This window comes from Dactylosporangium sp. NPDC051485, assembly GCF_040682015.1.
Classification (GTDB): Bacteria; Actinomycetota; Actinomycetes; order Mycobacteriales; family Micromonosporaceae; genus Dactylosporangium.
Genome location: NZ_JBFAZW010000048.1, coordinates 1 through 57,671, shown reverse-complemented (window position 1 = coordinate 57,671; position 57,671 = coordinate 1). Strand labels below are relative to the sequence as shown.

Genomic DNA, 57,671 nt, shown 5'->3' with positions numbered 1-57,671 from the left:
CCCACCAGCTTCACCGGGTCGGTCGACGGAGCGGTGCCGCCGTTGAAGTAGCCGTTGTGGATCATGATCTGGCGGGCCGTCGAGAACGGCGCGATGGCGTTCGCGTTGCTCTGGACGGCGGCCGGGTCGTGCTCCTCGGCCCGGGTCACGTCGGCGCGGACCTGGGCCTCGCTCAGGCCGAGCTGCTGGATGAAGAACTGCTCGGTGCCCGAGGTCGACGGCGGCAGGACCGGCACGATCGGCGTGCTGGACGCGGCGGAGGGGCCGTTCCAGCCGGTGACCTGGCCCCAGGTGCGGATGGAGCCGGTCGCCGAGTAGATCTGGACCAGGTCGGCCTTGCTGATGCCGTTGGTGCCGGCGTTGCTCGCGGTCAGGTTCGACACGGCGATCTTCAGGCCGTCCAGCGCCATCTGGTAGCAGTGCAGGCCACCCCAGCCGTTGGCGACGGCCGCGTCGTCCTCGCCCTTCGACGGCGGGCGCGACATGCGGACGTACTGCACCTTGTGCGTCGCGCCCTTGTCGCTGTTGTTCAGGAAGCTGACGCCGCCGCCGGTGCCGTTGGGGCGGGTCACCGGCACGGTGCCGGCCCGCAGCACGACGGTCGCGCCGTTAGTCAGCTTGCCGCTGGCGTCGCCAGTCGCGTCGACGTTGATGACGCGGCCGCCGGAGGAGTTGTAGCCCGGGTTGCCCAGGTAGTCGCCGTCAGCCAGGAAGTTGGCGGCGTACTGGATGGTGTCCGAGCCAACGCCGACAACGTCCACGGCCTCGGGCGCGTGGTCAGCGTGCGCCGGGGTGGCCTGGGTGAGCATGAGGGCCGTGACCCCCAGGATCCCGAGGCCGGCCTTGCTGAGTCTTCTCATTCCGAGCCCTTCTGCTCTGCCTCACTGAAGCTGCGAGTTGCTGACATTCCGCCTTGCAGCCACGAATGGATGCGCAAGGGACGCTGGCAGGCTCGAACCAAATATCGGGAGTCGAATCATGAACGACGAATGAAGCATTTCCCGAGCACCTTCCGGGGCAGCCTGAATCGGCGCGGTCACCATTTCGGTCACCGCGCTGGCTGCATCATTCAGTTATTTGTTTCGGCTTTCCCCGGGCGACGCGCCATGCTTTCCCCGGGTGCCGCGCAGGCCTTTCCCTAGGCCACGCGCCAGGCCGGGTCGCGCCTCGCGGGCGCAGTCTCGGCGGGGCCCCGGGTCAGCCGTTCGACCGCCCGGGGCGCCTCGCGCAGCAGGCGGCGGCCGTCGGTCAGCAGCGCCGCCGGCAGCGCGGCCAGGAACCGCCCGACGTTGTACTGACACTCGCGGGCCCGCAGGTATGAGCGGTGCGAAACCGCGACCGGCGAACCGTCGATCTCGACCCGCCACACCCAGTGCCCGCTGGTCCCGAGCGCCGTCGAGACCGCGTTGAGCCGGTCGGCCGCGCGCACCACGCCGAGCACGGCCTCGCGGCACTGCGCCTCGGTGTCGAACGTGCGCTCCCCGCGGCCGAGGATCCGGTTGTTGGGCGAGCACAGCATCCATGCGGTCTGCTGTTGCCGGTCCGCAACAGACTCGTCATCGTCGGGTGTGACGATCGCCAGGAAAATGAACCGTGGCGGCAACATGTGGACATTCCTCCCCGAATGTTCCGTACCTACGCGCCGGGCAGCTGTGGCTCCTACCGGCGCGCAGGCCACCGTGCTGACAGTCGATTTCGGCGATGACGCGCCACGCGTTCCTGTACGCACGCCGGACATGCGGGAGATGAACATCAAGAAACGGCGAGTAATCCATTCAGCAGGAATGGCTGACCGAACAGGCGATACCCAGCGGTACCTTAAGTGTGTCTTAGGTCGGCGGGTGCCTGAATTCCACCTGAATGCCCGCTGCGAACGCACTGCGAGCCCGCCTTCGCGTCCATTGCGTGCGCGGGCGCTCCAGGGCGGACTCAGATGTCCGAGGCGACCTCGATGAGGACCTTGCCGACCGTGCCGGACTCGACGGCGGCGTGGGCGGCGGCGGTCTCCGACAGCGAGTAGACGTGCAGGGGGACGCCGGCTTCGGCGCCGAAGCGCAGTCCGCCGCCGGCCAGGGCGGCGTTGACGGCCGCGGCGCCGTCCGCGAGGGCTTCCGGGCGCACGGTGTACAGCAGGACGAACTGGTACCGCGTGTTGAGCACCATGTTGCGGCGCACGTCCAGGGCCAGCGGCCCGCCCCGCCCGTCGTTGGCGTAGACGGCGACGGTGCCGCCGGGGCGCAGCACGGCGAGGTCGAGCTCGGCGTTGTGGGCGGCGGCCACCTCCACGACGACGTCGGCGCCGCCGGGGAACGCGTCGCGGATCTGCTCGGCCGCGTCCGGGTCGGTGTAGCGGACCACCCGACCGGCGCCGGCGGCCCGGGCCAGCGCCGCCTTCTCCGGCCCGCTGACCGTGGCCACAACCGACGCCCCGGCCCAGACGGCGAGCTGGATCGCGGCGTTGCCGACCGCACCCGCGCCGCCGGCGACGAGCACGTTGACGCCGGCCAGCGCGCCCGGGGCGAGCCGCGCGGGGGCACCGTCGTGCACGGTGAGCGCGCGGTGGGCGGTCAGCGCGGGCACCCCGAGGCACGCGCCGGCCGCGAAGCCGACCCCGTCGGGCAACGGCACCGCGCGCTCGGCCGGCACGACGGTGTACTGCTGCGCGGTGCCGCTGCCGGGGCGCTGGTAGGCGGCGAGCATGAGCCACACCCGGTCGCCCTCGGCCAGGCCGCTCACCCCCGGGCCGACCGCGTCGACGACGCCGGCCCCGTCCTGGTTGGGCACCGCGCCGCCGGCGGGCACGTCCGAGGTGGCCGTGGCGCCGGTGCGCTGCTTCCAGTCGGTGGGGTTGACGCCGGAGACGGCCACGCGCACGCGGACCTCGCCCGGGCCGGGGTCGGTCACTTCGCGGGTGAGCTCCCGCAGCACCGATGCGTCGCCGAACTCGGTGTGCACGATCGCCCTGTTGGTCCGGGTCATGCCTCAACCCTACGCATTAGGGGTGCGTTACGGGTGTCCGGCCGCTCGGGACCCGGCATACGGTGACGGGACCGAGGGGCCGTTAGGGGGGCGTGCCGATGGCGTCCGGATCGCTGTACGCGGTGAGCGACCTGCACGTCGTGTACGCCGAGAATCGCCAGGTCGTCGAGGGGCTGCGGCCCGCCCGCGAGGACGACTGGCTCATCGTGGCCGGCGACGTCGGGGAGTTCTTCGCCGACATCGAGTGGGCGCTGACCCTGCTGCGGGACCGCTTCGCGCGGGTCATCTGGGCGCCCGGCAACCACGAGCTGTGGACGCCGCCCGACGACCCGGTGCAGCTGCGCGGGGTGGCCCGCTACGAGGCGCTGGTCGGGCTGTGCCGCCGGCTGGGCATCCTCACCCCCGAGGACGACTACGCGGTCTGGGACGGCGCCGGCGGGCCGGTGACGATCGCGCCGCTGTTCACGCTGTACGACTACTCGTTCCGCGTCCGCGGGGTGCACACCAAGGAGGAGTCGCTGCGCCGCGCGCACGCCGCCGGGGTGGTCTGCACCGACGAGATGCTGCTGCACGCCGACCCCTACGCGGGCGCCGACGACTGGTGCCGGGCGCGGGTCGAGCTGAGCGAGCGCCGGCTCGCCGCGTGCGACCCCGACCGGCCGACCGTGCTGGTGAACCACTACCCGCTCGTGCGCCAGCCGACCGACGTCCTGTACTACCCGGAGTTCGCCCAGTGGTGCGGCACCGAGCTGACCGCCGACTGGCACCTGCGCTTCCGGGCCGCGGCGGTGGTCTACGGCCACCTGCACATCCCCCGGACCACCTGGCACGACGGCGTGCGCTTCGAAGAGGTGTCGCTGGGTTACCCGCGCGAGTGGCGCCGGCGGGGGGTGCCGCGGCCGATGCGCGCGATCTTCCCTGCACTGGCCCGCGTCGAGTTTCCTCTGTTGCCTTAGGAGCCACCATGAGCCGGTCCGATCTCGTCGTGCGCAACTACTACACCGGCGAACTGCTGCACTTCCGTCACCGGGGCGCGCTCGACGGGCCGAAGACCTACGCCGAGGCGCTGCTGATCAGCGACCGGTTCGGGCCGCGGTCGGTGGAGTGGCTGGGCATCGGCGACTTCACCGGCGGCGGGGGCACCGACCTCGTCGCGGTGACGCCGGGCGGGCGGTGCGTGCTGTACCCGGGCGCGCCCGGCCCGGACGGCGGCCTCGTGCTGGACGGCCCGCTCGACCTGGGTTGCGACCTGTCCCGCGGGGCCTATCACTCGCTGGCCGTGGCCGACGTGGACGGCGACGGCCGGGTCGGCATCGTGGCCCGCCGGGCCGGCAGCCCCGTCGTCGACGTGCTGCGCACCGAGATCGTGGCCGGGCGGCCGCGGTTGCGGGCGCCCGAGGTGCTGGCCCAGGTGGCCCGCACCGACTACCTCATCGGCATGGCCGACGTGACCGGCGACGGCCGGCTCGACCTCGTCGTCAGCCGGGCCAACGGGCTGCTCGCGGCCTTCGAGGTCGGCCTTGCCGGGGACTCGCCGCGCTGGCACCCGGTCATCCAGGTGGCGGCCGGGCACCGGATCGTGGCGATCGCCGACGTGAGCGGCGACGGGCGGCCCGACATGCTGGCGGTGCGGGCGGACGGGACGCTGGTCGCTTACCCGCACGCCGGCGGCTTCCGGCCCGGGCACCCGCTGGCCACCTTCCTCTCCCCCGTGCCGCTCGGCGCGGGATGGGGAGAGTTCGACATCATCAACTGAATAACGTCAATTTCTTGTAAACATATAAGCGAATGATCATTCGGTGTGGCCCTCGGGCCCGCATCACTGCCGAACAGTGATTTTGTCCGATAGGGGAGCAGGGGTACGGGATAGGGGTTATCGGCGTAGGGGTGCCGTCGATAGGATCGAATCACACAATTCGTGAATTCGGAATCGGCAAACCTGAGACACAAAATGACACCGGGATTGCGATTCTGCGTGGGGCGAATACGGGGCGCACGGATCGGAGGCCGCATATGCGGTATGAAATTCTCGGGCCGTTACGGATAACCAACGACGAGGGCACCCGGTCGATAGCCGCTCGCAAGATCGAGGTACTGCTGGCCCTGCTGCTCATCCGCGCGAACCAGGTGGTGTCGACCGAGGAGGTCATCGCCGAGATCTGGGGCGGCTGCGCGCCGGACCGCGCGATCGCGGCGGTGCACGTGTACATCTCCAAGCTGCGCAAGCTGCTGGGCGTCGACCCGCAGGGCGACAGCCCGATCGTGACCCGGCCGCCAGGCTACGTGTTCCGGCTGGGCGCGGCCGGCTTCGACGTCAACGACCTGCAGGCGCTCATGCAGGAGGGCCGGACCCACCTGCGCGGCGGGCGGCACCGGCCGGCCGCGCACGCGTTCGGCGAGGCCCTGCGGCTGTGGCGCGGCCCGGTGCTCGGCGACGCGGTGAGCGGGCCGGTCACCACCAGCTTCGTGACGTGGCTGGAGGAGGCGCGGCTGGAGTGCATCGAGTCGCTCATCGACTCCCAGCTGCACCTGGGGCTGCACCGGGAGCTGGTCGGCTGGCTGTTCACGCTCATCGGGGAGTACCCGCTGCGCGAGACGTTCTATCGCCAGCTGATGCTCGGGCTGTGCCGCTCGGAGCGGCAGGCCGACGCCCTGCGGGTGTTCCACACCGCCCGCCGGACGCTCAACGAGGAATTGGGGCTGGAGCCCAGCCGGGCGTTGCAGCAACTGCACGCGGCAATCCTTCGGGCGGACGAGCGGCTTGAGGTCGACGCCGCCGCATAGCGGCGCAAGGCCGCCTTTAGAGGCGCGCGATACATCGATTACGGTATATCACTTGCCGGAGTAGAGGGTTCGAGAACCGATGACCACGCTCACGCGCGAAACCGGGAGCCCCGCCCAGGAGCCGGGATCCCTCCTACTCGACCTGCACCGCTCCGGCCGCCTCGCCGGGGAGTTCCCCCGCATCGGCCGGCTGCTCGACGGGCTGTCCACCGGCGAGCTGATACGCGCCGGCACCCTGCTGTCGCGGCTGAGCGCCGAGGACGTGCTGGCGCAACACCCAGGCCTGCCGGCGCTGACCGTCGCGGTGACCGGGCACGGGACCCTGGCCGGCCTGGTGCCGGCGCTCACCGCGCAGCTGGCCCGGCACGGCGTGCTGTGCCGGGCCGTCGCCGGGCAGTTCGACGGCTACGTGCTCGACCTGGCCGAGCCGGGCAGCGCGCTGTACGCGGCCGAGCCCGACGTCGTGCTGTGCGTGCTCGACCCGGCCGTCGTCTTCGACGAGGTGCCGGTGCCCTGGCGGGTCGAGGACGTGGAACGGGTCCTGGCCGAGAAGCTCGAGCTGCTGGCCGGGCTGGCCGCGACCTTCCAGCAGGCCCAGCGGGGAGTGCTGGTCCTCAACACGCTCCCGCTGCCCCGCGAGCTCACCGCGCAGCTGCTCGACCACCGGTCCCGCTCCCGGCTCGGCGCGGTCTGGCGGGAGGCCAACGCGCGGCTGCTGCGGCTGCCGGAGACCTTCCCGGGCCTGGTCGTGCTCGACCTCGACCCGCTGCTGAGCGGGCCGGTCGCGGTGAGCGAGCCGCGGCACCGGGTGTACGCCAAGGCGCACCTGTCGGCCGAGCTGCTGGTGGAGTACGCCCGCGAGGTCGGCCACCTGGCCCGGCACCTGGTCGGGCGGACCCGCAAGTGCCTGGCCCTGGACCTGGACAACACGACGTGGGGCGGCATCCTCGGCGAGGACGGCGCCGACGGCATCGAGGTGGCGGGCAGCTACCGGGGCGAGGCGTACAAGGCCTTCCAGCGGGTCGTCAAGCAGATCACGTCACAGGGTGTGCTGCTCGCCGCAGTGAGCAAGAACGATGCCTCCGAGGTACGGTCGGTGCTGAGCGGGCATCCCGACATGACACTGCGGGAGGAGGACTTCGTGCGGGTGGTGGCCAACTGGCGACCGAAGCACGAAAACCTGGCCGAGCTGGCCACGGACCTCAACATCGGCCTGGACAGCGTCGTCTTCGTCGACGACAGCTCCTATGAGTGCGGCCTGATCCGCCAGGAGCTCCCCCAGGTCGCGGTGGTGGCGGTCGACGAGGATCCGGCGACGCACGTGCTCAAGCTGGTCCGCGACGGGTGGTTCGACACCCGGGAGCTGACCGACGAGGACCGGGTCCGCACCGACCGGTACCGCGAGGAGCTCGCCCGCAAGGACTTCCTCGACGCCTTCGCCTCCCTCGACGAATACCTCGGCGCCCTGGGGCTGGAGGTCGACCTGCGCCCGATGGAGGAGGCCGACGTGGCCCGGGTGTCCCAGCTGACCCTGCGCACCAACCAGTTCCACCTCGCCGGGCAGCGCCTGCAGCCGGACGAGGTCCGCGCCCGGCTGGGCGACGCGGCCGCCCCGGTGCTCACCATCCGCTCCCGGGACCGCTTCGGCGACCACGGGCTGGTCGGCGCGATCATGACCCGCCGCGAGGGCGACCGGCTGCACATCGAGAACTTCCTGCTGAGCTGCCGGGTGTTCTCTCGCGGCATCGAGTCGAGCTGCCTGGCCGAGGTGCTGCGGTGGGCCCGCGACACCGGCGCGGCCGCGGTGACGGCGGACTACCGGGCGACCGCGCGCAACGGCAAGGTGGCCGACTTCTACCCGCGCAACGGCTTCGCGGCCGGCAGTCCCTTCCGGCACGACCTGGCCGCCATCCCCTCCCCCGCGGCGCACATCAGGCTGGCCGTGACGCTGCCGGCCATGGCGGTCAAGGAAGCCGTGGTCCAGCCGGAAGTCGCGGTCAGACCGAAGGCACCGGAGGCCCGGGACCGGCTGGAGCGGCTGCTCGACGAGGGGACGCTGACCGCGCTGCACGCCGACCCCGCCGAGGGCATCATCACCGCGCGAGGGCGCATCGACGGCGTGAAGGTGGTCGCGTACTGCACCGACGCCACCAAGCGCGGCGGCGCCATCGGCCACGCGGCCGCCGAGCACATCGTGGAGGCGATCGACGCGGCCGTGCGGGACCGCTGCCCGGTGGTGGGCCTGTGGCACTCGGCCGGCGCCAAGCTGACCGAGGGCATCCAGTCCATGGACGGCGTCGGCCGGATGTTCGCCGCGATGACCCGCGCCTCGGGCCGGGTGCCGCAGATCTCGGTCGTGCTCGGCCCGGCCGCCGGCGCCGCCGCCTACGGGCCCGCGCTCACCGACGTCGTCATCATGGCGCCGGCCGGGCGGCTCTTCATCACCGGCCCGGACGTCGTGCGCAGCGTCACCGGCGAGCAGATCGACATGGAGGGGCTCGGCGGCACCGAGGCGCACGGCCGTCGCTCGGGCGTGGCCCACATCGTGGCCGAGTCCGAGGACGACGCGCTGGGCCGGGCCCGGCGGCTGGTCGGGCTGTTGCAGCGGCCCGGCCACTTCGCGCTGGACGGGCTGCGGGAGCCGGTCGACCTCGCCGCGCTGCTGCCCGACCGGTCCCGCCGGGCCTACGACGTGCGCCCGCTGGTGCGGGCGATCCTGGACGGGCCGGACGAGTTCGAGGAGTTGCAGCCGAAGTGGGCCGCCGCCATGGTGACCGGCTTCGGCCGGCTCGGCGGGCGCACCGTCGGCGTGCTGGCCAACAACCCGCTGCGCCGGGGCGGCTGCCTGGACTCGCTGACCGCGGAGAAGGCGGCCCGGTTCGTGCGGATGAGCGACTCGTTCGGCGTGCCGCTGCTCGTTGTCGTGGACGTTCCGGGGTACCTCCCGGGCGTCAAGGAGGAGTGGGACGGCGTGGTCCGCCGGGGCGCCAAGCTGCTCTATGCCTTCGCCGAGTCGGTCGTGCCGCGGGTGACCCTGGTGACCCGCAAGTCCTACGGCGGCGCCTACATCGCCATGAACTCCCGGTCGCTGGGCGCGAGCGCGGTGCTGGCCTGGCCGCAGGCCGAGGTGGCCGTGATGGGCGCCGAGGCGGCCGTCCGGGTGCTGCACCGCAAGGCGCTGGCCGCGGCCGAGGGGCCGGCCCAGGCCGAGGTGCTGGCCCGGCTGATGGCCGAGCACGAGCGCACCTCGGGCGGCGTGGCCCGCGGCGTGGCGCTCGGCCTGGTCGACGAGGTGATCGATCCCGCCACCACCCGGCTGCGCGTCGCCGAGGCGCTCGCCGGCGCCCCGGCCGGCCGGGGTCACCACGGGAACATTCCGCTGTGACGGAGGCTTTGGTGCGATGACGTCGGCCCGTGCGGGGGTGGGCCTCCTCGTCGAACGCGAGGCGGAGCTGGCGGCGATGGCCGACCGGTTCGAGGAGGCGCTCGCCGGCCGGGGCCAGCTGGTGCTGGTCTCCGGCCCGGTGGGCAGTGGCAAGACCGCGCTGCTGCAGGCCTTCGCCGACCACGTGGTGGGGTCGAGGGCCCGGGTGCTGCGGGCGGTCGGCTCCCGCGCCGAGCGGACCCTGTCCCTCGGCGTGGTGGGCCAGCTGTTCCGGCACTGCGACCTGAGCCCGGAGGGCAGCGAGCGCGTGTCGCGGCTGCTCGACGACGGGGCCTTCTCCTCGATGATCAACGACGGGGACGGCGAGACCGGCGGCGAGGTCTCCGCGCACGTCCTGCAGGGCCTGTGCCTGGCCATGCTGCAGCTGGCCGAGCAGCACCCGCTCGTCGTGGTGCTCGACGACGTGCACTACGTCGACGGCGCCTCGCTGCAGTGGCTGTCGTACCTGGTGCGCAGGCTGCGCCAGGCCCGGGTGCTGGTGGTCTGCAACGAGGCCACCCGGCTGGTCCCGGTGCACCCGGCCTTCCACGCCGAGCTGCTGCACGAGCCGCGCACCACGCGGATCAGGCTGGGACCGCTGTCGCGGACCGGGGTACAGCAGGTGCTGGCCCCGACGCCGCGCACGGCCGCGACCCGCACGCTGGCCGCCGACTGCCACCGCATCACCGGCGGCAACCCGTCGCTGCTGCGCGGGCTGATCGCCGACTCGACCGGCGACCGCGGGGCCGCCCCCGGCCACCTGGTCGTCGGGGCCGGCTTCGCCCAGGCGTTGGTGATCTGCCTGTACCGCTGCGAATTCACCCTCCTGAAGGTGGCCCGCGCGCTGGCCGTGCTGGACGAGCCGGCCTCGATGCCGCTGCTGGGCCGGCTGGCCGACGTGGAGCCCGAGCTTGCCCAGCGGGCGGTCGAGGCGCTCAACGCGGCCGGCTTCCTCGACGACGGGCAGTTCCGCCACCCGGCCGCCCGGGCCGCGGTGCTCGACGGGATGGTGCCGGAGGAGCGCGCGGCCATGCACCTGCGGGCCGCGCGGCTGCTCAACAGCGACGCCGCCCCGGCCGTGGTGGTGGCCCGGCACCTGCTGCTCGCCGACTTCGTCGAGGACCCGTGGATCCCGCCGGTGCTGCACGAGGCGGCCGACCACGCCCTGGCCATCGGGGACGTGAACGCCGCGATCAGCTTCCTGCGCCTGGCCCACCAGATCGGCGGCGACGAGGCGCAGCGGGCGGTGAGCGAGGCCGCGCTCGCCCGGGCCGAGTGGCGGCTCAACCCGCAGCGCACCGCCCGGCACCTGACCGACCTGGCCGGCTACGTGCGGGCCGGGCACCTCACCGGGCGCGACGCGCTGAGCGTGGTCGACTGGCTGCTGTGGTTCGGGCGGGTGGACAAGGCCGTGGCGCTGCTCGACATCGTCGGGCGCAGCGCCGACCGGCTCGACGCCGAGTCGATCGAGGGCCTGAGCCTGTCCCGGCTGTGGACCGCCTGCGCCTACCCGGGCGCGGGCCGCACCGACGTCTGCCCGGCAACCGGCCCGGCGACCACCCGGCTGCAGGCCGGCTACCTGCTGGTCGAGGTGCTCACCCGCGGCCCGACGGCGCGCTGCGTGGCCGAGGCGGAGCAGATCCTGCACGGCAGCCGCCTCGACGAGCGCACCATCGGCCCGATCGGGGTGGCGCTGGCCGCGCTCGTCTACGGCGACCAGCTCGGCATGGCCGCGCAGCGCTGCGACGCGCTGCTGCACGAGGCCGAGGGGCGCCGGGCGCCGACCTGGCATGCGGTGCTGGCCGCCCTGCGGGCCGAGATCGCGCTGCGCCAGGGCGACCTGCGCGTCGCCGAGGACTACGCGCGGGCCGCCCTGGCCGTCATCCCGCCCAAGGCCTGGGGCGTGGCCATCGGGGCGCCGCTGTCGACGCTGCTGCACGCCTGCACCGCGATGGGCCGCTACGACGACGCCGTGACCCACCTGCGCATGCCGGTGCCCGATGCGCTGTTCCAGACCCCGATCGGGCTGCACTACCTGCAGGCCCGGGGCCGCTACTTCCGCACCACCGGCCGGCACTCGGCCGCCCTGGCCGACTTCCAGACCATCGGCGAGCTGATGACCGCCTGGGAGGCGGAGATTCCGGCCTTCGTACCGTGGTGGGGCGAGGCCGCCGAGACGCACCTGGCCCTCGGCCGCCCCCGCGAGGCCCACGACCTGATCGTGGAGCAGCTGCGCCGGCTCCAGCCGGGGCACGTGCGGACCCGGGCGATCTCGCTGCGCATCCTGGCCGCGACGGGCGACCCGCGCCGCACCGAGCTGCTGCAGCGGGCGGTGACCGCGCTGCAGTCCTGCGGGGACCGGCTCGAACTGGCCTACGCGCTCACCGACCTGAGCCAGGCCCAGCAGGACGACGGCAACCTCGGGCAGGCCCGGGTCACCCGGAGGCGGGCCCGGGAGCTGGCGAAGATGTGCGGGGCGTTCCTCGGCGGCCTGGACCCGGCGGCCGACCCGTTGGGCAGCGCCCCGCCGGCCCCGCCCACCCCCGTCGAGGAGACGGTGAGCGAACTCAGCGACGCCGAGCGGCGGGTGGCGGTGCTCGCCGCGCAGGGACACACCAACCGGCAGATCTCCGACAAGCTCTACGTCACCGTGAGCACCGTCGAGCAGCACCTGACCAGGGTGTACCGCAAGCTGAACATCAACAGCCGGGCCGACCTCCCGCTCCGGCTCAACTCCGACGTCGTCGGCTGGCCGCCCGGAGTGTAGCCAGGCGACTACACATTGACGGCATTCGCTGTAGAATCGCCCTATCTTCGGCGGAATTTGCCCGTTCCGCCCAGTACATGACGCCGGGTAGCCCTAGGAGACGCGAGTGCCTGCCCTACTCTCCGGCCTCCTCGGAGCAGGCGACGACCGACCCGACGCCGTCCGGGTCGTGGATCGGCAAATGTCCCGCGAGCAGCTGCTGCTGTGCGCGACCGCCGTGGCCGACGAGATCCGGGGCGCCGACATGGTGGCCATCGACGCCACGCCCAGCATCGAGTCGGTGGTGGCCGTGGTGGCGGCGCTCATCGCCGGGGTGACGGCCGTGCCCGTGCCGGCCGAGGCCGACCTCCGCCAGCGCCAGCACATCCTCGGCGACTCCGGGGCCCGGATGCTGCTGTCCACCCGGGCCGAGCCGATCGACCCCCGCATCCCGGCGGTCGCCGTCGATCTGCGCCGCCGCTCGGCCTGCAGCCACCCCGAGCCGCCAGCGTCCGGCCCCGCGCTGGTGCTCTACACCGGCGGCACCACCGGCGTGCCCAAGGGCGTGGTCATCTCCCGGGCGGCGCTCGCCGCCGAGATGGACGCGCTGGCCGACGCGTGGGCCTGGACGGCCGGCGACGTGGTCGTGCACGGGCTGTCGCTGGCCCGGCTGCAGGGCCTCGTGGCGGGGCTGCTCGGCCCGCTGCGGGTGGGCTGCCGCCTGCGCCACACCGGCCGGCCCGGCTCGAAGCACTACGCGGCCGCCGACGGCACCATGTACCTCGGCCTGCCCCAGATCTGGACGCAGATCTGCGCCGACCCGGCCTCGGCCCGCGCCCTTCGCGGCGCCCGGCTGCTGGTGTCCGCCGACGCGGCCCTGCCGGTCACCGTCTTCAACCGGCTGGCCGCGCTGACCGGGCACCGGCCGGTGGAGGCCTACGGCATGACCGAGACGCTGGTGACCGTCGGCGGGCGGGCGCTGGGCGAGCGGCGGCCGGGGTTCGCCGGCACCCCGCTGCGGGGCGTGCAGACCCGCCTCGCGGCCGAGGACGGCACCACGATCCCATGCGACGACCAGACCATCGGGGAGCTGTGCGTGCGCGGGCCGATGCTGTTCGGGGGGTACCTCAACCGCCCGCCCGGCGACCCCGCCTACACGGCCGACGGGTGGTTCCGCACCGGCGACGCGGCGAGCATCGGGCCGGACGGCTGGCACCGCATCGTGGGGCGGGTGCCGACCGACATCATCCTCACCGCCGGAGGGCTGCGCATCGGCGCCGGCGAGGTGGAGGACACCCTGCTGGCCCACCCGGCGGTGCGGGAGGCGGCGGTGGTGGGGGTGCCGCACCGCGACGGGGGTGCGCGGGTGATCGCCTACGTGTGCGCCGAGGGGGTCGGGCCGCAGGAGCTCATCGACTTCGTGGCGCGGATGCTGGCCCCGCAGAAGCGGCCCAGCCAGGTGCGCATCGTGCCGGACCTGCCGCGCAACGCGATGGGCAAGGTGCAGAAGCACCTGCTGCGGGGCCGCTGAGCCTGCGCGCCCGGCCCTCCGGCCTTCCCGGGCCTCACACGAGCGGCGATCTTCCGGTCCTCACACGCGGCCAGCGACCGGCTGGCCGGCTTTCCCGGGCCTCACACCGCGGCCGACGCCCTGCACGACCGGCTCGCCGACCTTCCCGGGCCTCGCATGCGGCCAGCGCCCCGCGCCCGGCTCGCCGGCTTTCCCGGGCCGCGCGGGACGGCCGGCGCCCTGCGCGCGGGCTGCCCCGCCGCGGGCCGGCCTCCTCAGGCTTTGCTCGCCGCCGCGGCCGTCAGGTCCTCGCGGATCAGCTGGATGAGCCGGGAGCTCTGGTCGACCAGGTAGAAGTGGCCGCCGGGAAACACGCGCAGGTCGAACGGGCCGGCGGTGTGGTCGGCCCAGGCCCGCGCCTCGGCGGCGGAGACCCTCGGGTCGCGGTCGCCGATGATGGCGGTGACCGGGCACGACAGCGCCTGGCCGGGCGTGTGCCGGTACGTCTCGATCGCCCGGTAGTCGTTGCGGATCGCCGGCATGATCATGGCGAGCGTGTCGGGGTCGTCGAGCAGCTCGCCGCCGGTGCCGTCCAGCTGGCGCAGCTCGGCGACGATGCTCTGCTCGCCCTGCTGGTGCAGGGACTCCTCGCGGTACCGCGACGGCGCCCGCCGCCCCGAGGCGTAGAGGCGCAGCAGCGGCGCCCCGCCGGCCGCCTCGAAGCGCAGCGCCACCTCGTAGGCGAGCACCGCGCCCATGCTGTGCCCGAAGAAGGCGGTCGGCCGGTCGAGCAGCCCTTCGAGCGCGTCGAACGCGGCGTCGGCCAGGCGGGCGATGCTGTCGATGTTCGGCTCGGCCCGCCGGTCCTGGCGCCCGGGGTACTGCAGCGCGAAGACGTCGATCGCGGGCGCCATCCGGGCCGAGACCGGGACGAAGAAGCTCGCCGAGCCGCCGGCGTGCGCGAAGCACACCAGCCGGACGGCCGCGCCGGGCGCCGGGTGGAACCGGCGGATCCAGGTCTGCTGGGCGCTGGTCAGCTGGGTCATGACGTCGGCGTTCCTTTCCGCGGGCGGTGATACCTAGCATCGCCTCGGCGCGCGCGCCGGCATACCCGGGAACGGCCCCTATCAACGGTGGTTAGGGGGCCGCTAAGGGTTGGCCGCCCCCTGGGCTGTGCATAACGTCACAGCTGCCGAGGGTGCCGCCGCCACCGCGGTCGGCCGCGCCACGGGCGAACCCAAGCCGCTGTCATGCCCCGCAGAGGAGGCCATGCGATGGTTCACGTCCCCGATCTCGACAACGACCCGGTGGAGCTCGTCGAGGCGATCCTGGAGGGCGGCCCGGCGCATTTCCCGGCCGAGCTGCGCGCCCGCCAGGTCCCGCACACCGACGAGAAGATCAAGGTGCCGCACCTCAACGGCTACGAGCACTTCGAACGCGACCCGGCCGCCCGTCCGGTGGACGTGCCGATCGTCTTCCGCTGGACCGGCCGCACCCGCGTCGCGGAGTAAGCGCCGCTTAAGCGGACCGGTCGATGGTGGGCGCCGGTACCCCTACCCCGGAAGGGACAAGCTGGTGGACGTTGACGACTTCGTCGGCCTGCTCCGCGACGAGCTGAGCCTGGAGGTGTCCCGCGCGGACCTCGGGCGCCGGCTCGACGAGCTGCCCGGATGGGACTCCGTCCACCTGCTGTGGCTGCTGACCATCCTCGAGCAGCGCATCGGCCGGCCCATCTCCCTGCCGGAGCTGCTGGAGGCGCAGAGCCTGCAGGAGCTGCACGAGCGAGCGGCGGCATGAGCGGTCCGGAGCGCAGCGGAGGGGCCGCGAACAACGGGCACAGCGTCGCCCCGCTCGCCCCGCAGCGCCGGCACACCCTGTTCTTCCTGGAGCAGGCCCGCGCGATCGCGCCGGTCTTCCTCGACACCGAGGTCGACATGGCCCGCGTGGTCGCGCACCGGGCCGCCGGCCGGGCGGCGGGCCGGCCCGTCTCCCCCGTGACCTACCTGCTCTACTGCGCCGCCCGGGTGCTGGCCGCACATCCCGAGGCCAACGCCGCGATCGGCGGCGGCCGGCGCCCGAAGGTGGCCCGCTACGAGCGGGTGGCCGGCAAGGTCACCTTCGACAAGACCCTCGACGGGCGCCGCGTCGTGCTGACCACGGTCCTGCCCGGCCTGGACACCGCCCCGCTGGAGGACATCCAGCGGCGGCTGGAGCACTTCCGCGACGGCGATCCGGCGACGATGCCGGAGCTTGCCAAGGTGCGCGCCCTGCACCGGATGCCGATCTGGCTGGGCCGGCTGGCCGCGCGGATGGCCAACCGAACGCTCCGCCGCCGGGCCGAGCTGATGGGCACGTTCGCGGTCACCTCGCTCGGGCACCGCCCGGTGGACTCGTTCCACTCCGTCGGCGGCACCACCGTGACGCTCGGCATGGGGCGGATCCTCGACCGCCCGGTGGCCCGCGACGGCGTGGTGCTCATCGCCCCGACGATGCGGCTCAGCCTGGCCTTCGACCACCGTGTCATCGACGGCGCCGAGGCGGCCGACGTCCTGGCCGGCATCAAGGAGTCGCTGGAGGCGTTCGCGCCCGTCGAGGCGGGCGTCGCCGCATGAACGACGTCGCCGAGCTCAAGGAGTTCGCCGTCACCCACGCCCGCGCCCAGAACATCGCCGGCTACCGGGACGTGCTCGCCCGCGTCGACAACGACGAGGACGGCGCCGAGGGCTCGTGGGCGATCGAGTGGACGCGGGCCGGCGCCGCGCTGGAGGAACGGGGCAAGCACCTGGAGGCCGCCCAGTGCTACAACATGGGCCGCTTCCCGTTCGTCGACGGCCCCGCCCGTTCCGACGCGCTGCGGCGGTGCGTGGCCGCCTTCGACCGGTGGCGCGGGCCGGGCATCGAGCGGATCGCGGTCGACGGCGGGCAGGTGCGCGGCTGGGCAGCCGGGCTGTCGGCCGCCAAGCCGCGCCCGCTGCTGCTGATCACCGGCGGCATCGTGAGCATCAAGGAGCAGTGGGCGCCGATCCTCTCCGCGGTGACGCGCCTCGGCATGGCCGGCGTGGTCACCGAGATGCCGGGCGTCGGGGAGAACTCGTTGCCGTACACCCCGGACAGCTGGCGCATGCTGAGCACCGTCCTCGACGCGGTGGCCGGCCGGGCCGACGTGTCGCGGACGTATGCGCTCGCCCTGAGCTTCAGCGGCCACCTCGCCATGCGCTGCGCCCTGGACGACCCGCGCATCCGCGCCGTCGTGACCGCCGGCGCGCCGGTGCGCGGCTTCTTCACCGACCGCGCCTGGCTGCGCACGGTCCCCCGGCTCACCATGGACACCCTGGCCCACCTGACCCGCACCGGGCGCGACGACGTCGCCGGGCAGCTGGACAAGTGGGCCCTCACCGATGAGCAGCTGCGGGCGCTGGAGATTCCGGTGTACTACATGAAGAGCGCCCGCGACGAGATCATCCCGCCCGCCGAGGCCGAACTGGTCCGCTCCCGGGTCCGTGAGGCGCATCTTCTGGAACACGACGACACCCACGGCTCCCCCGGCCACATCACCGAGACCCGGCTGTGGTCGGTCTGGGCGGTGCTGCACGCGCGGCGGGCGCTCCCGGCGCAGCGGTTGGCCCTGGGCGCCGCGCTGCGCCTGCTGCGGGCCCGCCCCCCGCGCCGATGACCCCGCTGCGGGACCTCGTGCCGGAGTCGGTAACGGTCCGGGAGACGGCGGCGGACCTCGCCGAACCGCTGCTCCCGCAGGAGGAGCCGTTCGTCGCGCGGGCCGTCGGCAAGCGGCGCCGCGAGTTCACCACCGTGCGGGCCTGCGCACGATCGGCCCTGGCCCACCTGGGCGTGGCGCCGGTGCCCATCCTGCCGGGTGAGCGCGGCGCGCCCGGCTGGCCGCCCGGGATCGTCGGCAGCATGACCCACTGCGACGGGTACCGCGCGGCCGCCGTCGCCCGGCGCCGCGACATCCGCTCGATCGGCATCGACGCGGAGCCGAACGCGCCGCTGCCCGCCGGCGTGCTCGAGTCCGTGGGCCGGCCGGCCGAGCGCGAGATGGTCCGCCGGCTCGCCACCGACGCACCGGCGACGCACTGGGACCGGCTGCTGTTCAGCGCCAAGGAGTCCGTCTACAAGGCCTGGTTCCCGCTGACCGGCGCGTGGCTGGGCTTCGAGGACGCCGAGATCCTCATCGACCCCGCGGGGCGGACGTTCACCGCCCGGCTGCTGGTGCCTTGGCCGGTGGACACCCCGCCGCTGCACCGGCTGGACGGCCGCTGGGCGAGCCGCGACGGGCTCGTGATCAGCGCAATCGTGGTGCCGGCCTGAGGCCGCGGAAAGGGTGCCGACAATGCAGGAGATTCGCGACGCGATCCTCGCCGACCGGGGCGGGGAGCTGGCCGGGATGCCGGTCCCCGAGACGTACCGCGGCATGGCCGTGCTCGCCGCAGAGCAGGAGATGTTCGCCGGCATGCGCACGCGCGACAAGGACCCGCGCAAGTCCCTGCGCATGGTCGAGGCGCGCACGCCGGAGGTCGGGCCGGGTGAGGCGCTCGTCGCCGTGATGGCCTCGGCCATCAACTACAACACGGTGTGGACGTCCATCTTCGAGCCCGTCTCGACGTTCTCCTTCCTGCGCCGGTACGGCAGAACCTCGCCCCTCGCCGCCCGGCACGACCTGCCGTACCACGTCGTCGGCTCCGACCTCGCCGGCGTGGTGCTGCGCACCGGGCCGGGCGTGCACCTGTGGAAGCCCGGGCAGGAGGTGGTCGCCCACTGCCTCTCGGTGGAGCTGGAGGACCCGGCCGGGCACGACGACACCCTGCTGGACCCGCAGCAGCGCATCTGGGGGTACGAGACCAATTTCGGCGGCCTGGCCGAGCTCGCGCTGGTGAAGACCAACCAGCTGATGCCCAAGCCCGCGCACCTGTCGTGGGAGGAGGCGGCCGCGCCCGGGCTGGTCAACTCGACCGCCTACCGGCAGCTGGTCTCCAAGAACGGGGCCCGCATGAAGCAGGGCGACCACATCCTGATCTGGGGCGCCAGCGGCGGCCTCGGCTCGTACGCCACCCAGCTCGCGCTCAACGGCGGCGCCGTACCGATCTGCGTGGTCTCCTCCCCCGCGAAGGCCGAGCTGTGCCGCCGGATGGGCGCCGAGCTCGTCATCGACCGCACCGCCGGGGACCTGCGCTTCTGGGAGGACGAGCACACCCCGAGCGTGGCCGGATGGCGCCGCCTCGGGCAGGCCATCCGCGAGCTCACCGGCGGCCACGACCCGGACATCGTCTTCGAGCACCCGGGCCGGGACACGTTCGGCGCCAGCGTCTACGTGGCCCGCCGCGGCGGCACCGTCGTCACCTGCGCCTCCACCACCGGCTACCAGCACCACTTCGACAACCGGTACCTGTGGATGCACGTCAAGCGGATCATCGGCTCGCACTTCGCCAACTACGCCGAGGCGGCCGCGGCCAACCGGCTCATCGCGCGGGGGGCGATCCATCCGACGCTGTCGCGCACGTACCCGCTCGCGGAGGCCGGCCAGGCCGCGCACGACGTGCACCAGAACCGCCACCAGGGCAAGGTCGGCGTGCTGTGCCTGGCGCCGCGGGAGGGCCTGGGCGTGCGCGACCCGCAGCTGCGCGCCCGCCACCTTTCCCGCATCAACCGTTTCCGCTCCGACGCCTCCGCGGCGCAAGGGTCGCTTTAGCGGGCTGGCCAAGCATGACCTTCCAGGGTCGCGCCGGCCGTTCGGGCCGGTACGACCCCGACCAGAAGGGAAGGCCTTATGCGCCTCGGCAAACCGAGCCGCCCGCTCGCCCTGTCCGCCGCCGTGGTGACCGTCAGCGTGATCGGTGGCGTCGCCTTCGCCGCCTCTTCCGCCGAGGCGACGGCTCCAGGTGCCGGACACGGCAAGTACGGCTGCACGACCATCGACCTCTTCGAGCGCACCGACAAGCACGACGCCAACAAGCCCCTGCCGGACCCGCGTAACGTCCCGGTCGGCCTGCAGCTGACCTACTTCGACTCGGTCTACGACCCGTCCGGCACGACGAAGGTCGGCGACGCGGCCGGGGTCAACAGCATGGTCGAGAAGCGGGCGTCGGACGGGCACATCATCCAGTACGTCACGCAGCAGTACACCTTCGCCGACGGCAGCCTCGTCGCGTCCGGGTCGATGGACCGCAGCGACGTCATCGGCCAGAAGTGGGTCGGCACCCCGGTTTACGGCACCGCCGGCCGTTACCTGGGCCTCGCCGGCACGTGGACGTGGCGCCTGGTCGACCTGACCGACCCGACGGCGCCGGCCGTCGTCAAGTTCACCCTCTGCGGACGCATGTAGTTCCTTTCGTGACCGTGGGCGTTCGCCGCGGCACGTTGCAGCGAGGAGGCACGCGAGGCCCATGAGCAGCGAGCCCGAGCGGAACCCCGCGGACCGCTACCGGCGGCAGGCCGACCCGATCGCCGTGGTCGGCCTGTCCTGCCGGCTGCCCCAGGCGCCCGACCCGGCGGCGTTCTGGCGGCTGCTGCGCGACGGCGTCGACGCGATCACCGACGCGCCCGCCGGCCGGTGGGACGGCGCCACAATCCGCCGCGGCGGCTTCCTGGACCGCATCGACGGCTTCGACGCGGACTTCTTCCGCATCGCGCCGCGCGAGGCCGTGGCCATGGACCCCCAGCAGCGGCTCCTGCTGGAGCTGGCCTGGGAGGCGCTGGAGGACGCCGCGGTCGTGCCGGCCACCCTCGGGGGCAGCCGCACGGGCGTCTTCGTCGGGGCGATCGCCTGGGACTACGCCACGCTGTCGCAGCGCGAGGGCCTGCGGGGCATCACGCAGCACACGCTGACCGGGCTGCACCGCGGCATGCTGGCCAACCGGTTGTCGTACCTCTTCGGCCTGCACGGCCCGAGCCTGACCGTCGACGCCGCCCAGTCCTCGTCGCTGGTCGCCGTGCACCTGGCCTGCGAGAGCCTGCGCAGCGGGGAGTCGGACGTCGCCCTGGCCGGCGGCGTGAACCTCAACCTCGTCGCGGACGCCACGGTCGGCGTGGAGCGCTTCGGCGGGCTGTCGCCCGATGGGCGCTGCTTCACCTTCGACGCCCGGGCCAACGGTTACGTGCGCGGCGAGGGCGGCGGCCTGGTCGTGCTGAAACCGCTCGCCGACGCCGTGGCCGCCGGCGACCGGATCTACTGCGTCATCCGCGGCAACGCGGTCAACAACGACGGCGCCACCGGCGGCCTCACCGTCCCCAGCCCCGATGCCCAGGCGGCGGTACTGCGCCACGCCTACGACCGCGCCGGCGTCGCGCCGGCCGACGTGCAGTACGTCGAGCTGCACGGCACGGGCACCCGCGTCGGCGACCCGATCGAGGCCGCGGCCCTGGGCGCCACGCTGGGCGCGGGCCGGGGCGAGGCGGACGCCCTGCTGGTCGGCTCGGCCAAGACCAACGTCGGGCACCTGGAGGGCGCGGCCGGCATCGTCGGCCTGCTCAAGGCGGCGCTGAGCATCAGCCATCGGGAGCTGCCGCCGTCGCTGCACTACCACACGCCCAACCCGGCGATCCCGCTGTCGTCCCTGGGCCTGCGGGTGCACACCGCGCACGGACCGTGGCCGCGCCCCGGCGAACCGCTGGTGGCCGGCGTCAGCTCCTTCGGCATGGGCGGCACGAACTGCCATCTCGTGCTGTCCTCGTTCGACGGCCCGTCCACTGTGGACCATTTCGCTCCCGTACCCCCCGCGGCGGCCCTGGTCGTGTCGGCGCGCGACGCCGAGGCGCTGCGCGGGCAGGGGGCCCGGCTGGCCGCGCACCTCGCCGAACGGCCGGACCTCGACCTCGCCGGCGTGGCCCGGTCCCTGGTCTCGTCCCGCACCCTCTTCGCCGAGCGGGCCGTCATCGTCGGCGCCGGCCGCGAGGACGCGCTGCGCGGGCTGGCCGCGCTGGCCTCCGGCGAACCGGCCACCCAGCTGGTGCAGGGCCGCGCGACCGGCGGCGGGCTGGCCGTGCTCTTCCCCGGCCTGGGCAGCCAGCGCGACGGCATGGGCCGCGAGCTGTACGAGGCGTACCCGGCCTTCGCTGCCGCCCTCGACGACGTCTGCGCGCACCTCGACCCGCTGCTGGACCTCCCGCTGCGGCGGCTGCTGTGGGGCGGCTCCCCGCTGCTGCACGAGACGCCCTTCACGCAGCCGGCCGTGTTCGCGCTCGAGGTGGCGCTGTTCCGGCTGGTCGAGTCGTTCGGGGTCCGGCCGGACCGCCTGATCGGCCACTCGGCCGGCGAGGTGGCCGTCGCCCACGCGGCCGGCGTGCTGGACCTCGCCGACGCCTGCACCCTCATCGCGGCCCGCGGCCGGCTCATGGGCACGCTGCCGACCGGCGGCGCGATGATCGCCGTGCAGGCCACCGAGGAGGAGGTCGCCGCGGCCATCGCCGAGCACGGCGGCGCGGTGAGCATCGGCGGCGTGAACGCCCCGCAGTCGGTGGTGGTCTCCGGCGACGCCGGCGCGGCCGAGGCCGTCGCCGCCCGGTTCGCCGCCGAGGGCCGGCGCACCAAGCGGATCCGGGTGACGGTGGCCGGGCACTCGCCGCACACCGACGGGATGCTGGAGGAGTACCGGCGGGTGGCGGAGGGGCTGACCTTCCGGCCGCCGGCCATCCAGGTGGTCTCGACCGTCACCGGCGGTCCGGCCGGGGCCGAGCAGCTGTGCACCCCCGAGCACTGGGTGGCCAACGTCCGCGGCACGGTGCGGTTCCACGACTGCCTGCGCGAGCTGGAGGCGGCGGGCACGGCGGCGTACCTCGAGCTGGGCCCCGACGGCGCGCTGAGCGCGATGGCCCGCGACGGCCTGACCGGCACCCCGGCGATCGCCGCGGCCATGCGCCCCGACCGCCCCGAGCCCGTGACCCTGCTGGCCGCGCTCGGGCACCTCCACGCGCACGGCGTGCCGGTCGACTGGGCCGCGGTCAACGGCGGCCCGGGCCCACGGGTTGCCCTGCCCACGTACGCGTTCCAGCGCCGCCGGTACTGGCTCGGCGACGCTCCCGCCGCCTCGGACGCGCCGATGCGACCACGGGCGGAAGACCTCGACACGCTGGCCACGGTCCGCGCACACGTGGCCGTCACCCTGGGACACGACTCGGCCGGCCGGGTGGACACCGCGCTGCCGTTCCGGGACCTCGGCTTCGACTCGCTCACGGCGGTCGAGCTGGTCACCCGGCTGCGGACCGCGACCGGGCTGCCGGTGCCCGCCACCGCGCTGTTCGACCACCCGACCCCGGAGGCACTCGCGGCGCACCTGCGCGACCTGCTCGCCGGCGCGGACACCCGGCCGGTGGCGCTCCCGGTCGCGGCGGGGCCGGCCGACGAGCCGATCGCGATCGTCGGCATGGCCTGCCGGTTCCCTGGCGACGTTCGGTCACCGGAGGATCTCTGGCGGCTGGTCGAGCGCGGCGACGACGCGACCGGCCCGTTCCCCGCCAACCGCGGCTGGGACCTCGACGCGCTGCGGGAGTCCTGCGCCACCGAGCGCGGCGGCTTCCTCTACGACGCCGACGGCTTCGACCCCGCCTTCTTCGGCATCAGCCCGCGCGAGGCGGCGGCGATGGACCCGCAGCAGCGGGTCGTGCTGGAGACCGCATGGGAGGCCTTCGAGCGGGCCGGGATCGACCCCGCAACGCTGCGCGGCCGCCCCGCCGGTGTCTTCGTCGGCACGATCCCGCAGGAGTACGGCCCGAGGCTGCACGAGGGCGCGCCGGGCGCCGACGGCTACCTCCTCACCGGCAACACGACGAGCGTGGTCTCCGGCCGCGTCGCCTACAGCTTCGGCCTGCAGGGCCCCGCGGTCACGGTCGACACCGCCTGCTCGTCCTCCCTGGTCGCCCTGCACCTGGCCGCCCAGTCGCTGCGCCAGGGCGAGTGCGAGGTGGCGCTGGCCGGCGGCGTGACGGTGATGGCCGCCCCGGGCCTGTTCACCGAGTTCACCCGGCAGGGCGGCCTGGCCCCGGACGGCCGCTGCAAGCCGTTCGCCGCCGCGGCCGACGGCACCGCCTGGAGCGAGGGCGCCGGCCTGCTGGTCCTGCAGCGCCTGTCCGACGCCCGCCGGGCCGGCCGCACGGTCCTGGCGGTGCTGCGCGGAACGGCCGTCAACTCCGACGGCGCCTCCAACGGCCTCACCGCCCCCAACGGCCCCTCCCAGCAGCGGGTCATCGCCCAAGCCCTCGCCAACGCCGGCCTGCGACCGTCCGACGTCGACGCCGTCGAGGCCCACGGCACCGGCACCACCCTGGGCGACCCCATCGAGGCCCAGGCCCTGCTGGCCGCCTACGGCCGGGACCGCCCGACGCCGCTGCGCCTCGGCTCGATCAAGTCGAACATCGGCCACACCCAGGCCGCCGCGGGCGTGGCCGGGGTCATCAAGATGGTCATGGCCCTGCGTCACGGCCTGCTGCCCGCCCAGCTGCACACGGACGCGCCCAGCCCGCACGTCGACTGGTCCGCCGGGAGCGTGTCCCTGCTGACCGAGCCGGTGCCCTGGCCGGCCGACGGCGACCGCCCGCGCCGAGCCGGGGTGTCGTCGTTCGGCATCAGCGGCACCAACGCCCACGTCATCATCGAAGAGCCCCCACCGGCCGATCCCGCGACGCCTTCCGAAGGCCCGTTCCCCTGGCTCCTGTCGGCCCGCACCGAGCCCGCCCTGCGCGCCTCGGCCCGCCGGCTCGCACCGGTGGACATCGACCCCGCCGATGCGGCGCACACCCTGGCCCAACGAGGGCGCCTCGAACACCGGGCCCTAGTCATCGGCGACGACCTCGAAGAACTGCGTTCCGGCCTCAACGCCCTCGCCTCCGGCCAACCGGCACCCAACCTCATCCAGGGAACCGCAGCCCCCACTGGCAAAACCGTCTTCGTCTTCCCCGGCCAGGGTTCGCAATGGTCCGGCATGGCCGCCGACCTCTTGGAAACCTCACCCGTCTTCGCCGACGCATACCAAGCCTGCGCCGAAGCCCTCGCCCCCTACGTGACCATCTCGCTCAACGCCACCGAACCCGTCGACGTCGTCCAGCCGACGTTGTTCGCCGTCATGGTCAGCCTCGCGCGGCTCTGGCAAGCACACGGAGTCGAACCCGACGCGGTCATCGGCCACTCCCAGGGCGAAATCGCCGCCGCTCACATCGCCGGCGCACTCACCCTTGACGACGCCGCACGAGTGGTTGCCTTGCGAGCCCAGGCACTCACCCAGCTCGCCGGAACCGGCGGCATGCAGTCCATCCAACTGCCCGCAGACCAAATCGAGCTGCCGGACGGGGCTTGGATCGCCGCATACAACAGCCCAACCACAACTGTGGTCGCCGGGGCACCCGAGGCTTTGGACCAAATGCCGGGGCGCCGCATCGACGTCGACTACGCCTCGCACACGCCACACGTCGAAGCACTCCACGACCAAATCCTCACCGACCTCGCCGGCATCACACCGCAAACCGGAGACATACCGCTCTACTCAACCCTCACCGCCGGGCCGATCGACCATCTCCGACTCGACGCCAACTACTGGTACGACAACCTCAGACACCCCGTCCGGTTCAGGGACACCCTCGAAGCACTCACCGGACACACCGTATTCGTCGAAATCAGCCCACACCCCGTACTCACCATCGGGGTCAGCGAAACGCTTCCCGACGCACGGGCCATACCGACGCTCCGGCGCCACGAACCCGGACTCCGGCAGTTCCGCACCTCGCTCGGACACGCCGACATCGCCGGGCTGAAGGTCGACTGGCGGGTCGGCGGGACGTTTACCGAGCTGCCGGGATATCCGTTCGAGCATCGGCGGTACTGGATCGGCTCCTCGACCACCGTCGGCCACCATCCCCTGCTCGGGGTGGCGACCCAGATCGCGGACCAGCAGCAGACCGTGTTCGCGGCCAGGGTGTCCCTCGACAACCTTCCATGGCTGGCCGACCACACCGTCAACGAGACCGTGCTGCTGCCGGGGGCCGCATTCGCCGAGCTCGCCCTTGCCGCCGCCGGCCACGCCGGAGTCGCCGACCTCACCCTGGAGGCGCCCCTGGTGCTGCCGGACCGCGGCGCGGTGCAGCTGCAGGTCATCGTCGAGGACGCGGGGCGCTTCAGCATCCACGGGCGGCCCGACGGCGCCGACGACTGGACCACGCACGCGACCGGCGCGCTCGGCACCGGGCCGGCGGGTGCCGGGGAGCGGCTCGGCGCATGGCCACCGCCGGGCGCCGTGCCGGTGCCCGTGGACGACCTCTACGACCGGCTGGCCGCCGCCGGGTACGGCTATGGCCCGGTCTTCCAGGGCCTGCGGGCCGCCTGGCGGCTGGGCGACGAGGTCTACGCCGAGGTGAGCCTCCCGGCCGACGCCTCGACCGGCGGCTTCGGCATCCACCCGGCGCTGCTGGACGCGGCGCTGCACGCCGTCGTCGGCGTCATGTGGGAGCCGAACCGCGCGCTGCTGCCCTTCGCCTGGTCCGGCCTGCGGCGGCACGGGGCGGCTGGGCCACGGCTGCGGGTCCGGCTCGCGCCGGCCGGGCCGAACGCGGTCGCCGTGACCCTCGCCGACCCGGACGGCGCACCCGTGCTGAGCCTGGCGTCGCTGGCCCTGCGGCCGGCCGGTGCCGGGGCGCCGCCGCTGTACCGCGTGGAGTGGACGCCCGCGCCGCCCGGCGGCGGGCCGGAGCCCGAGCTGGTGGTCGCGGCCCCCGACTCGCGGCCGGCCGCCCCCGAGCTGGTGGTCGTGGCCCCCGACTCGCTGCCGGCCGCGCTCAAGCTGGTGCAGGCGTGGCTGGCCGACGAGGCCAACGCCGAGCGCCGCCTGGCCGTGGTGACCCGGCGCGCGGTCGCCCTCGACGGCTCACCCGACCTGGGGCTGGCCCCGATCTGGGGCCTGGTTCGCTCGGCCCAGACCGAGCACCCGGGCCGCATCGTGCTGGTCGACCTGGACGGCTCCGGCGACTCCGGACCGCCCCCGCTGCCGCCGGGCGAGCCGCAGGTGGCGGTTCGTGGCGGCGCGACGTATGTGCCCCGGCTGGCCCGGGCGCCCGGCGACGCCTCGCCGGGCGTGCCGATCGGGTCCCGCGGCACGGTACTGATCACCGGGGGCACCGGCACGCTGGGCGGGTTGCTGGCGCGGCATCTCGTGGCGGCGCACGGCGTCCGGCGCCTCCTGCTGACGAGCCGCCGGGGACCGGACGCGCCCGGGGCCGCGGAACTGCGGGCCGAGCTGGCCAAGCTCGGGGCGGACGTCACGGTGGCCGCGTGCGACGTGGGCGACCGCGAGGCGCTCGCCGCGCTGTTGGACGCGCACCCGGTCTCGGCGGTCGTGCACGCGGCCGGCGTGCTGGACGACGCGCCGTTCGGCGGGCTCACCCCGCAGCGGCTCGAGGCCGTGCTGCGGCCCAAGGCCGAGGCCGCCCGGCACCTGCACGAGCTGGCCGGGGAGCTCGACCACTTCATCCTCTTCTCCTCGGCGGCCGGCACGCTCGGCACCGCGGGGCAGGCGAGCTACGCCGCCGCCAACGCGTACCTCGACGCCCTGGCCGAGCACCGCCGGGCCCTCGGGCGGCCCGCCGTGTCGCTGGCGTGGGGGCTGTGGGCGCCCGGCAGCGGGCTGACCGGGCGGCTGAGCGACGCCGACCGGGCGCGGCTCGGGCGGGCCGGCGTCGCGCCGCTGGCCGCCGAGCAGGGGCTCGCCCTGTTCGACGCCGCGCTCCGGTCCGGCGCGGCGGTGACCGTGCCGATGCTGCTGGACCTGCCGGCGCTGCGGGCGCAGGCCGCGGCCGGTGCGCTGCCGCCGCTGATGCGCGGGCTGGTGCGCGCGCCCGCGCGGCGGGCGGCCGAGGACGGGGACGGCGGCTCGTCCTGGGCGCGGGTGCTGGCGGCGCTGCCCCGCGCGGACCGGGAGCGGCAGGTGCTCGCCCTGGTGCGGGCCCAGGCCGCGACCGTGCTCGGGCTGGCCGGCGAGGAGGCCGTGCCGGCGCAGCGCCCCTTCAAGGAGCTGGGCTTCGACTCGCTGACCGCGGTCGAGCTGCGCGGGCGGCTCGCGGCGGCCACCGGGCTGCGGCTGCCGGCCACGCTCGTCTTCGACTATCCGACGCCGCTGGCGCTGTCCGCGTTCGTGGTCGAGCAGATCGTCGGGGCCGCGCCCGCGCCGGTGGCCGCCCGGGCCCGCGGCGCGCTCGACGAGCCGATCGCCATCGTGGCCATGGCCTGCCGGTACCCCGGCGGCGTGCGCACCCCGGAAGACCTCTGGCGCCTGGTCGACTCCGGCGGCGACGCGATCGGCGAGTTCCCCTCCGACCGCGGCTGGGACCTGGACCGGCTCTACGATCCCGACCCCGACCACCCGGGCACGCTGTACGCCCGGGCGGGTGGCTTCCTGCACGACGCGGCCGCGTTCGACGCCGGCTTCTTCGGGCTGAGCCCGCGCGAGGCGCAGGCCACCGACCCGCAGCACCGGCTGCTGCTGGAGACGGCGTGGGAGTCCTTCGAGCGGGCCGGGATCGACCCCGCGTCGCTGCGCCGCACCCGGACCGGCGTCTTCACCGGCGTGATCTACCAGGACTACGGCCAGCGGCTGCTGGATCGGCCCGGCGACGGGTACGAGGGGTACCTGCCCACCGGCGGCACCGGCAGCGTCGCCTCCGGGCGGCTGGCGTACACGTTCGGCCTCGAGGGGCCGGCCGTCACCATCGACACCGCCTGCTCCTCCTCGCTGGTCGCCCTGCACCTGGCCGCCCAGTCGCTGCGCCAGGGCGAGTGCGACCTGGCGCTGGCCGGCGGCGTCACCGTCATGGCCACCCCGGGCATGTTCATCGCGTTTTCCCGCCAGCGCGGCCTGGCCCCCGACGGCCGCTGCAAGCCCTTCGGCGCAAGCGCGGACGGCACCGGCTGGGCCGAGGGCGCGGGCCTGCTCCTCCTGCAACGCCTCTCGGACGCCCGGCGCGCCGGTCACCCGATCCTGGCCGTGCTGCGCGGCTCGGCCGTCAACTCCGACGGCGCCTCCAACGGCCTGACGGCCCCCAACGGCCCCTCCCAGCAGCGGGTCATCGCCCAGGCCCTAGCCAACGCCGGCCTCCAACCGTCCGACGTCGACGCCGTCGAGGCCCACGGCACCGGCACGACGCTGGGCGACCCCATCGAGGCCCAGGCCCTGCTGGCCGCCTACGGCCAACGCCCGGGCAACAACCCCCTGTGGCTCGGCTCACTCAAATCCAACCTCGGCCACACCCAGGCCGCGGCCGGCGTCGGCGGCGTCATCAAGATGGTCATGGCCCTGCGCCACGAAAGCCTGCCGAGGACGCTGCACGCCGACGAGCCGACCCCGCACGTCGACTGGTCCGCGGGGAGCGTGTCCCTGCTGACCGAGCCGGTGCCCTGGCCGACCGGCGACCGGCCACGCCGAGCCGGGGTGTCGGCCTTCGGCATCAGCGGCACCAACGCCCACGTCATCATCGAGGAGCCCCCGCCGGCCGGCCCCGCGACGCCTTCCAATGGCCCGTTCCCCTGGCTTCTGTCGGCCCGCACCGAACCGGCCCTGCGCGCCTCGGCCCGGCAACTCTCCGAAACGGACGCCGACCCGGCCGACGCGGCGCACACCCTGGCCCAACGAGGGCGCCTCGAACACCGGGCCCTGGTCATCGGCGACGACCTGGAAGAACTGCGTTCCGGCCTCAACGCCCTCGCCTCCGGCCAGCCGGCACCCAACGTCGTCCAGGGGGTGCCGGCCCCCGCCGGCAAAACCGTCTTCGTCTTCCCCGGCCAGGGTTCGCAATGGTCCGGCATGGCCGCCGACCTCTTGGAAACCTCACCCGTCTTCGCCGACGCATACCAAGCCTGCGCCGAAGCCCTCGCCCCCTACGTGACCATCTCGCTCAACGCCACCGAACCCGTCGACATCGTCCAACCCACACTGTTCGCCGTCATGGTCAGCCTCGCCCGACTCTGGCAAGCACACGGCATCGAACCCGACGCCGTCATCGGCCACTCCCAAGGCGAAATCGCCGCCGCCCACATCGCCGGCGCACTCACCCTCGACGACGCCGCACGAATCGTCGCCCTCCGAGCCCGCGCACTCACCCGACTCGCCGGAACCGGCGGCATGCAATCCATCCAACTCCCCGCAGACCAAATCGAACTCCCCGACGGGGCCTGGATCGCCGCATACAACAGCCCAACCACCACCGTCGTCGCCGGGGCACCCGAAGCCCTCGACCAAATGCCCGGGCGCCGCATCGACGTCGACTACGCCTCACACACACCACACGTCGAAGCACTCCACGACCAAATCCTCACCGACCTCGCCGACATCACGCCACAGACCGGAGACATACCGCTCTACTCGACACTCACCGCCGGACCGATCAACCACCAGCAACTCGACGCCAACTACTGGTACGACAACCTCAGACACCCAGTCCGATTCCGCGACACGCTCGAAGCACTCACCGGGCACACCGTATTCGTCGAAGTCAGCCCACACCCGGTGCTCACCATCGGGGTCAGTGAAACGCTTCCCGATGCACGGGCCATAGCGACGCTCCGGCGCCACGAACCCGGACTCCGGCAGTTCCGCACCTCGCTCGGACACGCCGACATCGCCGGGCTGAAGGTCGACTGGGGGCTCGGGGGCGGGCACGCCGATCTGCCGACGTATCCGTTCGAGTACCGGCGGTACTGGCTCAATGCCTCCGCCGGGGCCGGGGACCGCGGGCATCCGCTGCTCGGGGCGGGCGACCAGATCGCGGAGCAGCGCCAGACCGTGTTCACCAGCGTCGTATCGCTCGGCCGGCACCCGTGGCTGGGCGACCATGCGGTGCACGGGACGGCGCTGCTGCCCGGGGCCGCGTTCGCCGAGCTGGCCCTCGCGGCGGGGGCGCACGCCGGGCGGGAGCGGCTCGACGAGCTGACCCTGCACGCCCCGCTGACGCTGCCCGGGCAGGCCCCGGTACGGCTGCAGGTCATCCTCGGCGACGACGGGCAGGTCGAGATCTTCTCGCGGCCGGACGGCGACGACCACACCGCCTGGACCCGGCACGCCAGCGGGCTCCTGGGCGAAGGGGCGGCCGAACCGGAGCCGTGGGCCGGCGCCTGGCCGCCCGCCGGGGAGGCGGTCGAGCTGGACGAGCTGTACGAGCGGCTGGCCGAGCGCGGGTACGGGTACGGGGAGACGTTCCAGGGACTGCGGGCGGCCTGGCGGGCCGGGGACGTGGTGCACGCCGAGGTGCGGTTGCCCGAGGGGCTCGACGCCGGCGGGTACGGTCTGCACCCCGCCCTCCTCGACGCCGCCCTCCACGTCGTGCACCTCGACCGGGCCGACGGCGGCGGCGTGGACCTGCCGTTCGCGTGGGGCGGCGTGGCGCTGCACGCGCGCGGGGCCACCGCGCTGCGGGTGCGGCTGGCCCGCAACGCCGACGGCACCGTCGCGCTCGACCTCGCCGACGGCGACGGGCGGCCGGTGGCGACGGTCGGGTCGCTTGCGGTGCGGGCGGTCGACGCCGGGCGGCTGGCTCTGGGCGGGGACCCGCACCGGGACGCGCTCTTCGGCGTCGACTGGGAGCCGGTGGCGGGCGCACCGATCGCCGGCTTGGTCGCGACGCTCGACCTCGGGTTGGCGGGGGCCGCCCGGTACCCGGACCTGCGGGCCGTCGCCGCGGCCGAGCCGGTGCCGGGGACCGTGTTCGCGCCGCTGCCCGCCGCGCCCGCGCAAGTGCTCGAGCTGTTGCGGGGGTGGTTGGGCGAGCCGCGGTTCGCGACCGCGCGGCTGGTGCTGGTCGGCTCGGGCGCGGTCGCGGTGCGCGCCGGGGAGGCGCCCGACCCGGATCTCGCGGCCGGGTGGGGGCTGGTCCGCTCCGCGCAGGCCGAGCACCCGGACCGATTCGTGCTCCTCGACCTGCCCACGGGCACCGCCCTACCCACGGACGCCGGGCTGGTGCTGGCCGATGGTGAGCCGCAGCTCGCTGTACGAGACGGGGTAACGCTTCGGCCGCGGCTGGTCCGGATCGCCCCGGCGCCCGCGACCATCGAGACCGACGGTGTGGTGCTGGTCACCGGCGGCACCGGGATGGCCGGGGCGCACGTGGCCCGGCACCTGGTGACCGCGCACGGGTTGCGGCGGCTGCTCGTGACGAGCCGGAGGGGCCTGGCGGCGGACGGGGCCGCCGAGCTGCGCGACGAGCTGGCGGCGCTCGGGGCGGACGTCACGGTGGCCGCGTGCGACGTGGGCGACCGCGAAGCGCTGGCCGCGCTGCTGGACGCGCACCCGGTCACCGCGGTCGTCCATGCGGCCGGCGTGCTCGACGACGCGACCCTCGACAACCTGACGCCGGGGCGGCTGGATGCGGTACTGCGGCCGAAGCTCGACGCCGCAAGGCACCTCGACGAGCTGACCGCCGACCGGCCCCTGGCCGCGTTCGTGCTCTTCTCGTCGCTGGCCGGCACGCTGGGCACGCCCGGGCAGGCCAACTACGCGGCGGCCAACGCCGGGCTGGAGGCCATCGCCGCGCGGCGCCGGGCGGCCGGGCGGCCGGGCGTGGCCATCGCGTGGGGCCGGTGGGAGCAGGCCAGCGGCATGACCGGCCACCTCGGCGACGCGGACGTGGCCCGGCTCGGCCGTGAGGGCATCCTCGCGATGCCGGCCGCGCAGGCCCTCGCCCTCTTCGACGCGGCGCTCGGCGCGGGCCGCGACACCGTCGTGGCGGCCCGGCTCAGCCCGCCCGCCCTGCGCGAGCTGGCCGGCGACGGCGCGCTGCCGCCGATCCTGCGCGGTCTGGTCCGCGCGCCGGCCCGCCGCGCGACCACCGCCGCCGCGGCCGACTGGGCGACCCCGGACGGGGCGCTGACCCTGGTCCGCGCCGCGGTCGCCGCCGTGCTCGGCCACACCGGCGGCGAACACGTCGACGCCACCCGCGCCTTCAAAGACCTCGGCTTCGACTCACTCACCGCCGTCGAACTGCGCAACCGCCTCCAAACCGCCACCGGCCAACGCCTCCCCGCCACCCTCGTCTTCGACTTCCCCACCCCGGCCGCGCTCGCCACCCACCTGCTGGACCGCCGAGCGCCACAGGCGGCGGCCGAGCGGCGCGCCACCACCGACGAGCCGATCGCCGTCATCGGCATGGCCTGCCGCTTCCCCGGCGGCATCCGCACCCCCGAACAGCTCTGGCAACTCCTCGCCGACGGGGGCGACGCGATCGGCGACTTCCCCACCGGCCGCGGCTGGAACCTCGACGACCTCCTCGACGGGGCGCGTTCCTACACCCGGCACGGCGGCTTCATCCACGACGCCGACCAGTTCGACGCGGACTTCTTCGGCATCAACCCCCGCGAGGCCGCGGCCATGGACCCGCAGCAGCGCATCCTGCTGGAGACCAGCTGGGAGACCTTCGAACACGCGGGCATCGACCCGCGCTCGCTGCACGACAGCCAGACGGGCGTGTTCCTCGGCGTCATGTACAACGACTACGGCGCCCGCCTGGTCCACGCCGACCGGCCGCTCGACGACTACGAGGGGTACCTGGCCAACGGCTCGGCGCCCAGCATCGCCTCCGGGCGCATCGCTTACACGTACGGCCTGCAGGGCCCGGCCGTCACCGTCGACACCGCCTGCTCGTCTTCCCTGACCGCGATCCACCTCGCGGCCCAGGCGCTGCACTCCGGTGAGTGTGACCTCGCCCTGGCCGGCGGCACCACGGTCATGGCCGCGCCGACGGTCTTCACCGAGTTCACCCGCCAACAGGGTCTCGCCCCCGACGGCCGCTGCAAACCCTTCGCCGACGCCGCCGACGGCACCGGCTTCTCGGAGGGCACCGGCCTGCTGCTGCTGCAGAAACTGTCCGACGCCCGGCGCGACGGCCGCACGATCCTGGCCGTCATCCGCGGTACCGCGACCAATCAGGACGGCGCCTCCAACGGCCTGACCGCCCCGAACGGCCCGTCCCAGCAGCGGGTCATCAACCAGGCCCTGGCCAACGCCGGCCTGCGACCGTCCGACGTGGACGCGGTGGAGGCCCACGGCACGGGCACCACGCTTGGCGACCCGATCGAGGCCCAGGCGGTGCTCGCCACCTACGGCGCCGACCGGCCCGAGCCGCTGCGCCTCGGCTCCATCAAGTCCAACCTGGGCCACACCCAGGCCGCCGCGGGCGTCGCCGGCGCCATGAAGATGATCCTGGCGCTCAACCACGACCTGCTGCCCAAGACACTCCACGTCGACCGGCCCACCATCCACGTCGACTGGACCACCGGCAACGTCTCGCTCCTGACCGAACCCACGCCCTGGCCCCGCACCGACCGCCCACGACGAGCCGGCATCTCATCCTTCGGCCTGTCGGGCACCAACGCCCACATCATCGTCGAGGAAGCGCCGGCGGCGGATGGGTCCGAGACGCCGGCCGCGGGCCCGCTGTCGTGGCGCCTCTCGGCCCGAGGCCGTGCCGCGCTCCGCGACCTCGGCCGGCACCTGCTGAGGAGCCTGGACCACCACCCCGCCGACATCGCCGCGACGCTCGGCAACCGGGCCGTGCTCGACCATCACGCCACCGTCGTCGGCCACACCACCGACGACCTCCGCGCCGGCCTCGAAGCCCTCACCGACGACCGGCCCGCGCTGAACCTCATCACCACCCACACCCTGGAGCCCCACGGCAAGCTGGCGTTCCTGCTACCGGGCCAGGGCGCCCAAAACGCGGGCATGGGCCACGGCCTCTACACCACCTACCCGGACTTCGCCGCCGCGTTCGACACCGTCGCCGGACACCTCGACCTGCCCATGCACGACATCATGTGGGGCACCCAAACCCACCTACTCAACCAAACCCTCTACACCCAAACCAGCCTCTTCACCCTCCAGATCGCCCTCCACCACCTCCTCCGCGACACCTTCGCCATCACACCCGACTACCTCCTCGGACACTCCGTCGGCGAAATCGCGGGCGCACACCTCGCAGGCATCCTCAGCCTCCCCGACGCCTGCCAACTCCTCCTCACCCGCGCCCGACTCATGCAACAACTGCCACCCGGCGGAGCAATGGCCGCCATCCAAGCCACCCCAGACGAAATCAACGACAACACCATCAGCATCGCCGCCATCAACAGCCCAACCAGCACCGTCATCTCCGGCAACCAAGCCAACGTCGAAGCAGTCGTCCAACGATTCAAAGCCCAAGGACGCAAAGCCACCAACCTCGACGTCTCACACGCATTCCACTCCCACCACATCGACCCCATCCTCGAACAACTCGAAACCATCGCCTCCGGATTGCCACACCGCGAGCCGCACACACCACTCATCGCCAACCTCACCGGCGAACGCATCGACGGAACCTACTGGGCGCGGCACGCACGGCAGACCGTCCAGTTCCGCAACGGCGTCGAACAGCTGCACGGACACGGGGTCACCAGATACCTCGAACTCGGGCCCGGCACCGCCCTCACCACCCACGTCGACACCGGAGCCACGGCCGCCACGCTCAACCCGAAGCAGCCAGAAGACCTCGCGCTCCTCGGCGCGCTCGCCTCACTCGGCCTGCGGCACCGCGTCAGCGGACGGCACGTCGACCTGCCCACGTACCCGTTCCAGCGCCGCGGCTACTGGCTCAACCCGCCGGCCGGCGCGGCCGACCCGCGGCACATCGGCCAGCGCCGCACCAACCACCCGCTCCTCCCGTCCGCCGTCGAGCTCGCCGACGGCCAGACCGTCCTCACCGGCCGCCTGACGGCCGACGCGCTGCCCGCCGCCGCGCTCGTCGGGCTGGCGCTGCACGCCGCCGAGCAGGCCGGGTGCGACGGCGTCGAGGAGCTGACCATCCACGCGCCGCTCGCCCCGGACGGCCGCGAGGTGAGCGTCCGCGCCACGATCGGGGCGCCCGGCGAGGGCGGCCGACGCGCGTTCGCCGTGCACTCCCGCGAGGACGACGGCCCGTGGACGGCGCTCGCGGAGGGTTGGCTCGGCGAGGTGGTGGACGTACCGAATCCGGCTCTGGAAATCGCCGAAGACCGGCTTGAGCAAAGCGTCGCCACCCCGGACGGGCCGCCGATGGCCACGACGCTGCGGGGCGCGCGCAGGCGGGCCGGCGGGATCGTGCTGGCGGAGCTGACGTTCCGCCCGCTCACCGCCGAAGAGCTGCACCGCCTGGCCGTCCCGCTGTTCGAGCCCGAGTGGGTGGCGGCGCCCGGACGGGCGCTGCCGCTGCCGGCCCACGCCATGCTCGACCCGGACGACCCGGCCGCGGCCCTGGCCGCCCTGGCCGAGGTGCCCGGCCTGGTGCTGCTGCCGCACGTGGGCGGCCCCGGGACGGCCCGGGAGGCGGTGCGGGCCTGGCTGGGCGACGGCCGGTTCGCCGGTTCGCGCCTCGCCGTCGTCACCCGCCGGGCGGTGGCGGCCGAGCGGCCCGACCCGGACGCCGCGCTCGTGTGGGGCGTGATCCGGGCGGCCCAGGCCGAGCACCCCGGCCGGTTCCTGCTGATCGACGTGGACGGCCCGGAGCTGGTGCCGCCGGTCCTGGTGCCGGGCGAGGACCGGTTCGCGGTCCGCGACGGCGCGCCGCTGGTGCCCCGCCTGGTGCGGGCGAGCGTGCCGCCGGCCCCCGGCGACGTGGTCCTGCACGTCGAGCCCGCGGACCCCGAGGCGACCGGGCGGCGGTTCGAGGAGGCCCCGGCCAAGGCCCGGCTCGTCCTGGTCGCCCCGGCGGAGGCGTACGACTACCCGGCGGCCCTGGCGCCGCGCCGGCCCGGAACCGTCGTGCTGGTCCTGCCGGCGCACCGGCAGCCCGAGCCGGGAAACGTGGACCTGCCGCTGGCCGAGCGGCTGGCCGGGCTGGCCCCGGCCGACCAGCGCCACCTCGTGCTCGATCTGGTCCGCCGCCACCTGGCCGTGGTGCTCGGCCACCCCGACCCGGCCGCCGTCGACACCGCCCGCTCGTTCAAGGAGCTGGGCTTCGACTCGCTGACCGCGGTGGCGCTGCGCAACCGCCTGGCCGAGGCGACCGGTCTGCGACTGCCGGCCACGCTGCTCTTCGACCATCCGGCGCCGGCCGGCCTGGCCGAGCACGTGCGCGACCTCCTGCTGGGCCGCGAGCGCGCGCAGGCTCCGGTGGCGACCGTCGTTGCGGCCGACGAGCCGATCGCGATCGTGGCGATGAGCTGCCGGTACCCCGGCGGCGTGACCTCGCCGGAGGACCTCTGGCGGCTGGTCGCCGACGGCGTCGACGCCACCTCGGACTTCCCGGCCGACCGCGGCTGGGACGTGGACGCGCTCTACGACCCCGACCCCGAGCGGGCCGGCACCTCCTACACCCGCCGCGGCGGCTTCCTGCACGACGCGCACCGCTTCGACCCGGCGTTCTTCGGCATCAGCCCGCGCGAGGCGGTGGCCATCGACCCGCAGCACCGGCTGCTGCTGGAGACGACCTGGGAGGCCCTGGAGCGGGGCGGGATCGCGCCCGACGCGCTGCGCGACAGCGACACCGGGGTGTTCGTGGGCGTGGTGTACAACGACTACCGCTACCGCATCGCCGGCGCCGCCGACGGGCTCGAGGGTCACCTCGACACCGGCAGCGCGGCCAGCATCGCCACCGGCCGCATCGCCTACACCCTCGGCCTGCGCGGCCCGGCGGTCACGGTCGACACGGCGTGCTCGTCGTCGCTGGTCGCGCTGCACCTGGCGGCCCAGTCGCTGCGGCAGGGCGAGTGCTCGCTGGCGCTGGCCGGCGGCGTCACGGTCATGGCCTCGCCCGGCGCGTTCGTGGAGTTCAGCCGCCAGCGGGCGCTGTCGCCGGACGGGCGGTGCCGGGCCTTCGCGGCCGACGCGGACGGGACCGGCTTCGCCGAGGGCATCGGCCTGCTGCTGGTCGAGCGACTCTCCGACGCGCGACGCAATGGGCACCCGGTGCTGGCCGTGCTGCGCGGCTCGGCCGTCAACTCCGACGGCGCCTCCAACGGCCTGACCGCGCCGAGCGGCCCGGCCCAGGAACTGGTCATCCGGCAGGCGCTGGCCAACGCCCGGCTCGGCCCGGCCGAGGTGGACGCGGTCGAGGCGCACGGCACCGGCACATCGCTGGGCGACCCGATCGAGGCGCGGGCGCTGCTGGCGACGTACGGGCGGGACCGGCCGGCGGACCGGCCGCTGTGGCTGGGCTCGCTCAAGTCGAACATCGGGCACACCCAGGGCGCGGCCGGCGTCGGCGGGATCATCAAGATGGTCATGGCGATGCGCCACGCGCGCCTGCCCCGCACCCTGCACGTCGAGGCGCCGACGCCGCGGGTCGACTGGGGCTCGGGCGCGGTCGCGCTGCTCGCCGAGCCGGTGCCGTGGGCGGCGAACGGGCACCCGCGCCGGGCCGGGGTCTCGTCGTTCGGCATGAGCGGCACCAACGCCCACGTCATCATCGAGGAGCCGCCCGCCGCCCCCGTCGCGGACCGGGAGCCGGAGCCGGAGGGCTGGCCGCACGCCTGGCCGCTGTCGGCCCGGACCGCCGCGGCGCTGCGGGAGCACGCCGGGCGGCTCGGGGCGCTGCTGCGCGAGCGGGACGACCTGGCCCCGGCCGACGTGGGCCACACCCTGGCGACCGCGCGGACCGCCTTCGAGCACCGGGCCGTGGTGATCGGGGCGGACCGCGCGGAGCTGCTGGACGGCCTGGCCCAGCTGGAGGCCGGCGTGGCCGCGGACCCGGGGCGGGTCGTGTTCGTGTACCCCGGACAGGGCTCCCAGTGGGTGCGCATGGGCGCCGACCTGCTCGACGCCTCGCCGGTCTTCGCGGCGGCGATCGGCCGCTGCGCCGAGGCGTTCGCGCCCTACGTCGACTGGGATCTCGCCGCCGTGCTGCGCGACGAGCCGGGGGCGGCGTCGCTGGAGCGGATCGAGGTACTGCAGCCGGTCCTCTTCTCGGTCATGATGGCCCTGACCGAGCTCTGGCGGGCGCACGGCATCGAGCCCGCCGCCGTCGTCGGCCACTCCCAGGGCGAGATCGCCGCCGCCTGCGCGGCCGGCATCCTGTCGCTGCCCGACGCCGCCCGCGCGGTCGCGCTGCGCAGCCGGGTCTACGCCGAGACCATGGTCGGCCGGGGCGCGATCGTCTCGGTACGGCTGGCGGCGGAGCAGGTGCTCGAGCGCATCGGGGCGGCCGAGCTGGCCGTGGCCGGGTACAACGGCCCGCACGCCTGCACGGTCGCCGGCGCGCTGCCGGCCGTCGAGCGGTTCGTGGCCGAGTGCGCGGCCGACGGCATCACGGCCCGCATCGTGCCGGTCTCGATCCCGTCGCACACCGACATGGTCCTGCCGCTGCGGGAACGGCTGAACCAGCTGCTGGCCCCGGTGCGGCCGCGGCCGGGCGACGTGCCGTTCTACTCGACGGTGACCGCGGGGCCGCTCGCCGGCGACCGGCTCGGCGTGGAGTACTGGTTCGACAACGTCCACCTGCCAGTGCGCTTCGATCCGGCGATCCGGGCGATGCTCGACGACGGGTACCACACCTTCGTCGAGGTGAGCCCGCACCCGGTGCTCACCGCCGCGCTGCAGGAGATCTTCGACGACGCCGGCAGCGACCGGGCGGTCGCGCTGGGCACGCTGCGGCGCGACGAGCCGGGCCCCCGGCGGTTGCTGACCTCGCTCGCCCAGGCGTGGACGCACGGGCTCCCCGTCCGGTGGAACCGGCCGGGGCGGCGGGTGGACCTGCCGACGTACCCGTTCCAGCGGCGCCGCTACTGGCCGGACGTCACCGTGGCGGCCGAGCGGCCGGTCGCGGCCGGGCACCCCGTGCTCGGCCCGGCGGTCGACCTCGCCGACGGCGACACGACCGTGTTCACCGGGCGGCTGTCGCCGGGCGGCCACCCGTGGCTGGCCGACCACGCGGTCGCCGGGACCGTGCTGCTGCCCGGCACCGGCTTCGTCGAGCTGGCCCTGCACGCCGGGGCGCACGCGGACCGGCCGCACCTGGCCGACCTGACCCTCGACAGCCCGCTCGTGCTGGACCGGCGGGCCCGGCAGGTCCAGGTGGTCGTCGGGCCGGAAGCCGCGGGCGGGCGGCCGGTCACCGTCTACTCGCGGCCGGACACCGGCGAGCCCGAACCGTGGACCCGGCACGCCGCCGGCCTGCTCACCACGGCACCGCCCGAGCCTCTGACCACGGCACCGCCCGAGCCCTTCACCGCGGCACCGCCCGAAGCCCGAAACGCTGCACCGCCCGAAGCCCGAAACGCTGCACCGCCCGAAGCCCGAAACGCTGCACCGCCCGAAGCCCGAAACGCTGCACCGCCCGAAAGCCGGAACGCGGCACGGAACGGGGGCGGTGCGCGGCTGGACGCCTGGCCGCCGCCGGGGGCCGAGCCGATCGGGCTCGACGGGTTCTACGGGCGGCTGGCCGCGGACGGGTACGAGTACGGCCCCGCCTTCCAGGGCCTGCGCGCCGCCTGGCGCAAGGGCGACGACGTCTACGCCGAGGTGGCCCTGCCCGACGACGTCGGCCCGGGAACCTTCGGCATCCACCCGGCACTGCTGGACGCCGCGCTGCACACCATGGCGCTGACCGACGGCTCGGACACGTCCGTGGTGCGGCTGCCCTTCGCCTGGAGTGGCGTGACCCTGCACGCGACCGGGGCCACCACGCTGCGGGTGCGGCTGGCCGCGACCGGGCCGGACTCGGCCGCGCTGACCGTCGCGGACGCGGCCGGCGCGCCGGTGGCCACGGTGGACGGTCTCGCGATCCGGCCTGTGGACGTCGGGCAGCTGCGGCGCACGGGCGGGAGCGACGGGCTCTACGCACTGGAGTGGGTCGAGGTCCGGGCCGACGGCGTTCCCGCGCCGGACACGGTGCTGTGGGACGTTCCGGCCGAGGGTGGGGAGGCTCCGGAGGCTGCCCGCCGTACCGTTGCCGGGGTCTTGGCAATGGTCCAGGAGTGGCTGGCCGACGACGAGTCGGCCGGTCGGCGGCTGCTCGTCGTCACCCGCAACGCGGTCGCGGTGCGCCCCGGGGAGGCACCGGACCCGGCCGCGGCGACCGTCTGGGGGCTGATCCGGGCCGCGCAGGCGGAGAACCCGGACCGCCTCGCGCTGGTCGACGTGGACGACTCGGCAGGTCCACTGTGGAGCGATGACGAGCCGCAGCTGGCCGTGCGCGGGGGTGTCGCCTACGCGCCCCGCCTGGCCCCGCTGGCCGCGCCGCCCGGCCGCAAGCCCCTGAACCCGGCCGGCACCGCGCTCATCACCGGCGGGACCGGCATGATCGGCTCCCTCGTCGCCCGTCATCTGGCCGAGGTGTACGGCGTGCAGCACCTCCTCCTGGCCGGCCGCAAGGGCCCGGAGGCGCCGGGCGCGGACCGGCTGCGCGAGGAGCTCGAGGCGCTCGGCGCCACGGTGACCATCGCCGCCTGCGACGCCGCCGACCCCGAGGCCCTCGCCGCGCTCCTGGCCGCGATACCGCCCGAGCACCCGCTCACCGCGGTCGTCCACGCCGCCGGCGCACTCGACGACGCGACCGTGCCGAACCTGACCGCGGCCCACCTGGACACGGTCCTGCGCCCGAAGGCCGACGCCGCCTGGCACCTGCACCGGCTGGCCGGCGACGTCGAGATGTTCGTGCTGTTCTCCTCCACCGCCGCGCTCGGCAACGCCGGGCAGGCCAACTACGCCGCCGCCAACGCGTTCCTCGACGCGCTCGCCGCGCACCGGCGCGCGCGGGGCCTTGCCGCCGTCTCGCTGGCGTGGGGGCTGTGGGAGCAGGCCGGCGCGATGGGCGAGCACCTGGACGCGGCCGACCGGGCCCGGATGGGCCGGACCGGGATCCTGCCGCTGCCGGCCGAGCGGGGCCTGGCGCTGTTCGACGCGGCGCTGGCGACGGACCGGCCGGCCGCGGTGCCGGCCGCGCTGGACCGGGCCGCGCTGCGGGCCCAGGCCGAGGCGGGGCGGCTGCCGGCGCTCTTCCGCGGGCTGGTCCGCGCCCCCGCGCGGCGGGCCGCGAGCGCCGCTCCCGTGTCCGGGCTGGCCGGGCTGGGCGGGCTGGGCGGGCTGGGCGCCGAGCAGGCCACCGAGGCGATCCGGACGTTGATCCGCGAGCACGCCGCGGTCGTGCTCGGGCTGGCCGGCGGCGAACCGCTGGAGGACGGGCGCGGCTTCCTGGAGATGGGCTTCGACTCGCTCACCGCGGTGGAGTTCCGCAACCGGCTGGGGGCGGCGGCGGGGCTGCGGCTGCCGGCGACCCTGCTGTTCGACTATCCGACGCCGGGGGATCTCGGGAAGTACCTGCTGAGCCAGGTGGCACCCACGGCACGGCCGGCCCCGGGCAGCCTCGACGAGCTGGAGGCGGCGCTGGTGGCCGCCGACGCCGATCCCGAGCTGCGGGCCGCGCTGGCCCGGCGTCTGCAGGACATGCTGGCCCGCCTCGCCGGGCCGGCCGGCGCCGCGGGACCGGACCAGGTGGACCTCGGCGACGCCACCGACGACGAGATCTTCGACTTCATCGACAACGAGCTCGGGACGGGGAGCTGACGCCGCATGGCCAACGAGGACAAGCTGCGGGAGTACCTCAAGCGGGTCACCGCCGACCTGCACGACGCGCGCAAGCGGCTGCGCGAGGCCGAGGCCCGGGACCAGGAGCCGATCGCGATCGTCGGCATGAGCTGCCGCTTCCCCGGCGGGGTGCGCTCGCCCGAGGACCTGTGGGACCTCGTCGACGCCGGCACCGACGCGATCGGCGACTTCCCCACCGGCCGCGGCTGGCCGGTCGACGACCTCTACGATCCCGACCCGGACCGGCCCGGCACCAGCTACACGCTGCAGGGCGGGTTCCTCTACGACGCCGACCGGTTCGACGCCGAGCTCTTCGGGATGAGCCCCCGCGAGGCCCTGGCGACCGACCCGCAGCAACGGCTGCTGCTGGAGCTGGCCTGGGAGGCGTTCGAGCGGGCCGGGATCGACCCGACCGGCCTGCGGGGCAGCCCGACCGGCGTGTACGTCGGCGTCATCTACGGCGACTACGGGGGCCGGCTGCTGCACCGCGACCGGCCGCTGGAGGGGTACGAGGGATACCTCGGCAACGGCAGCGCGGCCAGCGTCGCCTCGGGGCGGGTGGCGTACACGTTCGGCCTCGAAGGACCGGCGATCACCGTCGACACCGCCTGCTCCTCGTCGCTGGTGACCCTGCACGAGGCGGCCCACGCGCTGCGGCGCGGCGAGTGCGACCTGGCGCTGGCCGGCGGCGTGACGGTGATGGCCACCCCGGTGGTGTTCACCGAGTTCAGCAAGCAGCGCGCGCTGTCCTTCGACGGGCGGTGCAAGCCCTTCGCGGCCGCGGCCGACGGCACCGCCTGGAGCGAGGGGGCCGGGCTGCTGCTGGTCGAGCGGCTGTCGGACGCGCAGCGGCGCGGCCACCCGGTGCTGGCCGTGCTGCGCGGCTCCGCGGTCAACCAGGACGGCAAGAGCAGCCAGCTCACCGCCCCGAACGGGCCCGCACAGCAGCGGGTGATCCGCCAGGCGCTCGCCGACGCCCGGCTGCGACCGTCCGATGTGGACGTCGTCGAGGCGCACGGCACCGGCACCACGCTCGGCGACCCGATCGAGGCCCAGGCGCTGCTGGCCACCTACGGCCAGGACCGGCCCTCGGACCGGCCGCTGTACCTCGGCTCGCTCAAGTCGAACATCGGGCACACCCAGGCCGCCGCGGGCGTGGCCGGCCTGATCAAGATGATCATGGCGCTACACCGGCCGACGATCCCCCGCACCCTGCACGTCGACGCCCCCTCGCCGCACGTCGACTGGGCCTCCGGCGCGGTGTCGCTGCTGACCGATCCGGTGCCGTGGCCGCAGGCCGGGCGCCCGCGCCGGGCCGCGGTCTCCTCGTTCGGCGTGAGCGGCACCAATGCCCACGTGATCGTCGAGTCCGTCGAGCCCGAGGCGCCCGAGCCGCCGCGCGGGGGGCCGGTCGCGCTGCCGCTGTCGGCGCGGACGCCGGAGGCGATCCGGGAGCAGGCCGCACGGCTGCGCGATCACCTCCGCGCCCGGCCCGGCCTCGACCCCGCCGCCGTAGCCGGCACGCTCGCCGCCCGGGCCCGGTTCGCGCCGCGGGCCGCCGTCATCGGGGAGACGGCCGAGGAACTGGCGGCCGGCCTCGACGCGCTCGCCGCCGACCGGCCGGACCCCGCCGTGGTCGCCGGGGCCGCCCGGGCCACCGGCGGGGTGGTGTTCGTCTACCCCGGCCAGGGTTCGCAGTGGGCCGGGATGGCGGCCGACCTGCTCGACGCTTCCCCGGAGTTCGCCGCCGCGATCGACGAGTGCGCCGAGGCCCTGGCCCCGCACGTCGACTGGTCGCCGGTCGAGGTGCTGCGCGGGGCCGCCGGCACCCCGTCGCCGGAGCGCATCGACGTCCTCCAGCCCCTGATCTTCGCGATCATGATCGGGCTGACCCGGATGTGGCAGGCCCGCGGCGTCACGCCGGCCGCGGTGATCGGCCACTCCCAGGGCGAGATCGCCGCCGCCCACGTGGCCGGCGCCATCTCCCTCGCCGACGCCGCCCGGCTGGTCGCCGTGCGCAGCCGCCTCTTCGCCGAACACATGGCCGGTCGCGGCGCGATCGCCTCGGTCGCCCTCGGCGCCGGCAAGGTCGAGGCGCGCCTGGGCGGGGGCCAGACCATCGCCGGCCTGACCATCGCCGGCCGCAACGGTCCGAACGCCTGCGCGGTCGCCGGCGACCTCGCCGCCGTCGAGGCCTTCGTCGCCGCGTGCGAGGCCGATGGGGTCCGGGCCCGGCTGGTGCCCTCCACCGTCGCCTCGCACAGCCCGCACGTCGACGGGCTGCGGGAGGCGCTGGCCGCGCGGCTCGCCGCGGTCCGGCCGGGCCACGCCGGCATCGCGTTCCACTCCACCGTGACCGCCGGGCCGCTGGACGGGACCGAGCTCGGCGCGGACTACTGGTTCGAGAACCTGCGCCGGCCGGTCCGCTTCGAGGAGACCGCCCGCGCGCTGGTCGAGGCCGGCCACCTCGCCTTCGTCGAGGTGAGCCCGCACCCGGTGCTCACCGGCCCGCTGCAGGACATCATCGAGGAGGCCGGGGCGCCCGCGGTCGCGCTCGGCACGCTGCGCCGCCAGGAGCCCGGGCCGCGGCGCTTCCTGACCGCCCTCGCCCAGGCCTGGGTGGCCGGGCTGCCGGTGCGCTGGGAGACCGCGCGGCGGCCGGCGGAGGTGCCGACCTATGCGTTCCAGCGGCGGCGGTACTGGCTGGATGCCCCGGCAGGTGGCGGCGGGACGACCGGCCTCGACCACCCGCTGCTGGCCGACGTGGTCGACCTGGCCGACGACGCCTCGACCACGGTGTTCACCGGGCGGCTGGGGGTCGGACCGCATCCCTGGCTGGCCGACCACGCCGTCGCCGGGTCGGTGCTGCTGCCCGGGACCACCCACGTGGAGCTGGCCCTGCACGCCGGCGCCCGGCTGGGCCTGCCCCACCTGGAGGACCTGGCGATCGACCACCCGCTGGTCCTGGACCGCCAGGCCCAGCAGCTGCAGGTGGTGGTCGGCCCGGAGACCGGCGGCGGCCGGCCGGTCAGCGTCCACGCCCGCCCCGACGTCATCGACCCTCCGCCGTGGACCCGGTACGCCGCCGGCACCCTCACCGCCGCCCGTTCCGGACCCGTCGCACGGCTGGACGCCTGGCCGCCGCCGGGCGCCGAGCCGATCCCGGTGGCGGAGCTGTACCCGCGCTATGCCGCGCTCGGGTACGAGTACGGCCCGGCGTTCCAGGGCCTGCGCGCCGCGTGGCGCGACGGCGAGACCGTCCATGCCGAGGTGGCCCTGCCGGACGGGCTCGACCCGGCCGGCTTCGGCATCCACCCGGCCCTGCTCGACGCCGCCCTGCACACCGTCGCCCTGCTGACCTCGTCCGAGGATCTCCGGCTCCCGTTCGCGTGGACCGGCGCGGCGCTGCACGCCACCGGCGCCACCGCGCTGCGGGTCCGCCTCTCACCCGCCGGCCCGGACGCGGTCGCGCTGCTGGCCACCGACCCGGCCGGGGATCCGGTCGTCACCATCGACCGGCTGCTGACCCGCCCGGTCGACGCCGAACGGCTGCGCCCCACCGGGCCGGCCGACGCGCTGTTCGGCCTGGACTGGGTCGACGCCGGTCCGGTGCCCGCCGAGGCGTATCCGGACGCCGTGGTCCATCGGGTGACCGCCCCGCCGGGCGAGCCGACCGAGACGGTCCGGGCGGTCGTCGGCGAGGTGCTCGACGTGGTGCAGCGCTGGCTCGCCGAGGACCATCCGCAGGAGCAACGGCTCGTCATCGCCACCCACGGCGCCGTCGCGGCCCTCCCGGGCGAGCGCCCGGATCTGGCCACCGCGCCGGTCTGGGGTCTGGTCCGGGCCGCGCAGGCCGAGCACCCGAACCGCTTCGCGCTGGTCGACCTCGACGCCCCGGGCGCACCCATCGCGCACCTGCCCGACGAGCCGCAGGCCGCGATCCGCGACGGCCGCGCCTACGTCCCGCGCCTGGCCCGCCGCGCCCCCGGCGGGCCCGTCGCCTTCCGCCCCGACGGCACGGTCCTCGTCACCGGCGGCACCGGCGCGATCGGCGCCCACGTGACCCGGCATCTGATTGCCCAAGGTGTACGTCGTGTGCTGCTCCTGAGCCGCCAGGGCCCGAGCGCCCCGGGCGCGGCCGAGCTGCGCGAGGAGCTGACCGCGCACGGCGCCGAGGTGGTCCTGGTCGCCGCCGACGCCGCCGACCCCGACGCCCTGGCCGCCGTGCTGGCCGAGCACCCGGTCGCCGCGGTCGTCCACGCCGCCGGCGCCCTGGACGACGCCGTCGTCGCCAACCTCACCCCGGCGCAGGTCGAGACGGTCCTGCGCCCCAAGCTCGACGCCGCCTGGCACCTGCACCGGCTCACCGGCGACCTCGACCACTTCGTGCTGTTCTCGTCCACGGCCACGCTCGGCAGCCCCGGCCAGGCCGGCTACGCGGCCGCCAACGCGTTCCTGGACGCCCTCGCCGAGCACCGCCGGGCCGACGGCCGCCCGGCCGTGTCCCTGGCCTGGGGCCTGTGGGGCCACACCACCGGCATGACCGCCCACCTCGACCTGGCCGACCAGAGCCGGATGCACCGGGCCGGCTTCGTCGCGCTGGACCCCGCCGAGGGCGTGGCGCTGTTCGACGCGGCGCTGTCCACCGGCCGGCCGACCGCGGTCGCCGCCCGGCTGGACCCCGCCGCCCTGCGCGCCTCGGCCGCCGCGGGCACGCTGCCCCCGGTGCTGCGCGGTCTGGTCCGCGCCCCGGCCCGCCGCGCCGCCGCCGGCGCCCCGTCCGGTCCTGCCGCCGGCCCGGCCACCGGGTGGGAGCGGCGCATCGCCGCGCTCCCACCCGACGAGCGCCCGGCCGCGGCCCTGGAGCTGGTCCGCGCCGCGGTCGCCGCCGTGCTCGGCCACACCGGCGGCGAACACATCAACACCACCCGCGCCTTCAAAGACCTCGGCTTCGACTCACTCACCGCCGTCGAACTCCGCAACCGCCTCCAAACCGCCACCGGCCAACGCCTCCCCGCCACCCTCGTCTTCGACTTCCCCACCCCGACCGCGCTCGCCACCCACCTCCTCGACCAGCGCTCCCCCACCCCGGCCCCGGCCGCGATACGCCCCGCCACCAACGAACCCATCGCCATCATCGGCATGGCCTGCCGCTTCCCCGGCGGCATCCACACCCCCGAACAACTCTGGCAACTCCTCGCCAACGGCGGCGACGCGATCGGCGACTTCCCCACCGGCCGCGGCTGGAACCTCGACGACCTCCTCGACGGCGGCCGGTCGCTGGCCCGCCAGGCCGGCTTCCTGCACGACGCCGACCAGTTCGACGCGGACTTCTTCGGCATCAGCCCGCGCGAGGCGGCCGCGATGGACCCACAGCAGCGCATCCTGCTGGAGACCAGCTGGGAGACCTTCGAACACGCCGGGATCGACCCGCACGGCCTGCACAACAGCCAGACGGGCGTGTTCCTCGGCGTCATGTACAACGACTACGGCAGCCGCCTGGTCCACGCCGACCGGCCACTGACCGAGTACGAGGGGTACCTCGGCAACGGCTCCTCCGGCAGCGTCGCGTCCGGCCGCATCGCCTACACGTACGGCCTGCAGGGCCCGGCCGTCACCGTCGACACGGCGTGCTCGTCGTCGCTGACCGCGATCCACCTCGCCGCCCAGGCCCTCCGCAGCGGCGAGTGCACCCTGGCCCTGGCCGGCGGCACCACCGTCATGGCCGCACCGACGGTCTTCACCGAGTTCACCCGCCAACAGGGCCTCGCCCCCGACGGCCGCTGCAAACCCTTCGCCGACGCCGCCGACGGCACCGGCTTCTCCGAGGGCACCGGCCTGCTGCTGCTGCAGAAACTGTCCGACGCCCGGCGCGACGGCCGCACGATCCTGGCCGTCATCCGCGGTACCGCGACCAATCAGGACGGCGCCTCCAACGGCCTCACCGCCCCCAACGGCCCCTCCCAGCAACGGGTCATCCGCGCCGCCCTGGACGCCGCCGGCCTGCGACCGTCCGACATCGACGCCGTCGAGGCCCACGGCACCGGCACCACCCTCGGCGACCCCATCGAGGCCCAGGCCCTCCTGGCCGCCTACGGCCAGAACCGCACCGGACCACTCCACCTCGGCTCGATCAAGTCCAACCTGGGCCACACCCAGGCCGCCGCGGGCGTCGCCGGCGCCATGAAGATGATCCTGGCCCTCAACCACGACCTACTCCCCAAGACACTCCACATCGACCGGCCCACCACCCACGTCGACTGGACCACCGGCAACATCGCACTCCTGACCGAACCCACACCCTGGCCCCGCACCAACCGCCCACGACGAGCCGGCATCTCATCCTTCGGCCTGTCGGGCACCAACGCCCACATCGTCGTCGAGCAGGCGCCCGAACCGGCAACGCCCGAGCCATCCGCCGGCGGGCCCGTCTCCTGGCACCTCTCGGCCCGGACCCGCGGGGCGCTGCACGACCTCGGCCGGGAACTGCTGACCGACCTCGACCACCACCCCGCCGACATCGCCGCGACGCTCGGCAACCGGGCCGTGCTCGAGCACCACGCCACCGTCGTGGGCCACACCACCGACGACCTCCGCAGCGGCCTCGAAGCTCTCACGACCGGACAACCGGCGGCCCACCTGGTCACCACCCACACCCCCGAGCCCCACGGCAAGCTCGCATTCCTGCTACCCGGCCAGGGCGCCCAACACGCGGGCATGGGCCACGGCCTCTACACGACGTACCCAGACTTCGCCGCCACCTTCGACACCATCGCCGCACACCTCGACCTCCCCATGCACGACATCATGTGGGGCAACCAAACCCACCTACTCAACCAAACCCTCTACACCCAAACCAGCCTGTTCACACTGCAGATCGCCCTGCACCACCTGCTACGCGACACCTTCGGCATCACACCGGACTATCTGCTCGGACATTCGGTTGGCGAGATCGCGGGCGCACATCTTGCGGGCATCCTCAGTCTCCCCGACGCCTGCCAACTCCTTCTCGGCCGCGCCCGACTCATGCACAACCTGCCCGCCGGCGGAGCAATGGCCGCCATCCAAGCCACCCCAGACGAAATCGACGACGACACCGTCAGCATCGCCGCAGTCAACAGCCCAACCAGCACTGTGATATCCGGCGACCGGAAAGACGTCGAGGCAGTCGTCCAACGGTTCAAAGCCCAGGGACGCAAAGCCACCACCCTCGACGTCTCACACGCATTCCACTCCCACCGCATCGACCCCATCCTCGAACAACTCGAAACCATCGCCTCCGGGCTGCCGCACCACGAGCCGCACACACCACTGATCGCCAACCTCACCGGCCAGCAAATCGACGGAACCTACTGGGCACGACACGCGCGGCAAACCGTCCAGTTCCACGACGGCGTCCAGTACCTGCGGGAGCACAGGGTCACCCGATACCTCGAACTCGGCCCCAGCACGACCCTCACCACCCACGTGGACGACGGGGTCACGGCCGCCACGCTCAACCCGAAACAACCCGAAGACCTCGCCCTGCTCAGCGCGCTCGCCGGACTCGACCTGCGGCACCGCGTCAGCGGACGGCACGTCGACCTGCCCACGTACCCGTTCCAGCGCCGCGGCTACTGGCTCAACCCACCGGCCCGCCGGGCCGAGCCGCACCGGCTCGGGCAGCGGTCCACGGACCATCCGCTGCTGCCGACCGCCGTCGAGCTCGCCGACGACCGGACCGTGTTCACCGGGCGGATCGGCGCCGCCGACCCCGAATGGCTGGCCGACCACACGGTGCTCGGCACCACGCTGCTGCCCGGCACCGCGATGCTCGACATGGCCCTGCACGCGGGCCGGCAGGTGGGCTGCGAGCGGGTCGACGAGCTGACGCTGCGGGCGCCGATGGTCCTGCCGGCCGAGGGCGGGCTGGCGATCCGGGTCGCGGTGGACGCCCCCGACGAGGCCGGCCGCCGCGCGATCGCCGTGCACGCCCGCCCCGACGGCGCCGAGGAGTGGGCGCGGCACGCCGAGGGCGCCCTCGGCCGAGGTGCCGGCGCCGGGGCGGGCCTGACCAGCTGGCCGCCGCCGGGCGCCGAGGCGGTGCCGGTGGAGGGGCTGTACGAGGCGTTCGCGGGGCGGGGATACCGGTACGGGCCGCTGTTCCGGGGCCTGCGCGCGGCCTGGCGGGACGGGGCGGACCTCTACGCCGAGGTACGGCTGCCCGACGGGACCGGGGCCGACGGCTTCGGCCTGCACCCGGCGCTGTTCGACGCCGCGCTGCACGCGATGGCGGTGGACGCGACCGGCGACACCGTGCGCGTGCCGTTCGCCTGGAGGGGGGTTTCCCTCGTGGGTACCGGGGCGACCTCGCTGCGGGTCCGCCTGAGCACCGCCGAGGACGGGTCCGTCGCCCTGACGCTGGCGGACGGCACCGGGGCACCGGTCGCGACCGTGGAGGCGCTCGTCGCCCGCGAGATCGACGCCGACCAGCTTCGGGCCGCCGACTCCCGCCCGCAGCCCCTGTACGCCGTCGACTGGGTCCCGGCGTCCACCGGATCGCCCGCGACCGGTCCCGAGCTCGTCTTCGCCCAGATCACGACCGGCGACGGGGATCAGATGGCGGAGCTGGACGCCGCGGCCGGGCGCACCCTGGCGCTGCTGCAGGAATGGCTGGCAGACGACCGGCCGGCCGCCGGCAAGCTCGTCTTCGTCACCCGGCGCGCGGTGGCCACCGGGCCGGGCGAGCCCGTCGACGTCGCGGCCGCGCCGGTCTGGGGTCTGGTCCGCTCCGCCCAGGCCGAGCACCCCGGACGGTTCGTGCTGCTCGATCTCGATGCCGATCCCGCGGGGATGCCGGCGTTGCCCGCGGGAGAGACGCAGGTGGCCGTGCGGGACGGGCGGGTCCTGGTGCCGCGGCTGGTCAAGGTCCGGGTGCCCGAGGAGGCGCCGCCCGCCTTCGACCCCGACGGCACCGTGCTCGTCACCGGCGGGACCGGGGCGCTCGGCGCGCTGGTGGCCAGGCATCTCGTCACTGCGCACAAGGCGCGGCGGCTGGTGCTGGTCAGCCGGAGGGGGGTGGACGCGCCCGGGGCGGCCGAGCTTCGCGACGAGCTGCGCGCGCTCGGCGCCGACGTCACGGTCGCGGGCTGCGACGTCGGGGATCGGCTCGATCTGCAGCGGCTGCTCACCACCGTCGCGACCCAGCACCCGCTGACCGCGATCGTGCACACGGCCGGGGTGCTCGACGACGCCACGATCGCCGGGCTCACCCCCGAGCGGCTGCGCGGCGTGGTGCGGGCCAAGACGCGCGGCGCCTGGCTGCTGCACGAGCTGACCCAGCACCTGCCACTCGACACGTTCGTGCTGTTCTCCTCGGCGGCGGGGACGCTCGGCGGGCCGGGGCAGGGCAACTACGCGGCGGCCAACGCGGGGCTTGACGCGATCGCGCAGCATCGGCGGCACCTCGGCCAGCCCGCCGTATCCCTGGCGTGGGGGATGTGGGCGCACGACGGCGGGATGGCCGGGGCACTCAACCGGCAGGACTCGGCCCGGCTCGGGCGCAGCGGGCTCCTGGCGCTGAGCGCGGCCCAGGGGCTGGCGCTCTTCGACGCGGCGCTGCGGCTGGACCGGCCGGCCTCGCTGCCGGCCCGGCTCGACCCGGCGGTGCTGCGCGACCTGGCCGCGGCCGGCACCCTGCCGCCGCTACTGCACGGCCTCGTCCCCGCGGCGGCCGCCGGCAACGCGAACGGGGCGGCGGCGGACTTCGCCGCGATGCCCGAACCGCAGCGGCGCGAGGCGCTGCTCGACCTGGTGCGCGCGAACGTCGCGATCGTGCTCGGCGGGGACCGGCCGGTCGCCGTCGAGCCCGGCCGGGCGTTCAAGGAGCTCGGCTTCGACTCGCTCACCGCGGTCGAGCTGCGCAACCGGCTCAACGCCGCGACCGGGCTGCGGCTGTCGGCCACCCTGCTGTTCGACCACCCGAACGCCGCGGCGCTGGCCGGCCACCTGGCCGGCGAGTTCGCCGCCCAGGAGGGCCCGGCGGACGGCGCGGAGGCGGCGGTGCGCAACGCCCTCGCCGGCATCCCGTTGCAGCGCCTGCACGAGGCCGGCCTTCTCGACGGGCTGCTGCGTCTCGCCGGGCTGCCCGCCGAGACGACCGCGGCGCTACGTCTCGCGGGGCTGCCCGCCGGGGCGCCGGGAGATGACGCCGCCACGGCGCAGGACATCGACACCATGGACGCCGGCGACCTGATCCGGCTCGCTCTCGAAGGCAGTGACCGATGACCGCTTCACAGCAGGAAACGCCGGACATCGTCCAGGCGCTCAGGGCGTCGCTCAAGGAGACCGAGCGGCTGCGCCGGCAGAACCGGGAGCTGGCCGCCGCGGCGGCCGAGCCGATCGCGATCGTGTCGATGGCGTGCCGGTTCCCGGGCGGGGTGGCCACGCCCGAGCAGCTGTGGGACCTGCTGGCCGAGGGGCGCGACGCGGTCACCGAGTTCCCGGCCGACCGCGGCTGGGACCTCGACGCGCTGTTCGACCCGGACCCGGACCGGGTCGGCTGCTCCTACACCAGGGAGGGCGGCTTCCTCACGGACGCGGGCGCCTTCGACGCGGCGTTCTTCGGCATCAGCCCGCGGGAGGCGCTCGCCATCGACCCGCAGCAGCGGCTCCTGCTGCAGGTGGCGTGGGAGGCCGTCGAGCGGGCCGGGATCGACCCCGAGACCCTGCGGGGCAGCCCGACCGGGATCTACGCCGGCGTGATGTACAACGACTACGGCGGCCGCCTGATCGACCGGATCCCCGACGGGTTCGAGGGCTACATCGGCAACGGCAGCGCCGGCAGCATCGCCACCGGCCGCGTCGCCTACACCCTCGGCCTGGAAGGCCCGGCGGTCACCATCGACACCGCCTGCTCGTCCTCGCTCGTCGCGCTGCACCTGGCGGCCGAGGCGCTGCGCCGCGGCGACTGCACGCTGGCGCTGGCCGGCGGCGTCACGGTGCTGGCCACCCCGAGCACGTTCGTCGAGTTCAGCCGGCAGCGCGGGCTGGCCCCGGACGGGCGGTGCAAGGCCTTCGCGGGCGCGGCCGACGGCGTCGGCTGGGCCGAGGGGGTCGGCCTGGCGCTGGTCGAGCGGCTCAGCGACGCCCGGCGCCTCGGCCACCCCGTCCTGGCGGTCATCCGCGGGTCGGCGGTCAACTCCGACGGCGCCTCCAACGGCCTCACCGCCCCGAACGGCCCGTCGCAGCAACGGGTCATCCGCCGGGCGCTGGCCGGCGCCGGCCTGCGAGCGTCCGACGTGGACGCCGTCGAGGGCCATGGCACCGGCACGACGCTGGGCGACCCGATCGAGGCGCAGGCCCTGCTGGCCACCTACGGGCAGGACCGGGACGCCCCGCTGCACCTGGGCTCCGTCAAGTCCAACCTAGGGCACACCCAGGCCGCGGCCGGGATCGCCGGGGTCATGAAGCTGGTCCTCGCCCTGCGCCACGAGCGGCTGCCCAAGACGCTGCACGTCGACGCGCCCAGCCCGCACGTCGACTGGGAGAGCGGCAACGTCCGGCTGCTGACGGAGGCCGTGCCGTGGCCGCGTAACGGCCGCCCGCGCCGGGCCGGCGTCTCCTCGTTCGGCGTGAGCGGCACCAACGCCCACCTGATCATCGAGGAGCCGCCCGTCCCCGACGACCGCCCGGCGCCCGCGCTCCAGGCGCCGTGGATCGTCAGCGCGCGCACCCCGCAGGCGCTTCGCCGCTACGCGGGAAGCCTCGCCGAGCACGCCGGCGGCGACCCCGGGGACGTCGCGTACACCCTGGCCGGGCGGACCGCCTTCGCGCACCGGGCCGTCATCCTCGACGACCACCGGCGCGGCCTCGCCGCCCTCGCCGCGAGCGGGCCCCACACCGTGCTGCCCGACACCGTCGTCACCAACGCGAGCACGGCCGCGCCGGGCAAGCTCACCTTCGTCTTCCCCGGCCAGGGGTCGCAGTGGCCCGGGATGGCGGTCGACCTGGCCGCCGCCGACCCGGCGTTCGCCGCCCACCTCGACGCCTGCGCCGCCGCCCTCGCCCCGCACATCGACTGGGACTTCGCCGCGGCCCTGCGCGACCCCGCCCTGCAGGAGCGCACCGAGGTCGTCCAGCCGGTGACGTTCGCCGTCGTCGTGGCCCTGGCCCGCCGCTGGCTCGACTTCGGCGTGCGGCCCGACGCGGTCATCGGCCACTCCCAGGGCGAGCTCGCCGCCGCCCACGTCGCCGGGATGCTGAGCCTGGCCGACGCGGCGAAGATCGTCGCGGTGCGGGCCCGGGCGCTCGCCCGGCTGTCCGGCATCGGCGGCATGGTCTCCGTCCCGCTGCCGGCCGACGAGATCGAGCTGCCGGAAGGCGCGGTGATCTCCGCGCTCAACAGCCCGTCCACCACGGTCGTGTCCGGGTCGGCGGCCATCGTCGACGCGCTGCTGGCCGCCTATCCGCGGGCCCGGCGGGTCAACATCGACTACCCGTCGCACAGCCCGCACGTCGAGGCGCTGCGCGAGCAGGTGCTGGCCGACCTCGCCGGGGTCACGGCGTCGCCCGGCGAGATCCCGTTCGTCTCCACCGTCACCGGCGAGCCCGTCGACCACGCGCGGCTGGGCGCCGAGTACTGGTACGACAACCTCAGATGCCTGGTCCGCTTCCATCCGACGCTGCGCGCGCTGGCCGGCCGCGGCCACAACGCCTTCATCGAGGTGAGCCCCCACCCGGTGCTCACCATCGGGGTCGCCGAGACCCTCCCCGACGCGCACGTGCTGCCCACCCTGCACCGCAACCGGCCCGGCCCGGAGCAGTTCCGCGCCGCGCTGGCCCGTGCGCACACGGCCGGCCTGCCGGTGCGCTGGCCGCGGGCCGGGCGGCTCGTGGACCTGCCGACGTACCCGTTCGAGGAGCGCTCGTACTGGCTGGCCGCCAGGCCCGTCGCCGGGCTCGGCGGCACCGGGCACCCGCTGCTGACCGCGGCGGTCACCAGCCCCGAGCCGGAGCTGACCGTCCACACCGGGCGGCTGTCCGCGGCCGTCCACCCGTGGCTGGCCCAGCACGCCGTCGGCGGGACCGCGCTGCTGCCCGGCACCGGCCTGATCGAGCTGGCCCTGCACGCCACCCCGCCCACCCACTCGCTGCGGGAGCTGGTGCTGGAGGCCCCGCTGCGGCTGCCGCCCGGCGGGGTGCAGGTGCAGGTGACCGTGGACGGGAAGGGCGCCGTGGCCGTGTACTCCCGCGCCACCGACGACGACCCGTGGACCCGGTACGCGGCCGGCTCGATCGTGCCGCAGGAGGAAACGCGCCCCCCGCGCCGCCTGGAACAGCGACAGCCGCTCGACCTCGACGGGCTCTACGAGCGTTTCGCCCGGCACGGGTACGACTACGGCCCCGTCTTTCGAGGCCTGCGCGCCGCCTGGCGCAGCGGAGAAGACATCGTCGCCGAGGTCGCGCTCCCGGCCGACCAGCAGGCCGACGCCTACGGCATCCACCCGGCCCTGCTCGACGCCGCCCTGCACGCGCTCGCCGTGGACACGCAGACGGCCGAGGTCGCGGTGCCGTTCCTGTGGGAGGGGGTCACGCTGCACGCCCGCGGGGCCGGCGCCCTCGAGGTCCGGCTGACCCGGCTGGGCCCGGACCGGCTCGCCCTGGAGGCCACCGACGCCACCGGCGCCCCCGTCCTGTCCGTGCGCTCGCTCGCCGTGCGCGCCATCGACCCCGCCCAGCTGGCCGCGCCGGCCATCGACCAGGAGGCGCTGTTCCACCTGGAGTGGGTGCCCGCGGCGAACGAGCAGCCCGGCACGGCCGGAGCCGAACTGCTGGCCGGAAACACGGTCACGGACGTCCTCGACCGAGTCCAGCGGTGGCTGAAGGACCCGCCGGCCAACACCCGGTTGGCCGTCGTCACCACCGGCGCGGTCGCCACCCACCCCGGCGAGCACGTGCCGGACCTGGCCGGTGCCGCCGTGTGGGGCCTGGTCCGCAGCGCACAGGCCGAGCACCCCGGGCAGTTCGTCCTGCTCGACCACGACGGGGCCGGCGAGGAGGCGATCCGGGCCGCGCTGGCCCGCCCCGAGCCGCAGCTGGCCATCCGGCAGGGCGTCGCGCTCGCCCCGCGGCTGGCCCGGGCCGACCGGCTGCTGAGCCCGCCGGACGGGCCGTGGGAGCTCGGGCTGCACGGCGGCGGCGGGACCATCGAGTCGGTCGGCCTGCTGCCGGTCGAGCGCCCGGACGGACCCGGGCCGGGCGAGGTCATCGTCGCGCTGCGGGCCGCCGGCCTCAACTTCCGCGACGTGCTGATCTGCCTCGGGATGTACCCCGGGAAGGCCACCATCGGCGGCGAGGGCGCCGGCGTCGTGCTGGCGGTCGGCGAGGGCGTGACCCGCTTCGCCCCCGGCGACCGGGTGATGGGCATGTTCCCGGAGGCCGGCCCGCGGGCCACCACCGACGAGCGGCTGCTCGCCCCCGTCCCCGACGGCTGGAGCTTCGCCGAGGGCGCCTCCGTGCCGGTCGCGTTCCTCACCGCCTACTACGGCCTGGTCGACCTGGCCGGCCTGCGCCCGGGCGAGACGCTGCTGCTGCACGCGGTGACCGGCGGGGTCGGCATGGCCGCCACCCAGCTGGCCCGGCACTGGGGCGTGGAGGTCTTCGGCACGGCCAGCGCGGGCAAGCGCGCGGTCGCGCACGCCCAGGGCTACGACGACGCCCACCTCGGCAACTCCCGGACGCTGGACTTCGCCGGGCAGTTCCTCGCCGCCACCGGCGGCCGGGGCGTCGACGTGGTGCTCAACTCCCTGGCCCGCGACTACGTCGACGCCTCGCTGCGCCTGCTGCCGCGCGGGGGCCGGTTCGTCGAGATGGGCAAGACCGACGTGCGCGACCCGGCCCGCGTCGCCGCCGACCACCCGGGCGTGCGCTACCTGGCCTTCGACGTCACCGATCCCGGCCCGGACCGGCTCGCCGAGATCTTCGCCGAGCTGACGCCGCTCTTCGCCGCCGGGGTGCTGCGGCCGCTGCCGGTGACGGCGTGGGACATCCGGCGGGCGCCGGAGGCGCTGCGGTACCTCAGCCAGGCCCGCCACACCGGCAAGCTGGTCCTGACCATCCCCCGCCCGCCCGACCCGGACGGCACGGTCCTCATCACCGGCGGCACCGGCCTGCTCGGCACCCTGATCGCCCGGGACCTCGTCGAGCGGCACGGGATGCGCCACGTGCTGCTCGCGAGCCGGAGCGGCGCAGCGACGACACAGCTCGGCCCCGAGGTCACCGTGGCCGCCTGCGACGCCGGCGACCGGGAGTCCCTCGCCGCGCTGCTCGCCGGCATCCCGGCCGAGCACCCGCTGACCACGGTCATCCACGCGGCCGGCGTGCTGGCCGACGCCACCGTGGACGCCCTCACCGCCGAGCAGGTGGAGGCGGTACTGCGCCCCAAGGCCGACGCCGCCCGGCACCTGCACGAGCTGACGCGGGACCTGGATCTGGCCGAGTTCGTCCTGTTCTCCTCGGCGACGGGCACCTGGGGCGCGCCCGGCCAGGCCAACTACGCCGCCGCCAACGCGGTGCTGGACGCACTCGCCCAGGACCGGCGGGCGCACGGCCGGCCGGCGGTCTCGATGGGCTGGGGCCTGTGGGCGCCGGCCAGCGGGATGACCGGCCACCTGGGCCGGGCCGACCTGGCCCGGCTGCGCCGCAGCGGCGTGCGGGCGCTGTCCGCCGAGGAGGGGGTGGCCC

Annotated in this window: 20 protein-coding genes and 1 pseudogene (1 of these 21 running past the window's edge); 17 read left to right on the top strand and 4 right to left on the bottom strand. The window is 74.9% G+C overall.

The window, feature by feature from the left end; translation table 11 throughout:
- From AB0M46_RS26000 to AB0M46_RS25990, 3 genes are all read right to left on the bottom strand, one after another.
- Positions 1-860, bottom strand: partial view of a substrate-binding domain-containing protein gene (locus AB0M46_RS26000; protein WP_363339858.1) — the 5' portion only. Its footprint begins 187 nt before the window's first position; only the first 860 of its 1,047 coding nucleotides appear in the window; it begins with the start codon at positions 858-860; the stop codon falls past the left edge of the window.
- A 278-nt stretch (positions 861-1,138) separates the two neighbouring features.
- Positions 1,139-1,606 carry a hypothetical protein gene (locus tag AB0M46_RS25995; RefSeq protein ID WP_363339856.1) on the bottom strand — a complete coding sequence of 156 codons (468 nt, stop codon included), beginning with the start codon at positions 1,604-1,606 and terminating at the stop codon, positions 1,139-1,141.
- 323 nt (positions 1,607-1,929) lie between these two features.
- Positions 1,930-2,979, bottom strand: a complete 1,050-nt coding sequence (locus AB0M46_RS25990) for an NADPH:quinone reductase (RefSeq protein ID WP_363339854.1) — start codon at positions 2,977-2,979, stop codon at positions 1,930-1,932.
- 98 nt (positions 2,980-3,077) lie between these two features.
- Between AB0M46_RS25990 and AB0M46_RS25985 the strand changes: the two genes are divergently transcribed.
- The 7 genes and pseudogenes from AB0M46_RS25985 (at position 3,078) to AB0M46_RS25955 (ending at position 13,464) form a co-directional block, all read left to right on the top strand.
- Entirely contained in the window at positions 3,078-3,935 is an 858-nt protein-coding gene (locus AB0M46_RS25985; RefSeq protein WP_363339852.1) for a metallophosphoesterase, read from the top strand.
- An 8-nt stretch (positions 3,936-3,943) separates the two neighbouring features.
- A complete protein-coding gene (locus tag AB0M46_RS25980; protein ID WP_363339850.1) occupies positions 3,944-4,735 on the top strand; it encodes an FG-GAP-like repeat-containing protein in 792 nt (263 codons plus the stop codon).
- Between the two features lie 257 nt (positions 4,736-4,992).
- Positions 4,993-5,763 carry an AfsR/SARP family transcriptional regulator gene (locus AB0M46_RS25975; RefSeq protein ID WP_363339848.1) on the top strand — a complete coding sequence of 257 codons (771 nt, stop codon included), beginning with the start codon at positions 4,993-4,995 and terminating at the stop codon, positions 5,761-5,763.
- Between the two features lie 79 nt (positions 5,764-5,842).
- Positions 5,843-7,627 (top strand): annotated as a pseudogene (locus AB0M46_RS25970) (HAD-IIIC family phosphatase); the annotation flags it as partial.
- Between the two features lie 93 nt (positions 7,628-7,720).
- Positions 7,721-9,148, top strand: a complete 1,428-nt coding sequence (locus AB0M46_RS25965) for a carboxyl transferase domain-containing protein (RefSeq protein ID WP_363339889.1) — start codon at positions 7,721-7,723, stop codon at positions 9,146-9,148.
- 16 nt (positions 9,149-9,164) lie between these two features.
- Positions 9,165-11,954 carry an AAA family ATPase gene (locus tag AB0M46_RS25960; RefSeq protein WP_363339846.1) on the top strand — a complete coding sequence of 930 codons (2,790 nt, stop codon included), beginning with the start codon at positions 9,165-9,167 and terminating at the stop codon, positions 11,952-11,954.
- Between the two features lie 106 nt (positions 11,955-12,060).
- Entirely contained in the window at positions 12,061-13,464 is a 1,404-nt protein-coding gene (locus AB0M46_RS25955) for an AMP-binding protein (RefSeq protein ID WP_363339844.1), read from the top strand.
- A 254-nt stretch (positions 13,465-13,718) separates the two neighbouring features.
- On the opposite strand, the gene AB0M46_RS25950 is transcribed toward AB0M46_RS25955, so the two are convergent.
- Complete coding sequence (locus AB0M46_RS25950; RefSeq protein WP_363339842.1) at positions 13,719-14,489, bottom strand: alpha/beta fold hydrolase; 771 nt, start codon at positions 14,487-14,489, stop codon at positions 13,719-13,721.
- 228 nt (positions 14,490-14,717) lie between these two features.
- Between AB0M46_RS25950 and AB0M46_RS25945 the strand changes: the two genes are divergently transcribed.
- From AB0M46_RS25945 to AB0M46_RS25900, 10 genes are all read left to right on the top strand, one after another.
- Positions 14,718-14,954, top strand: a complete 237-nt coding sequence (locus tag AB0M46_RS25945; protein ID WP_363339840.1) for a DUF5988 family protein — start codon at positions 14,718-14,720, stop codon at positions 14,952-14,954.
- Positions 14,955-15,018: 64 nt separating this feature from the next.
- On the top strand, positions 15,019-15,240 hold the full coding sequence (locus AB0M46_RS25940; protein ID WP_344613119.1) for an acyl carrier protein: 222 nt from the start codon (positions 15,019-15,021) through the stop codon (positions 15,238-15,240).
- Positions 15,237-16,055, top strand: coding sequence for a 2-oxo acid dehydrogenase subunit E2 (locus tag AB0M46_RS25935; RefSeq protein WP_363339838.1), 819 nt, complete (start codon positions 15,237-15,239; stop codon positions 16,053-16,055). The genes AB0M46_RS25940 and AB0M46_RS25935 overlap by 4 nt, the downstream gene beginning before the upstream one ends.
- A complete protein-coding gene (locus AB0M46_RS25930; protein WP_363339836.1) occupies positions 16,052-17,116 on the top strand; it encodes an alpha/beta hydrolase in 1,065 nt (354 codons plus the stop codon). Before AB0M46_RS25935 ends, AB0M46_RS25930 begins: the two co-directional genes overlap by 4 nt.
- The gene (locus tag AB0M46_RS25925) at positions 17,113-17,769 is read left to right on the top strand and encodes a 4'-phosphopantetheinyl transferase superfamily protein (RefSeq protein ID WP_363339834.1); all 657 of its coding nucleotides are present in this window, start codon (positions 17,113-17,115) and stop codon (positions 17,767-17,769) included. The genes AB0M46_RS25930 and AB0M46_RS25925 overlap by 4 nt, the downstream gene beginning before the upstream one ends.
- 22 nt (positions 17,770-17,791) lie before the next feature.
- The gene (gene ccrA / locus AB0M46_RS25920; RefSeq protein ID WP_363339832.1) at positions 17,792-19,147 is read left to right on the top strand and encodes a crotonyl-CoA carboxylase/reductase; all 1,356 of its coding nucleotides are present in this window, start codon (positions 17,792-17,794) and stop codon (positions 19,145-19,147) included.
- A gap of 78 nt (positions 19,148-19,225) precedes the next feature.
- Positions 19,226-19,780 carry a hypothetical protein gene (locus AB0M46_RS25915; RefSeq protein ID WP_363339830.1) on the top strand — a complete coding sequence of 185 codons (555 nt, stop codon included), beginning with the start codon at positions 19,226-19,228 and terminating at the stop codon, positions 19,778-19,780.
- Between the two features lie 61 nt (positions 19,781-19,841).
- Positions 19,842-41,927: an SDR family NAD(P)-dependent oxidoreductase gene (locus tag AB0M46_RS25910; protein WP_363339828.1), complete on the top strand. Its 22,086-nt coding sequence runs from the start codon at positions 19,842-19,844 to the stop codon at positions 41,925-41,927.
- 6 nt (positions 41,928-41,933) lie between these two features.
- Positions 41,934-52,214: a type I polyketide synthase gene (locus tag AB0M46_RS25905; protein WP_363339826.1), complete on the top strand. Its 10,281-nt coding sequence runs from the start codon at positions 41,934-41,936 to the stop codon at positions 52,212-52,214.
- The coding region (locus AB0M46_RS25900) for an SDR family NAD(P)-dependent oxidoreductase (protein ID WP_363339824.1) at positions 52,211-57,671 on the top strand (5,461 nt) is incomplete at its 3' end. The genes AB0M46_RS25905 and AB0M46_RS25900, both read left to right, overlap by 4 nt.

Bases quoted from the DNA above. Each gene is read 5' to 3' on its own strand.
- AB0M46_RS25980 (WP_363339850.1), top strand. From the start codon at position 3,944: ATGAGCCGGTCCGATCTCGTCGTGCGCAACTACTACACCGGCGAACTG.
- ccrA (WP_363339832.1), top strand. From the start codon at position 17,792: ATGCAGGAGATTCGCGACGCGATCCTCGCCGACCGGGGCGGGGAGCTG.
- AB0M46_RS25935 (WP_363339838.1), top strand. From the start codon at position 15,237: ATGAGCGGTCCGGAGCGCAGCGGAGGGGCCGCGAACAACGGGCACAGC.
- AB0M46_RS25930 (WP_363339836.1), top strand. From the start codon at position 16,052: ATGAACGACGTCGCCGAGCTCAAGGAGTTCGCCGTCACCCACGCCCGC.
- AB0M46_RS25995 (WP_363339856.1), bottom strand. From the start codon at position 1,606: ATGTTGCCGCCACGGTTCATTTTCCTGGCGATCGTCACACCCGACGAT.
- AB0M46_RS25965 (WP_363339889.1), top strand. From the start codon at position 7,721: ATGGCGGTCAAGGAAGCCGTGGTCCAGCCGGAAGTCGCGGTCAGACCG.
- AB0M46_RS25910 (WP_363339828.1), top strand. From the start codon at position 19,842: ATGAGCAGCGAGCCCGAGCGGAACCCCGCGGACCGCTACCGGCGGCAG.
- AB0M46_RS25985 (WP_363339852.1), top strand. From the start codon at position 3,078: ATGGCGTCCGGATCGCTGTACGCGGTGAGCGACCTGCACGTCGTGTAC.
- AB0M46_RS25960 (WP_363339846.1), top strand. From the start codon at position 9,165: ATGACGTCGGCCCGTGCGGGGGTGGGCCTCCTCGTCGAACGCGAGGCG.
- AB0M46_RS25925 (WP_363339834.1), top strand. From the start codon at position 17,113: ATGACCCCGCTGCGGGACCTCGTGCCGGAGTCGGTAACGGTCCGGGAG.
- AB0M46_RS25945 (WP_363339840.1), top strand. From the start codon at position 14,718: ATGGTTCACGTCCCCGATCTCGACAACGACCCGGTGGAGCTCGTCGAG.
- AB0M46_RS25915 (WP_363339830.1), top strand. From the start codon at position 19,226: ATGCGCCTCGGCAAACCGAGCCGCCCGCTCGCCCTGTCCGCCGCCGTG.
- AB0M46_RS25975 (WP_363339848.1), top strand. From the start codon at position 4,993: ATGCGGTATGAAATTCTCGGGCCGTTACGGATAACCAACGACGAGGGC.
- AB0M46_RS25950 (WP_363339842.1), bottom strand. From the start codon at position 14,489: ATGACCCAGCTGACCAGCGCCCAGCAGACCTGGATCCGCCGGTTCCAC.
- AB0M46_RS25990 (WP_363339854.1), bottom strand. From the start codon at position 2,979: ATGACCCGGACCAACAGGGCGATCGTGCACACCGAGTTCGGCGACGCA.
- AB0M46_RS25905 (WP_363339826.1), top strand. From the start codon at position 41,934: ATGGCCAACGAGGACAAGCTGCGGGAGTACCTCAAGCGGGTCACCGCC.